Genomic DNA, 52,906 nt, shown 5'->3' with positions numbered 1-52,906 from the left:
CGTAGCGGACTATGACCGTTTTTGGCAATGTAGTCGGCTGTGTCGACTTTTATTTTTTGCGTTAATGAAAGTACGCCTCTATCTACTTTAGCAAGTACCGCCATACCTATCGGGAATTTATAAACACTTTGCATCGGGAATCGTTTATCCCCGTTTAAAGTTATGGTTTCGCCTGTCTCTAACAACGTGGCGCAAACGCCCACATTTCCGCTTACTGTTTTGGATAATTGGTTTATTTTCGTTTGCAGCGTGTTTTGCCCAAAAACTTGTTGCGATAGCAATAAGATAAATAAAGATTTTAATAAAGTAAACTTGCCTAATTTCATAGTAGGTAGGTGAGTAGTAAGGTGCGGTTAAAGATAAAAGTAATGATGGTAATCTGCAATTGTGTGTGACGCTGCGCTTCAATAACTACTAAAATCGATCATCCCTAAACCATGTTAATAATTTTTTTATTTTGACTTTTTACTTTTGAATTAAAATACTACATTTGCACCTCTTTTATTAGAAGAAGAGAAGAATAACGAAATGAAAAAAGATCTGCACCCATCAAACTATAGATTAGTTGTATTTAAAGATATGTCAAACGACTATTCTTTTATCACTAAATCATGCATCGACACCCGCGAAACTGTAAAGTGGGAAGACGGTAACGAATATCCATTAGTAAAATTAGAGATTTCTCATACATCGCACCCTTTCTATACCGGTAAAATGAAACTGGTTGATACTGCTGGTCGTATTGATAAATTCCGTACCCGTTATAACAAGTAATATCAACTTGTTAATAAAATATTTACAAGTCCCGGCTTTGCAGTCGGGACTTTTTTATTTTTGCGCCATGGCAATTATCCTGTTCGACGATAGCGCACACCTATCGCTTAGGCCCCTAACTTATACACGCCCCGTTGCCGACCTGCGCATTGGTATTTTAACCATTGCCGAAAAATGGGCAAATCACCCGGATACAACGTATTCTTTCCAAACTCAGCCTTATTTACAGGCTAAGTTCCCGATAAAATCAGGGACAGATGATTTGTACATCAATGGCTCGGTTTGCCCGGATGAAGCGTTGGTGGAGGCGATCAACCAGCTTAAAACCGGCGAAGCGTTGAAGCAAGGCGAGTTTTTGATCGCGGCAAAAGCGCCTACTGATGCCGATTTTAGCCGGGTTATAAATTATGATCCATCTTTTGTTAGCATAAAATACCCGGAACATATTTTTAGCAAGAACGATATTGAGCTACGCAAGGATTTTAAGCTATTAACCAAAGGCCGGACAAGTGCCGCGATAAGTGCGACCAACGTTATTATAGGCACGGATTTTTTTGCCGAGGAAGGCGCTACCGCCGAATGCTCGACCTTTAACACGACTAACGGACCTGTTTATTTAGGTAAGAACAGTAGTGTTTGGGAAGGTACCAACATCCGCGGATCGTTTGCGCTATGTCATGATTCGCAGGTTAAAATGGGTGGTAAGATCTATGGCGCTACTACCATAGGGCCTTATTCGCGTGTTGGCGGCGAGATCAATAACGCCGTCATCTGGGGCTATTCATCCAAGGGCCATGAGGGTTACCTGGGTAATGCCGTATTGGGCCAGTGGTGCAATATAGGTGCCGACAGCAATAACTCGAACCTCAAAAACAACTATGCCGAAGTGAAGCTTTGGGATTATACCACCGGGCGCTTCCGTAAAACCGGACTGCAATTTTGCGGTTTAATTATGGGCGATCATGCTAAATGCGGTATCAATACCATGTTTAATACGGGTACGGTAGTAGGGGTTAGCGCTAATGTTTTTGGAGCAGGCTATCCGCGCAATTTTATACCCGATTTTGCCCGGGGCGGCGCGCATGGTTTTGAGGTATATACCATCAAAAAATGTTCGAGACAGCTCATCTGGTATTTGAGCGGAAGGATAGCGTATTTGACGAAAAAGAGCAGGAGATATTAAAAACCGTTTTTGAATTAACGGAGAGTTACAGACAAGTATTTTAAATGAGTCGATAGTCCATGGTCGATAGTCCATGGTTGTCAAAATAATAATTATACAATCACAAAGCTATGGACCATTGACTATGGACCATGGTCTAACATTAAACCAATCATGAGAAAAAAAAATCGTAGCGGGAAACTGGAAAATGAACTTGGATTATAACGAAGGTTTATCCTTGTTTAGCGAAGTTGTAAATATGGTAAATGACGAAGCTACCGGATCGCAGGAAGTTGTAGTTTGCAGCCCCTTTATTCATTTACACAGCCTGGTACAACTGGCTAAAGGTTCGGCAAAGGTCGCTATCGGCGCGCAAAATGCCCACCAGGCAGAGAGCGGCGCTTATACCGGCGAGATCTCGGCGAGGCAAGTAAAATCTACCGGGGCCAATTACGTAATTTTAGGCCACTCAGAGCGTCGCCAGTACTTTGGTGAGACTAACGCGCTGTTAGCTAAAAAAACCGATACAGCATTAGCTAATGACCTTAAACCGATATTCTGCATAGGCGAGACCTTGCAGGAGCGTGAAGCTAACGTGCATTTTGATATCATCAAAACCCAGTTGGTTGAAGGTGTGTTCCATTTAGATGCTGCCGCGTTTAGCAAATTGGTACTGGCTTATGAGCCTGTTTGGGCCATTGGTACGGGTGTTACCGCGACGTCAGACCAGGCGCAGGAGATTCACGCGTTTATCCGTAAAGAAATTGCTGCTAAGTATGATCAGGGTGTTGCTGATGCCACCACTATTTTATACGGCGGAAGCTGCAACCCTAAAAACGCTAATGAACTTTTCGCTTGCGCGGATATTGATGGCGGCTTAATTGGCGGTGCATCGTTAAAGTCAAGAGATTTTACGGATATTGTAAAGGCTTTTAATTAAGCTAAACAATTGATGATCAAATAAGTTAAAGGGAGTAGTATGTTTAAGTATTTTATAAAAATTATACTGCCCCCTTAATTGCTTTTTGGGCTTTTGCTTTATTTGTAAAATTTACGCCTGATCTTCACCGCGTTAGCGGCCTTGAAAAATTGGGCGATTTTACCGTGCCCGGCCTTATCGCTTATTATAAGATCTTTGCGCCCGGTCAGATAGTTATTGCGCTGCTTACCCAATGGCTTATTGCCATGCCGCTTTGGAAAAAGATCCCGGCAAAACCTGCCTCGGCTATACTTATTTTTAGTTTGATATTGCTGGTTTGTGCGATCTGCGGGTTCGGGTTAGCCTATATTATATGGGACCCGACAACGCCGCTAAGCGAGTGCATAAAAATAGGCCTGTTTATGACCGGCGTACAGGTGTTTTACTGGGTGATAAACTTCTTATGCTTATACCTGCTGGATTTTAAATCCTTTAAAAAGGTTGCGCCCGAAACCGAAACAGAATAATACCATGAATTACTACGAACTTACCTTTACCACCGAAACTACCGAAGATTACCAACACGACCTGCTGATAAATGCTTTGGGCGAGATAGGCTTTGATACCTTCGAAGAATTGGAAAAAGGCTTTAAGGCATATATACCCGAGGCTGATTTTAACGAGGAATCAATAGCCGAAGCTGTTGAGCCTTATCGGGAAATGTTTGGGTTTAGCTATGAATCGGCGCTTATCCCGCAAAAAAACTGGAACGAGGTATGGGAAAGTAATTTTGAACCCATTGCCATAGGCGACGAGATATTTGTACGCGCTACTTTTCATGAGCCACGGCCCGAGTTTAAATACGAGATCGTTATCGATCCTAAAATGGCTTTTGGTACCGGCCATCACCAAACTACGGCAATGGTTTTAGCGCATATGCTGGAGAATGATTTCGCCGGCAAGAAAGTGCTGGATATGGGCTGCGGTACGGGTATACTGGCTATTATGGCTGCTAAGCTGGGGGCCGAAAGTATTGTTGCGATAGATTACGACCCGGTATGTTATGAGAGTACCATCGAAAACGCGCAGCTAAATAACATTACCAATATTACCGCGCTTTGCGGTTCTAAGGAAGCTATTCCCGCAGAGCAATATGATACCATCCCGGCTAATATCAATCGTAATATTTTGATAGATCAGATGCCGCGTTACGCAGAAGCTTTAAAAACAGGTGGCGAGATCTATTTCAGCGGTTTTTATGAGTCGCCCGACCTCGGATATCATCAAAGACGAGGCCGCAAAATATGGCATGAAATACATCACTCATAAAAAAGACAAAGAATGGGTGGCTGCTAAGTTTGTGAAGTAAAAGCGCGCTGTCATGCTGAGCTCGTCGAAGCATGTGTGGGTATGGCCTTTGCGCTCGTCCTTCGACAGGCTCAGGATGACACCTCAGGCTTTGGTATTCCCCTCAAAACCAATTTACATTTATGTGTTTTATTTGACAGAGTAAACCTGTATTCCCATTAACTTTGTATTGTAATTAACTTTTGGACTAAGTCAAAAAGACACATATCTAAATTCTATTGTCATGAGGACCTATCTTGTACCTATCGATTTTTCGCCTGCGTCAATAAACGCTGCCGGGTTTGCTGTTGAACTGAGTAAACAAACCAATGTTGAGAATATCATTTTGCTAAACGCTTATTACGTATCGCCTCTTGAAACCCTGTTACCCAACGCGGATATGGTGCAGTTGTTTGAAGAAGAGGTTGAACAAAACGCGGCAGACAGGATAACGAAACTTTATCGTCTGCGTGACAGGCTCAATAAAAAAGTTAGGAAAGGGGTACAGATCAGTATTCATTTAAACCGGTCGCATTTATTACGCGCTGTGGTCGAAAACGTATTCACCAAAAAGGCCGACCTGGTAATTTTGGGCAGCAAGGGAAATAGCAGCCTGAGCAATTCGGATATAGGTAGCCACGTTGTAAGTATATCAAAAGCCAGCCCCGTACCGGTAGTTGTAGTGCCACCAACTTATAATTTTAAAGATATTAAACGAGTAGTTGTAGCCTGCGATTTTGAAAAGGTTAAGGATACCGTTCCGCTGGAACCATTAAAACGCCTGCTTGATAAAAAGAAATTTGAGCTGCTGGTAGTTAATATTGACAAAGACAGCCGGCACTGGCGGGTGATGCAAAGCGCGATGCCGAAGAAAGCGCTTTATATGAAATGCTTGCACCTTACAACCCCCAATACAGCTACGTAAATAACCCCGATGTAATAAACGGGATATTGAAGTTTGCTGCTGATAATGATACTCAACTGGTAATAGCGCTGCCGCATAAATACAGTTTTTTCCAGTCGCTGCTGCATGATAGTGTATCGCAACAACTGGCGGCAAACGCGGCGGTGCCGGTACTGTTATTGAAATAATAAATGCTTTGTTAAGCAAATGGTTTTTGCGTTAATTTGCACCAGTTTACAAGCATAACCTGCGAAAAATACATGAGGGTACATTTTATAGCTATTGGCGGCAGTGCTATGCACAACCCGGCCATTGCACTGCATAAAAAAGGATTTGAAGTAACCGGATCAGACGATGTATTGTTTGAACCATCGGTATCGCGCCTGGCTAAGTATGGCATATTACCTGCCGAAAATGGCTGGTATCCCGCAAAGATCACGACTGACTTGGACGCTATAATTTTAGGCATGCATGCCCGTATAGATAATCCTGAATTGTTGAAAGCGCAGGAGCTGGGTATAAAAGTATATTCGTATCCCGAATATATTTACGAACAATCAAAAGATAAAAAGCGTGTTGTAATAGGAGGGAGCCACGGTAAAACTACTATTACCTCTATGATCCTACACGCCTTGCAAGCAGCCGGTAAAGATTTTGATTACCTGGTTGGTGCACAACTGGAAGGCTTTGAAACCATGGTAAAGCTTACCAAAGAAGCACCCATTATTGTAATTGAAGGTGACGAGTATTTGGCTTCGCCGATAGACAGGCGGCCAAAGTTTCATTTATACAAAGCCAATATCGGGGTGATAAGCGGCATAGCCTCGGGATCATATCAATGTGTTTCCAACTTTCCAGAGTTATATTGATCAGTTTAAGATCTTTATTGAAACCATACAGCCCGGCGGCACTTTAATTTACAGCGAGACTGACGCTGTTTTAAATGAAGTTGTTGCTGAAGACGAATTGCAGGTAAGCAAACAACCTTATGCTCTGCCTGAATACAGTATAGAAAATGGGGTTACCACAATTTTGTCCGACGGTGAAAGATATCCGCTTGAAGTTTTTGGCGAACATAACCTGCTAAACATGCAGGCCGCCCGTTTGGTATGCGAAGGTTTGGGCATCAGCAAAGCTGATTTTTATAAATATATCACTACGTTTAAAGGTGCCGCCCGGAGGTTGGAGTTAGTTGGCAAAAATGATAACGCTACCGTTTTTAAAGATTTTGCTCATTCGCCATCAAAATTGGAGGCGACGATACACGCGGTTAAAACACAGTTCCCTGACAGGAAACTTATTGCCTGTATAGAACTGCATACATTTAGTAGTTTGAATAAAGATTTTTTAGCGCAATATGCCGGAACTATGGACGAAGCTGATGTCGCTATCGTTTTTATTGATAAGAAAACTTTCGAGCAAAAGAAGATGGAACCCTATCCGGCCGAAACGGTACAGGCCGCTTTTGCTAAAAACGACCTGACTTTTTTCAATGATCCGCAATTATTGTTAGCTGATTTACAACAGCTTAAGTTAGTCAATACCAATCTCTTAATGATGAGTTCGGGTAACTTTGGTGGTATAGATTTAATTCAACTTAAAAATAAAATATTACAATAATTGTTTTAAATAAAAAAATATTAGTAACTTTATTAACTATTGAGAAACCCTTACCGTATTATTACAGACCCTAAATGAAGTCACTAGGAAAAAAAAATCAGACTATTACGCCACCAGAAGGCATGGAGCCGGAGGATGTTGCAAAGAGGTTAGATATTTCTATTCCAGCTTTTTCAAAAATTGAAACGGGAATAACTGATATTAACTTATCGCGTCTTGAACAGATCTCCAATTTATTTGAGATGTCAGTAGTTCAGTTATTAACTTTTAATGACATGGAGCAGGAGCAGAAATTTGTTAATGAACTGGATTTGGTTAATAAAAAATTAACCGACAGGGAGGTTGAAATTATAGAATTACAGAAAAAAGTTATTGAACTTTTTGAAGAGTTAAGACATAATAAAGCTACCGCTTAATTAGCGTACGCTTTTAATAAATAGTAAGGCTTATACAGGCGGATTATTTTTCCTGTATAAGCCTTTTCTTTTGTTATATTTTAATTAAAGATATAACGCATTGTTAAATGCTTATTGGCAAATGTAGCTTCCATAGAGTTGTGTAGGGCCACCATCTTTTCGTTAAAATCGCCTACCCATGATAGTTCCAGTACGTCGTATTGTTTAAGCGGCAACACATACTCGCCCAATTTTATAAACAGCGCCGACTCAAGGCCATGATTTTGAAACTTTTGTTTAGTACCCATCACAATGGCCCGCATGCGTTTAACGCCTTTCCATTTATAATATAAAAATTTAAGCTTACCTATTAAGTCAAGCTTGCCGTGTAATGGTTTTAGCATCTGGTTAGCATCAGGCAATACAATGTTAAATGATGCAGGTTCGCCATTAACATAGGCAAACCAAATTAAATTCTCGTCCATAATTGGCTTCATTTTGGTGAAGCTTTCTAATATGGTGCTATAATTAATAGGGACAAAGTTTTCAAATCCTGCCCGGCATCGTTGTATATTTCAATAAAATCGGCAGCAAATTTTTCTATTTGTTTTGCTTGCAGGTGTTTAAATTCATATCCCGGTTTTTGGCTAACCCATTTAGCTATTTTATAAAAACGTTCGGGGAAAGGCTTATTTACATCCAGATGGTTGGTTATTTGCTCATACATTTTTTTAAATCCGTAGTTTTCAAAAAAGCCCGGTAATAGGGCGGGTTATAATTCATACCGTATGATGGCGGCGTGAACCCTTCAACCAGTAACCCCCAAAAAGTATCATTTTCGCCAAAATTAATAGGGCCGTCCATGGCTTGCATACCGTTTTCTTTCAGCCAGTTTTTAGCTGCATCAAATAACATAAATGCAGCTATTTGGTCGTTTATGCATTCAAAAAGCCCATGCCACCCGTTGGTTGCTCGTAATGATAGGCTTTTTTCTCGTTGATGAATGCGGCTACGCGGCCAATCAATTCGCCGTCATTATTTCTTAATATCCAGCGGGTGCACTTGCCGTATTGATGAAAATTATTTTTAAGCGGATCAAACACTGCTTCAATATCATTATCAAGCGGGCAAACCCAGTTGCTATCATTTTTATAGATTATTCGGGCAGTATCTAAAAAGGCTTTTTTGGTAGCTTTATCTTTAACTTCAGTTAGGATCATGCAGGATTATAGAAATATAAAAAAGCATCCGAAGGGATGCTTTAAAATGCGTTATATAATAATTATTTAATAATCGTCGTCGTCGTCATCGTCACCGAACTCTTCAAAGCCAAGATCATCTAAAGGCCCATCAAAGTCATCATCCTCATCAACTACCTTTTTTTAGGCGTTGTTTCCAAATCGTCGTCATCATCTTCTGCATCCGTGTCCCTTGGAATGTTCTTGTCTGCAATTTTTTTTTGGCGTTCCCATGCGGTAATTGTTTGTTGTAAAATTTAAGTTTGGGTAAGGTTATTCTAATTTACAAAAATCTCTGCTGATACGTTGTTGTTATTTATTAGTAAAAATAACGAAAAATCAATTTGAAAGAAAAAACATTTAAAAATTATTCTTGCTGCTCGCCAATTGATGTGGAGTTATCTGTAAGTTCTTTAATATTAGGTAATTCTTCAATACTATTTATCCCAAAATAATCCATAAATAGTGCACTTGTGCCGTATAAAATTGGTTTGCCTAAGGCTTCCGACTTCCCGTTTATTGCGATTAACTCCTTCTCCAGTAATTTTTGTATCGAATAATCGCAATTTACACCACGGATCTGTTCAACTTCGGTTTTGGTTACCGGCTGCTTGTAAGCAATTATGGCCAATGTTTCTAAAGCGGCCTGGCTCAACTTCTTTTTAGACCGTTGTAATTGCAAAAGGCTGATAACAGGATGGTAATTTTTTTAGTTAAAAACTGGTAGCCATTGTTCAGGTTAACCAGTTCGATGGCAAAGTTTTCCGCCGAGTATTTAGTTTTTATATTTTCAAGGCTGGTAGTTACCTCATCAAGCAAAAAATCGCGCTCGAAGGTCGCTTGCAAACAATACATTATCTCTTCAACACGGATGCTTTGTTCCGAAGCAAAAACAAGCGCCTCTATATACAATTCAGGATTTTCCATTGTGCTGTAAAATTAGTATTCCCGGCAGGTGTAACAAGTTTAATTTGAAAAAAAGCTTCTTGTATAGCCAAAACGCAAGTATCGTCAATTATTTAATTAAACAGTTATTCCTGATAGCTATTTAAGCATAACTGTGGCATAGTTGTTGGCTTCGCTGATTTAAGAGTTTTTTAACAAAAATTCAATTTTTCGTCTAATTTTTAATAAAATTTTAATAATTCCAAATAGTTGTGACAATTTATTAAAAATATGAAAACCGCATCAAATACATTAAGCGTATCTAAAAAAGAGTTTCAGCAAACTATAACTAAAATTATATTTCAAACAACAAATCAATTACTTTCTTATGAAAACAGAAACACTATTTGAAAACGCTGACGTGAATATGGCCCGGAGGTCGTTTTTACGTTATGCCGGAGTTGGGGCGGCCGCCGTTGGCGTACTGGCTGCAGCATCTTGTACCAAAGGTACAGATAATAACATGGGCGATCCAGTTACTCCACCTAAAAACAACGGAATAGACATAGGCGCTAAAGGCGATCTTGCTATCTTAAACTATGCGTATGCTCTTGAGCAACTTGAAGCTGCGTTTTATATCAATGTTGCAGCACACATGTACACCGGTGCATCAGCGGACGAAATTGCTTTGTTAACTGATATTCGCGACCACGAGGTTGCACACAGGGAATTTTTTAAAGCTGCTTTAGGCAGTAATGCGATTGTATCCTTAACTCCAAATTTCAGCGCTATTGACTTCAGCAGCCGTACCCGTGTATTGGCAGCAGCAAAAGCTTTTGAAGATACCGGTGTTAGCGCATATAACGGCGCAGGTTACCTCATCCAAAATACCGACTATCTACTACTGGCAGGTAAGATCGTATCTGTAGAGGCACGCCATGCCGCATACATCCGTAACCCGGTTAGCCCGGGTAGCTTTGCCGATAATATGATACTTGACGCAAACGGAATGGATAAACCGCAAACTATTGCCCGGGTATTGGCAATTGCAAACACTTACCTTACCACTAAAGTAAGTGCGTCTAATTATGGTTATGTAGCATCTTAAAACAGAAAAGTCATGAATTTATTTGGATTAATAGAAGAAATAGAAAAAGCAGACCCTGAGTTTCAGGACAGGATCAGCCCGCGTCGCGACGCGATAAAAAATATAACAAGCTTTGGATCAAAAGTAGCAATCGCGGCAGCACCATTTGTTTTTAGTACGTTGATAAAAAAGGCGTATGGGCAAACAGCTACACCGAGTGTGAACGACGTATTGAATTATGCTTTAAAACTGGAGTATCTTGAAGCGGCTTTTTACAATGCAGGTGTAGCTTCAAGCTTAGGATTTTCCGCTACGGAAAAATCATACCTGTTAACTATCCAGGGCCATGAAAACGCGCACGTTGCATTTTTAAAGAGCGTTTTAGGGTCAGCAGCTGTGGCGCAAACTACGCAGGGTACCAATGGCACTTATGACTTTACCGCAGGGGGACTTTCCCAACTGTACTAAGTAATGTTGATACTTACTTTGCGGTAGCACAAGCTTTTGAAGATACCGGCGTACGTGCTTATAAAGGACAAGCAGGTTTCCTGATTGGTAATCAAACTGTGCTAACAGCTGCCCTAGATATTCACTCTGTTGAGGCACGTCATGCGGCTGCCATTCGGCAGATCCGTAGGTCGCGCGGTGCTACTACAACCAAGCCCCGGATAAGCGGTGCTAATGATACCGGTATTACTGCGGTAAATGGTAACTATGCAGGCGAGGATAACATAACGCAAGGCCCTGTTACTATAACCAGTTTAGCAGCTGTAAGCGGTACAACGTCAACCCGTATTGCCACTGAGGCTTTTGATGAGCCATTAACTTCTGCACAGGTAGTTGCTTTGGTAGCTCCTTTTGGAGTGAAATAAGTAGTGTTAAATAGGTATGTTTAAACGCCTTAACGATAGTTAGGGCGTTTTTTTTTAGTAGTTGATCACTTGCTCTTCTAACTGTGCCGGAACATCGCGCCACTCGTATTTTTGGTTACGTAGCTGCGGTTCAAAACCAGCGGCTATTATAGAATCTGGATACCTTTGGCGGTAAACCTATGCGGCGCGCCTGCGGCAGATACTACATTTTCTTCTATCATTATCGAGCCAAAATCATTGGCGCCGGCATTTAAACATATCTGGGCAACCTGCTTGCCTACTGTAAGCCATGAGGCCTGAATGTTTTTAATATTTGGCAGCATGATGCGGCTTAAAGCTATCATACGGATATATTCGTCGCCGGTTACATTATTAGTTATGCCGCGCACCTTGCGTAACAACGTGCCGTCATCCTCGAACGGCCAGGGGATAAAGGCTATAAACCCATAATGCCCTTCCGGTTTTTCAGACTGTACTTCGCGGATCCAAACCAGGTGCTCAAAACGCTCTTCTATGGTTTCCACATGGCCAAACATCATGGTGGCCGAGCTTGGCAGGTTTAACTGGTGAGCGGCGCGCATTACATCCAGCCACTCTTTACCGCCGCACTTACCTTTTGATATCAGGCGGCGAACGCGGTCGTTCAGGATTTCGGCACCCGCGCCCGGTAATGAATCAAGGCCCGATTCTTTCATCGCCCTTAATACATCGATATGGCTCATATTCTCCAGCTTGGCAACGTGGGCAATCTCGGGCGGGCCTAATGAGTGTAATTTAAGTGTGGGATACAGCTCTTTTAATTTACTGAACAGATCGGTATAAAAACTCAACCCCAGATCAGGATGGTGGCCGCCTTGCAGTAAAAGCTGGTCGCCGCCCGTGCGGAAGGTTTCTTCTATCTTTTGTTTGTAGGTTTCAATGTCGGTAATATAACTATCTTCATGACCGGGGCGGCGGAAGAAGTTACAAAACTTACAGTTGGCTATACAAACGTTGGTGGTATTAACATTACGGTCTATCTGCCGGGTTACTTTACCATGTGGCACTTGCTTTTTACGCAGCTCATTAGCCACGTACATCAGGTCGGCGGTTGATGCATTATGATGCAGGTAAACACCTTCTTCGATACTTAAAAATTCAAACCGCGAAGCACGCTGTAACAGATCGGCAGTATTCATGCAGCAAATATAAGGATATTGTAATTGGGTTGATTAGCACATTGATCGGCAACGTGTAAAAAAATCAATCCTTCACAAACTCAAACGATTCCCGCGGCTGCAATGAATGCATAGTATTGAAGCATGTCTATATGGTATAAAGTTTATGTGAGTTATTTTTCCAGCGGCAGCGTGAGCCAAAAGGTACTACCCACGCCGGGTTCACTTTCTGCCCAGATTTTACCGTTGTGGCGGGTTATTACCTCTTTAGAAAGATAAAGACCTATACCCGTGCCAGAAACATTTGGATTAGTTTCATCAACCCGATAAAACCTTGAGAATATTTGTTTTAATTTTTCCGGAGCAATACCCACACCAAAATCACGAACACCTATTTTAACATCATTTTTTTCGCGACCAAGCGTTATAATTATCTGATTAGAACCCGGTGCGTAACGGATAGCATTGGTTAGCAGGTTGTTTAGCACTTGTTCAATCCGGTGCGCGTCGCCGTTTATATATAGTTCTGTTATATCGGTTTCAAGCTTGATGTGGTAATTATTATTGCTATGTGCAAATAGTTCAATTACGTTTTCAATAACCTGGACGATATCAAATCGCTCTTCGGTAAACCGCAGTTTCCCGGCTTCAATACTTGATACATCCAGCAAGTCGGATACCAGTGCATTAAGCTTTTTAACCTGCTGCCTGGTTTTATCTACAAACCGTTTACCTTTTTCATCGGTTATCAGGCTGCTTAATAGCTGCAGGTAGCCATTTATGCTGGTTAAAGGGGTTTTAAGTTCATGGCTTGCCAGCCCAATAAATTCGTCTTTTTTATCATTAAGGGCCTTAACCTGTTCAAATAACCGGGCCTTTTCTTCCTGCGCACTTAGGTGCTCGCTAATATCGCGTGCTATTTTTGATGCCCCGATGATATTGCCATTTCCATCAACAATAGGAGATACCGTGATCGAGAGAGGAATTTGCCGGCCATCCTTAGCCTGGCGGATAGTTTGAAAATGATCAACTCTTCTTCCGTTAAATATTTCCCCAATTATGAAAGCTTCTTCCCGGATCCGTTCAGGCGGAATGATGAGAGAAATATGCTTACCAATAATTTCCTGTTCAGTATAGCCAAACATTCTTTCGGCAGCTTTATTCCAACTGGTAATTATACCATCAAGCGTTTTACTCACAATGGTATCGTCCGAGCCATCAACGATAGCAGCCAGCATACCTTGTTTTTCATTAACCCTTTTATAGATAGAAATATCCCGTGCTATTTTTGACGCCCCGATTACTCTGCCCGAATTGTCGGTAATTGGCGAAATGGTAACCGATATAGGTATCATGTCACCATTTTTAGTCATTCGCACCGTCTCGAAATGATCTACTTTTCTCCCCCGCGAGATGTTGCCAATAATAATATCTTCTTCGCCCAGTCTATCATGCGGTATAATCAATGAGATGTGCTTCCCCACCGCTTCAGCTTCAGTATGCCCAAACATACGTTCGGCGGCCGGGTTCCAGCTATTAATAATGCCATCAAGTGTTTTGCTGATTATCGCATCATCAGAAGTAGCTATAATGGACGCAAGTATGGCTTGTTTTTGTTCGGCTAAACTTACATTGTCGGGTAAAAGGGGTGACCCATTAGGCGTATTCTGGTTCATTATCAAATAAACAATTAATATTCCATTTTGTTGTAAATGGTTTTTCTTATTGATCACCTTTTAAATTTATACCACTCTTCCCTTCTCCAGCTTCAGTATTTTATCAACGCTTTCAGGTATCTCATGCTGGTAATGGGTAACATATATTAACGTTACTTTACTCAGGCTGCAAATGGTATCTACCAGATTTTTAAAGTGCTGCTGTTGGTGGGTGTCCATGCCCTGACAGGGTTCGTCAAATATCAACAGAGGCGGGTTTTTTATTAAGGCACGTGCCAGCAGGCATAGGCGTTGCGCACTGGCGGGGATATTTTTTAATAGTACACGGGCATATTTATCTATCTCCGTGGCCTTCATCCAGCGCAGGGCGGTTGCTGCTTTTTCCTTATTGCTTGGTCTGAATAAACCTAAAGTATCGTAATAACCCGACTCGATCACCTGCAAGCAACTGTTATCGGTAGGGAAGTACTGGTGCAGCTCGGGCGATACAAAGCCTATCTTCTTTTAATATCCCAGATGCTTTCACCGGTGCCACGCTTTTTATCGAATAAAATAATATCGTTTGCATAGGCCTGTGGGTTATCGCCGTTTATTAAACTTAGCAATGTTGATTTGCCCGCGCCGTTATGGCCCAGCAAGGCCCAGCGATCGCCTGGGGTTTACCTGCCAGTTTACATTATTTAAAATCACATTATCGCTATATTTAACATTCAATTTGTTCATGCTGACGATCTGGTGATAGGTCATAGCCTCGTGGGTGTTTAATAACGATCGTAATTCACCTTTATCAATAACATCGTCATCGGGTGATGCAACCATTTCTGGTTTAAAATCGGCTTTGCTAAATGTATTTATGATGGCGCCATTTTTTAATACGGCTATGTTGGTTATAGCATCGGGAATTTCATAAGGCGATGTAGCCATGACTACAGAAATTCCGGATTCGGTTATCCCCTCAATTATCGTGTTAAACTCCTGCCGGGTTTGCACATCAAGCCCGGTTAACGGGCTATCCATCAGCAATAAAACCGGGTTTTTAACAAAGCTGCGGCTATCCTTAATCGTTTGGTTTCGCCGTTTGATAGTTTGATAAGTTGTTTATGACTTAATCTGTCCAGCTTTAGTGTGGTAATGATCTTATCGAAGTGCCAATATAAGTTAGGTTGAGGGGCAGATTTTATGGTATGAAGGTATTCGGCTACGGTTAAGGCATCATCGCTATCCATCGAGTTATACCGCTGCTGATAATAAAAGTCGCCGGTGTTGCTTAGGTTCTTAAAATGATGTTTGGCCTCAACCATGGCTACCAGTTTATGGTGGGTTAAATGATCTGGGTTACCGGGATGCTGTTTAAGATAATCATCAAAAAGTGGTAACGCACCTCGCCGCCTGTTATGTTAAAATTTCCGGCAATGGTTTGTAGCAGGGCGCTTTTGCCCGACCCGCTTTCGCCAACCAGCGCCCAGTTTTCGCCTTTATTTACAACGAAGGTTAAATTATTAAATAATAAACCATTTACAGATCGTACGTTAATTTGTGTCGCAGTAAAAACAGGAGATGCCATAGGTAGCAAAAATAAAGATATACCGGGCAATAACCGGGCTAATTTCTAAATAATGGATAGGGTGTAGCTATTGCTATACATTATCGGGGTGATAGCCGGATAATGCAAAGCCAATTTCTATGTTTAAACGATAGGCTTAGTTATTGCATAGCTAACAGAAATAATTTAAACCATGAAAAAATTAAACATTTCTTTGATCCTTTTGGCTATGATTGCCTTAAGCGGCTGCTCTGTTGTTACCGGTATTTTTAAAGCCGGTGTTTTTGTAGGCATATTAGCTATAGTTGTTGTGGTTGGTATCCTTATCTGGTTGTTTTCGATGTTTACCGGTGGTGGAAAATAAATTAGTTTAAAGTTAATTTTTGGCCCGCTTTTGGTTATAACCACAGGACATACAAACACCTATAAAAATGGAAAACAATCAAGCAACAATCGAAACTTTGAATGATCTGATTCAAATTAACAACGACCGTATTAAAGGCTTTGAAAACGCCGTTAAAGAAACTGAAGACGCCGAGTTGGTATCTGTTTTTAATAATAAGATATTAGAGAGCCAACAATTAAGAGCAACGTTAACAGAAGAAGTACAGGTTTTAGGTGCCGACGCTGATGCAGGAACTAGCGTAAGCGGCACTATACACCGCACCTGGTTAGAGCTTAAAGCTAATTTTACGGGCCATAGCAGCCATAGTATTTTAGAGGATTGCGAGTTTGGCGAGGATGCTATTAAAAAAGCTTATCAATCAGCTTTAGAAGAAGAGCATTTACCGGCTTATATAAGGGATATATTAAATGATCAAAAAATGATCCTTGATCAATCGCACGATGAGATCAAGGCCCTGCGCGATTCGATAACGAATTAATCAAGAAAAGCTATTAAACAAAAAAGCCTCCGCGGTAAACCGAGAGGCTTTTTTGTTTGAGTCTAAAAAAATACATTTTTTTAGCAGTGTCAACTTTAGCAGTATCAACTTTAGCAGTATCAACAACAGTAGTGTCAGTTTTTACTGAATCAGTTTTTACTGAATCTGTAGTAGCAGTGCTTGAACCTTTGCAAGCAACGAAAGCAGAAACAACTAATGCTAATGCTGCGATTTTGAATGAATTTTTCATGTTAAAATTTTTTAAAGTGACTATATAGTTTTGATATTAATACAATAAACAACAAAAGGTAACCCACTATTTGTAAAATAATGTGCTACCTTTTGCTAAAAACTAATAATCAGCTATAAATAGTGCGAAATTTAATTTTTAACTGAGTCTTTTTTAACGGTTGTTGTTACCGTTGTAGTGTCTTTATGCGTCGAGTCACCAACAATTGTAGTGTCTTTTTTAACGCTGTCTGTCTGTTTAACAGTAGTGTTTCCTTCACAAGCAGCAAATGATGTAATAGCCAAAGCTATGGCGGCAATCTTCAATAAGTTTTTCATGATGTAAATGTTTAAATGGTTTTGTACAGTTTAATACATTTAATTTAAAAAGGTAACCCCATCTGCATTGTCTCCATACTTATTAACAAAAAAGGTAGCCACTGTATATACAATGGCTACCTTAAAAAACTAAATAATCGACTTTAAAATTTCAACAAAGACTACATTTTCTTAGTAGTATCTTTTTAGTAGTGTCTTTTTTCGCGGTGTCAACTTTTACAGTAGTGTCTGTTTTAACTGAATCAGTTTTTACAGAATCTGTAGTAGTAGTAGATTTGCCTTTGCAAGCAACGAAAGAAGCCATAACTAAAGCGATAGCTGCAATTTTGAATGAATTTTTCATCTTGTTTTTGGTTTTAAAGTGTGTATTAACTAACAGCAATCTAAACAGACTGCAATTTTTCAATGTTAGCTAATAGTTTTTACCACAACATTAGAACGAGATTAGAATTGAATTGGAAAAAAACAAGCCGATAATTAACAGTATTTAACTGTTTGCAAACTAAAAGGTTAATGGCTTTAATGCGCATCCGGCAGATTTTTTAGGCGCTAACCGCGATTTTTATTTTAATTTAGATTTTTTATTCCCTGCATTGGGTTACCATTTGGTATAAATAGTATTAAGTAATGTATATATACTTGTGAATAAACATTTAAAAGATTCAGCGCCGACAGACAGCGAGGTTATTCTTGGGATACTAAATAATTCGGAAAGTGCTTTAAAACGGTTGTATACAGCTTACTTCCCGATGGTATTACAGCTAATCATCAACAACAACGGCAACGAGGACGATGCAAAGGATATTTATCAGGAAGCTATAATAGTTCTTTATAATAAGGTTAAGGCGGGTGATTTTGAATTAAGCAGCAAGCTTAAAACTTACATTTATTCTATCTGCCGCAGACTTTGGTTAAAAAGGCTAAGTCAGCTTAACCGCTACGGGGGGATATCAGGGATTTCCGGAGTTTTTGCCGATAGAGGAAGAAGACGAGGAACAACACAACGACCGTAACATACAGTTTACCAAAATGGAAGGAGCGCTTAAATTATTAGGAGAGCCCTGCAAAACTATAATGGAAGACTTTTATATCAACAATAAATCAATGCAGGATATCTGCGAACGTTTTGGCTACACTAATGCAGATAACGCTAAAACACAAAAATATAAATGCCTGCAAAGGCTGAAAAAATTGTTTTTTCAGCAGAAATAAGAAGGAGTAAGATATGAGCGAGAATCAACTTTTAGAAACAATTGAACGTTACCTTAACGGCGAAATGAAAGCCGATGAGCGTAAGAAATTTGAATTGCTGCGTAAAGAAGATGCCGAGTTGGATAGTAAAGTTGTTGAACACAAATTTTTTACCAACCTGTTGAAGCAATACGGTGAGCGTGTTGAGCTGGAGAACCGTTTAAATGCTATCCATGATGAGATTGACGTGCATACACTAAAAGAAAGCCTGATGGTTCACCCCGTGTGGATAGTGCAAATGTGGCGCAACCATCATTCAAAAATATCGGTAGCTGCATCAGTAGCTATATTCGGTGTTTTTACTTTTATGCTGGTAACCGGCAAGTTTAATAATAACAATAGTAATATTGAGCAGCTAAAGAATGAGGTTAACCAACTTCATAAATCTACAAATAGCGCTATAAAATCTATCAATGATATTAAATCAGGTAAAGGTGCAACTATTGAAAAATACAGTGCCACCGCTACCGGCTTTGCCATTACATCCGACGGTTTAATTGCTACCAACTATCATGTTGTGCGTGATGCTTCCGCGGTATCGGTACAAAATGCTGATGGTGACACTTATAAAGCAGAAGTATTATATACAGAGCCGTTACATGATATCGCTATCTTAAAAATAACAGATAGTACTTTCGAAAAGTTAGGTACAATCCCGTACACTTTTAAAAGGACTGAAAGTAGTTTGGCAGAGCAAATCTCAACTTACGGTTACCCGGATGGTTTCCCTGCTTATAACCCGGGGTATTTATCATCATTATTTGGCCAAAACGGTGATACCTTACATTATAAAGTTACCATGCCTATTAACCCGGGTAACAGCGGTGGCCCGTTATGGGATAGTAAAGGCAATGTAATTGGTATTACCGATTCAAAACAGGCGGCGGTTGAGGGCGAGCATTTCGCTATTAAAGCAAAATATTTATTGGATGCCATTAAAAACATCCCTGCTGATTCGTTAGATAACAAGATTGTTTTAAGTAAGAAAAATACCCTTACAGGTTTAACCGAGGCGCAAAAAGCCGCAAAGGCTAAGAACTTTGTATTTATGGTGAAGGTTTATTAACCTGCAATAAATACACCATTTACCTATGGACGGGAAAAGGCGCTTTTATAGCGCCTTTCTTGTTCTATACATTTGTTATTACCGCAAGAGTAGTGTTATCTATCCAACTCGCCCAAAACAATATCAACAGAGCCAACATTTGCTATCAAATCAGCAATCATAATTCCTTTTGAAATTTCGGACAGTACCGATAGATTATTAAAACTTGGTGCCCGTACCTTCGCCCTGAACGGAACTTCAGAGCGTGGGTCGTTATGTATAAAATAAAAGCCAAGTTCGCCTTTGGCGCCTTCGCATCTTGCGTAATAGTCTTGTGGTTTTGGAGTAAGTTTGCGGGGCAGCCCGGCACGCGGATCAAAGTCAGCGGTGCGTTTTAAGTCGTTTTGCAGGCGGTCAATGCATTGTTCCATAATGCGTAAAGATTGTTCAATTTCATCAATGCGCACTTTATAACGGTCCCAGCAATCACCAACAGTACCCATTTGTCCGGTACCTATCGGGATCTCAAAGTCTAATTCAGGATAAACAGAATAGCCGTCAATACGGCGCAGATCCCACTTTAACCCTGAGCCACGCAACATAGGCCCCGAGCAGCCGTAGCTAATAGCCACATCGCGCGGTAATACACCCACATTGGCAGTGCGGCTAATAAAGATCTGGTTGTCGGTTAATAGCTGGTTAAGCTCAACCATTTTAGGGCGGAAGTAGGTAATAAACTCGCGGGCGCGTTCTTCAAATCCTACCGGCAAATCGTAAAACAAACCACCCACCCAAATATAATTATACAGCATGCGCGAGCCTGATGCCCATTCCAGCATCCCCATAATATGCTCCCGGTCTTTAAATAACCAAAGGAAAGGGGTGAAGGCCCCAATATCAATACCATAAGTACCAATAGCTATCAGATGCGATGCGATGCGGTTCATCTCGCAAACCAGCACACGGATATATTCAACACGCTTTGGGATGTCTTTATCAATCCCCAGCATACGCTCAACACCCATTACCCACGCATGGCTGTTATTCATAGATGCGAGGTAATCCAACCTGTCGGTAAACGGAATAGTTTGCTGATAGGTAAGCGACTCGGCGTGCTTTTCAAAACAGCGGTGCAGGTAGCCCACATGCGGGATAACCTCTTTAACTATCTCGCCATCAGTTATCAGCTCCAGCCGCAAAACGCCGTGGGTAGAGGGGTGCTGCGGCCCCATGTTAAGCACCATGTCTTCAATGCTGGCTGCAGCTATTTTTTGGTAGTAGTTATCTAACGCCCGGGTATATTTTGGCGCTAATGGCTTAAAAGTAGGGTATTCTACTTTTATATTCGGATCTGCCGGCGGCGGTGGATAGCCAATCTCAATTCCTTTATAATATTGGGCGGCTTTATAATCTTTTCTTAACGGGAAACCTTCCCAATCATCAGGCAACAAAATACGACGAAGGTCAGGGTGTCCCTCAAAAATACACCCACAAGGTCATAAGCTTCACGCTCATGCCAGTCGGCCGTTTTATATACCGATGTCAGGCTTTTAAATGTAGGTAACTCATCGCTATCGCGATTGTGTTCTTTACTGATTTTTAAAGTGAGTTGTAATTGATAGGGGATAGATGTTAGATGGTAAACTACCCCAAACGTGCCCGCTTCAATACCATAGTCAACCCCGCTAAGGCACGCCAGAAATCAAAATATGTTTTCGAATTATTCCGAAGTTCCGTGCAAACGTCGGCAATGCGGTCGGGCGCTATAAGCAGCGCAGGCTGCAAACCGGTAAGTTCCTCGCCAATAATTATTTCGGCACCAAACTTCTGTATAAGTAAAAGTTTAATCTCCTCAAAACTCATGGGGCAAGGCGTACTTTTTTCCAGTTTTTGTTATCAATCTTTTTGTAGGCTATCCGGTCGTGCAGGCGGCTTGGGCGTCCCTGCCAAAACTCTATAAAGCGTGGCTTTAAAATATAACCACCCCAAAATGATGGTTTGGGTATTTCTTTGTCATCGCCATATTCAGCTTCCAGCTGGCTCATTTTAGCTTCCAATTGTGCGCGGTCAGGGATTTCTGGCTTTGTGGCGATGCCAATGCACCAATCTGGCTTAACCGTGGGCGCGAGTAGAAATATTTTTCAGACTGCTCTTTGCTTAATTTTTCTATAGTACCTTCAATACGCACCTGCCTTTCCAATTCTCCCCAAAAAATACAATCGCGGCATTTGGGTTTTTAGTCAGCTCTTTGCCTTTACGGCTTAGGTAATTGGTATAAAAAGCAAAACCATTCATATCAAAACCCTTAAGCAAAACAATACGTGCAGACGGGCGGCCATCGGGTGTGGCGGTGGCCAGTGTCATGGCGTTTGGCTCTGGTATTTCGGCTGTTACAGCTTCATTAAACCATATATCAAACTGTTTTATCGGGTTTACATTTATGCTGGTTTCGCTTAAAGTTGCAGCGCTGTAATCCCGTCTTAAATTTTGTAAATCTTCTTTATTCATTTACTGCAAACTTACAAATTAATTAAACCGTAAATAGTTATATTATATACAAGCCGAACATATTTTACGTTAACTTGTTAATTTAGTAGTAATATAAAAATAAGTCTATGTTAAATACTATCACGGCCGCGGCGGGGCGCTTGTTAATTTCGGAGCCATTTATGCTGGATCCAAACTTTAAAAGATCAGTTATAATGTTGACAGAATATGCTGAGAGCGGTGCCATGGGCTTTATCCTGAACCATCAAAGCGATTACTTGCTTGGCGATGTGTTGCCCGATACATCCTACTCTGAAATACCGGTGTATATTGGCGGGCCGGTTGCGGCCAACACCCTGCACTTTATACATTGCGTCCCCGATAAAATTGAAGGTGGTATTGAAATTTGCGATGGTATATTTTGGGGCGGCGATTTTGAAACAATAAAAGAACTGGTATCAAGTTACCAACTTAAGGAAACTGAAATAAAATTTTTTATGGGTTACTCTGGCTGGACACCAAGCCAATTGGATGAAGAGCTTAAAGAAAATAGCTGGATAATTGCAGAGAAGTGTAGCGCTACTACTATTTTTAACGTTTCAGAAGAAAATATGTGGAAGGAAGTGGTAATAAGCCCGGGCAGCAGGTATGCGCACATTGCTAATTTTCCCGAAAACCCACAATTAAATTAAAGAGATTAGTTAATTGGTGATTAGAGATTAGTTATTTATGAGAGGTATTAAGAAGTTAGTTGTTTTATCGGTGATTGCCGCCAGCTTTTTTAGCTGCCATAAAACTAAGGAACAGGCGGGTTGTGGTACACAAGTATGTACTAATGTTTTTGCCGCTATAGGTGTTGGTTTTGCCGACATCAATGGTAACCCAATAACTATAAAGAATTTTACCGCCATAAATCAACGCACCAAGCAAAGTGTTGTGCCGGTAAGCCCTGTGAGCGGCCCTGCGCAACCCGGGTATTATATAGTTACCGATGATAATTCGAGAAAAGATTTTTCGACAGAGGGTGACGAGGTGATCATATCAGGCACACACCCAACAACCAACGTAACCAAAACGGTAACCTTTAAAATATCAGGTGGCTGCAACTGCCACGTTGAAAAGATTTCAGGTTCGTCGACAGTGGTGTTTGATTAATTACTTATAAAGTTTAAGGGTTATCGCGTAACTGTTTTATTTGCTCTAACGCCAGTACATCCGCCTGATCCTTAGGGCGATTAACAGTTTTCTTGTTTGCAATTAGTTGATTTATATGGAGAAAAGGAATCTTTACATTTTCTATATCTGCTATTGATGCGAGTTTCAGGCATTCATCAAAAGTGTATTCTTCAAGACCTTTCATACTGGTTAATATATCCAGTCGTAGGCCATTGTTTAGATGAAACTCGGTAAACCCCGGGACGAATTGCATATATTCGATCATTGGGTAATCGCCCATATTGCAACTGATAAAACTCTCTCGTAACAGCTTTCTATTTTCTAAGGTGTCTTTTAGCCAGATATCCATATCACCGGTGAATCGCTGATATCCATGTAAATTGGTTGCGTAGCCGCCAACCATAATATATTCGACTTTATGAGTTTGAAGTGCCTGCCAAAAAATTAATATTTCTTCGTCAAATACATCCACGAATTATTTCTGGATAAATGGTTTATGTGAAATATTTGCTTTAGCCATCGTCTGCTGTATTTTGTATAAACGTGTGGCCATTTCAAAACGTTCTTTATAACTGCGTTTTAAACCCTCTTTTAAAAGGTCCAGTTCAGCCTTATCAAATTGTTTTTTTTGGTTTTCCATATGGCTAGACTACGTACTTATCAAATTTAAACAAAACGAGCTGGATATGCAACAAGGATTATTTCCCAGCCTTCATTTCCTCTGCTGATTCCTCAACCTTTTTCTTCAAATTTTCTTTATAAGCGATCAGGTTTTTAACTACTGCTTCATCTGCAGTTGATATAATTTGCGCTGCCAGGATACCGGCATTTTTAGCGGCGTTTAATGCTACGGTTGCTACCGGGATACCATTTGGCATTTGTAAGATAGACAGGATAGAATCCCAGCCATCAATAGAATTGCTTGATTTTACAGGCACACCAATAACCGGCAAATGTGTTAATGATGCAACCATACCAGGCAAATGCGCCGCGCCGCCTGCACCGGCAATGATTACTTTGATACCACGGCCGGCAGCTTCACGGGCGTAGGTGAACATACGATCAGGCGTACGGTGTGCCGACACGACTGTAATTTCATAGGCAACGCCTAATTCTGTTAAAACATCAGCAGCATCCTGCATAACCGGGAGATCCGATTTGCTGCCCATAATAATTCCTATTTTTGGTTGGCTCATATTATATTTATGTTGTCATTCTGAGCATAGCGAAGAATGACAAGTGCGTTAACTTACTACTTTCAGCGTTTTTTGTACAAACCTCGCTGTCTCAATCGCTTTAGCCCGGTCATTATCTACAATCGTAACATGCCCCATTTTTCTAAACGGCTTTGTTAGCGCTTTGCCATATAAATGTACATATACGCCGGGGCATTTTAATATTTTTTCTATTCCCCGGTAAACAGCGGGCCCCTCAAAACCGGGTTCGCCCAATATGTTTATCATTACGGCATTACTTAAACAGGTAGTGTCGCCTAATGGCTGATCAAATATTGCGCGTAAATGCTGCTCGAACTGCGATACCACATTACCCTCAATACTTTGATGGCCACTGTTATGCGGGCGCGGGGCAAGTTCGTTCACTAATATCTTACCGTCCTTAGTTAAAAACATCTCTACAGCCAGTAAGCCAACTATTTTCAAATCCTCTGCAATTTTTTTAGCGATGCGTTCGGCCTCTTGTTGTATTTCTGCGGATAGGGTAGACGGCGATATCAGGAACTCCACTAAATTAACTTCAGGGTTAAATTCCATCTCAACTACTGGGAAGGTGCTTACCTCGCCGCTTTCATTACGAGCCACTACTACCGCTATTTCCTTTTCAAAGTCAATTAATCGTTCGGCTATGCTTGGTTCTGTAAATGCATTTGCTAATGAATTTTCATCTGCTACTCTATAAACGCCTTTGCCATCATAACCGTCGCGCCTTAACTTTTGGATATATGGGTATGGGAAATCAACTTGTTTTAAGTCATCCACTGACGTGATCATTTTAAAATCGGCTGTTGGTATATCATTCTCCTTAAAGAACTGCTTCTGCAAGCCTTTATCTTGTATCAGGCGAATTATTCTGGGTTGAGGATAAACTAATACGCCTTCACGCTCCAATTGCTCAAGCGCGTCTACATTGACCTTCTCGATCTCGATAGTAAGCAGGTCGACCTTTTTGCCGAATTTATAAACGGTTTCATAATCGCCCAGCGAGCCTACTACAAATTCATCACATAGTTTACGACAAGGAGCCTCGCGGTCGGGGTCCAGAATTTTAACAGTTACGTTATAATTAATAGCTTGTTGTATCAGCATGCGGCCCAGTTGTCCGCCGCCTAAAATACCCAGTTTCAGATCTCCGTAAAATGCTTTCATTGATAGTGCAAGTTTACCGTTAATCTTTCAAAAATGGATGGAGAATTTTGGGATTGTGCATACTCATAGCGATGGGTTTCAAACCAATCGCTATGAGTTAATGTATTTCGTATTTCTATCAGCCACCAACATCACAGGCAACCCTATGCAAATTATTAATGCTGATACGCCTTTAATAATTGGAAGCGGATGAGCCGGGAACGTGCCTATTTTGCTTAACGGGATTACCGCCAGATTCATAACCATCCATGCAAAAGCGCCATAAATAACCGCAACTACATATTTATTGTTTAATCCCGCCAGAAAGCCGGGTACCAAATATAAAATGAGGTTGTAAATAAATAGGCTATCAAATAATGAAATACTACACCGGCAATAACCATTTCTGGTCCGCCGGCAAAAGCGGCCTTGCCAAACATACCGCTGGCAATAAACCTGAAAATTACTCCGGGGCCTAAGTTTAAATTAAACAGGATAGCCCGTGCGGCATCAAGCGTTCCGGTTACTAATCCTAACCATAGGATGGTTTTTAAAGGGCTCTTGGTTAGTGTTTTAGTTGGCATAATCAACATGTAGTTTGATTAGCCAATTATCAACTGTTCGCCTTCTATCTTCTTTTGCAGCTCTATAATGCCGCCTATTAACGCCTCGGGACGGGGCGGGCAGCCTTGCACATACACATCAACAGGTATAATATGGTCTACACCCTTTACTACGTGGTAACCATGCTGCCAGTAAGGACCACCGCAGTTTGAGCACGATCCCATAGAGATAACATAACGCGGCTCTGGCATTTGTTCATAAAGACGTTTAATCCGCTCGGCCATTTTAAAAGTTACCGTGCCGGCAATGATAATAACATCAGCCTGGCGTGCCGATGGACGCGGGAAAACACCAAGTCTGTCCAGATCATAACTTGAAGCGTATGAACCCATCATTTCAATAGCGCAGCAGGCTATACCAAACCCCATTGGCCATAGCGACGATAACCGCGACCAGTTTAGCAGATCGTTTAATTTGGTGACAATTACGCCGCCGCCTTCGCCATTAATATTATTACTCATCGGCTGGTTTTTTAAATGTTGGCTTAAACATTGGCTTGCGGATAGGAGCAGGTTCTGTTGTAGCAACAGTTGCAGCGGTAGTTGTTAACGCGGGCTCTAACACAAGTTCTTTTTTCTTGAAAACGCTTTGTTTTACATTTAATTGCTCATATAATGAGGTAGGGATATTAGTATCAATTTGCGGCAAAACCTGTTTAGGTTTGATCCAGTCAAGGTCGCCTTTGCACCAAACGTAAACAAGGCCCGTGGATTAATATCCCCGGAAAATAAACATTTCAGCTAATGAGAACCACCCCCAACGTGTGTCAGCAGCAATAATTTCATGATTGCCAAATACCGTAGCCTGGGGAAAATGAATACCATCTCTACATCAAACAATAAAAATATAAGGGCAATTACGTAAAAGCGCGAGTTAAAGGGCAGCCACGCATTACCGGTTGGCTCTTCACCGCATTCGTATGATGTTAGCTTTTCGGGAGCAGGGTTATGGGGAGCAATTAAGCGGTTTGCAAAAACATCAGGCCCACCAGATTATTCCTGTAATTAAAAAGATAAGTATCTTTCCAAATTCTGATATTTGCGAAACTTCAACCATGCCGGCAAATTTAATAAAACAAACAGATTTTGACGCTATAATTATTGGCGGTGGCGCATGTGGCTTAATGTGTGCTGTGCAGGCGGGCTTTTTAGGTAAGCGCACGCTGGTGTTAGAGAAGAACGACAAGGTAGGCACCAAGATACTCATCAGCGGGGGCGGGCGCTGTAATTATACTAACCTGTACGCCTCGGCAAAGCAGTTTATATCTCAAAATGAACATTTTAGCAAATCAGCCTTTGCGCAATGGACGGTTGATGATACCATCAGCTTTTTTGAAACCTATGGTATTGCAGGTAAAGAAAAACGTTAGGCCAGCTGTTTCCCGCCAGCGATAAAGCCCGGGATATTGTAAAAGTTTTTACTGACCTATGTTATGACCTTGGACAGGAAATCCGTTGCGAGGCAGATGTAAAAAGCATTGAGCAAACCGCCGAAGGTTTTGAAGTTATTTATGAAAAGCATGGCCGCGAGGTAAAACTGCAATCGCCTAAAGTGGTAATAGCAGCCGGCGGCTTGCCTATACAAAAATGGGCGCTACGGACTTTGGCTTGCGTACTGCCCGTAAATTCGGGATGAAAATTGTAGATACTGCGCCCGCCCCGGTGCCGCTTACTATTACAGGGAAGGATCAGCAATGGTATGAGCAACTATCGGGAAATAGTATTTTTGCCGGGTTTGGAACGATAGAGCCAGTTTTGAAGAGAATATCCTTTTTACCCATTGGGGACTTAGCGGACCGGCGATATTACAGATATCATCCTATTGGAAAGCGGGCGAGTTTATCTATATCGATCTTTTACCAAACGAAAATATCACTGAACTTATAAACGAAGAACGCGAGGTAAACGGCAAAAAAATATTACTAAACTTCTTATCCACCATTTACACCCGAAAATTTGCCGAAGCTTTGCAAGGTTACCTGCCGATAGAGAAAAACCTCGGCATCGTTAAGCAAAGCTGATCTGGAAACGATAGATAACCTCATCCATAACTTTAAAGTAAAGCCTGCCGGTGATAAAGGGTATGATAAGGCAGAAGTTATGCGTGGTGGTGTATCAACCGATGAGCTCTCTTCAAAATCATTAGAAGCAAAAAAAATACCCGGACTATTTTTTGGGGGCGAATGTGTTGATGTTACCGGCTGGTTGGGTGGTTATAATTTCCAATGGGCGTGGGCAAGCGGGTTCGTGATAGCGCAGAACATTTAGATTATTCAGGAATAAGATCTGTTTTGGAAATAAAAAAGGAGTTTTTATATTTGTAACGTTTCTGTTACGAAGTGAAAAAATACCCCTATTTAATAACCAACTATAGATTGGTGTGCCTGCTATGGATCGCGGTAGCTGCGTTCTGCTGGCATTATAAATTCACCCCAAATCATTACAATAATTACTTAATTTTTAAGCAGGTGTACCACCACACACGTGCGCAGGTAAACTTGTATGATTTGTACCCCAAAGAGTATTACGATCTTAATTACTACGGCCCCACATTTAGCGTGTTAATGGCCCCGTTTGCCCTAATGCCCGATGTTTGGGGCTTTTTGTTTTGGAGCTTGTTTAGCGCTGCGGCATTGCTTTGGGCGGTGCATTTACTGCCGATCTCGGAAAAAAGAAGGACTCTACTGCTGCTGCTCTGTTCAATAGAGTTTGCTAACACGGTGCATAATATCCAGTTTAATACTATAGTTACGGCATTTATAATCTTTAGCTTTGTTATGGTTAGCAGGGGTAAGGATGGCTGGGCTATGTTTTTTATTGCATTAGGCACACTTATTAAAATATACCCCATTGCCGGTATTGCTTTCTTTATCTTTTCAAAAAATAAAAAGTTGTTTGTTATATCCGGGTTATTGTGGGCTGCACTGTTTTTTATGCTGCCAATGCTTATTTCAAGCAAGTCGTTTGTATTACAATCATATACCGACTGGGTACATGCCCTGCAACTTAAAAACGCCAATAATGTGGATTTAAATACTACGCAGGACATTTCCATTATGGGTGTTTGTCGCAAGCTTTTAAACACAGCAAGTATACCCAATTGGCCCTTTTTGTTGTTTGGCGCAACAGTGTTATCAGCTGTAGCATTACGGTTTAAGCAATATAGCTCGATTGTTTTCAGGTTGCAATATTTAGCCGCAGTATTAATGATGGTTGTTTTGTTCAGTACAGGATCCGAGCATCCAACTTATATTATTGCCGTTACAGGCGCGGTGTTATGGATGTTTATTCAAAAAAATCCTTTTACCCGCCGCAACATTGTGCTTATAGTATTATTACTGGTAATTACCGGCCTTGGCCCTACAGACGCGTTCCCGAAACATATCCGTAATGAGATCATCATGAACTACGTAATGAAGGCCTGGCCCTGTTTGGTAATTTGGTTTATAATGATGTATGAGTTACTATTTAAAGATTTTGTAACGGAAACCTCATCATTAATTTTAATGAGTGATGGGTTTAAACGCCATCAATCCCCGGAAAAACAAGCCGCTTAAATCTACTATTATATATAAACATCGGTTATGATGTTTAAAATAATTGTATAATTGTTGCCATGGGCAATAGCAATAAGCGTGTACTTTATTTAAACGGTTATCAATGGCTTTGGGTATTGTATATTGCTGTAGCGATGTTTACAGCCGTACTTAAATACAATCGTAATATTGACAACAATTACAAGATCTTCCGCGCTTCCTACTACCATGCCCGCGAAGAAAAAACTTTATATGGGTTTTATCCACAAGAGTATGGCGACGAATATTTTTACGGCCCTGTTTTCGCGGCCATTATAGCGCCATCGGCCTTGTTACCCCATTTCTGGGGCTTTTTATTGTGGGAATTGATTAATGCTATGGCCATCTTAATGGCAGTACACTTGTTGCCGTTTACCCAACGGCAGAAAAATCAACTACTATTGCTTTGTGCCATTGAGTATGCTAACTCCATATTTTATATGCAGTTTAACCCGGCTATTACCGCCATGATATTGCTTAGTTTTATATTGGTTGAGCGCGGGCGCGAGCAATGGGCAACCCTGTTTATTGTGTTGGGTACTTTAATTAAACTGTATCCAATCATTGGGCTTACGTTCTTTTTATTCTCCAAAAACAAGGGGCGGTTTGTGCTATGGTCTGCCATATGGTCGGTTGTTTTTTGGCGTTGCCAATGTTGATAAGCAGCCCTAATTTTGTATTGAATTCATACCCGCAATGGCTGAGCGCGCTGCATGGCAAGGTAGGGTTAAACGCCTATTTTGATTCGCCGCAGGACATTTGTGTGATGGGGGTAGTAAGACGTATCACAGGTAATATCAATATTCCTAACCCGCCGTTTATTGCCGCGGGAGCCATATTGTTCCTACTGCCGTTGCTAAGATTTAGCCAGTATAAATCATTTAAATACCGTATCCAAACGCTGGCATCGGCATTAATATTTATCGTAATATTTAGCACCGGGGCCGAGCACCCTACCTATATTATAGCCGTAACTGGCGTGTTTATATGGATGCTGATCCGGATAAACCGTATAGTACCATCAATATTATTTTCCCGGTATTGGTATTAGTAATAACCGGATTGGGATTAACAGATGCCGTACCTAAGTTTATCCGCGAACCGTATATCGCTCGCTACTCCATGAAAGCCTGGCCGGTAATTATCATCTGGGGTAAAATAGTTTACGAATTGTTGTTTACAGATTTTGTAAGGCAAAAATCAAAGATTGACCAGCAGTTTGAAGAATTTAAGGGTAAAGACTGGTTGATGAAAATCAGCTAATATATATTAAAGATTGGTTATAAAAGATTAGTTACACCTTGCTACTCAACTAATCTTTAATCTTCAATAACTAATCTTTATTCCCCGCCTGCACCTGCCTGAAGTAATTTATCAACTTATCCATACTGCGCGGGCCAAACTTTTTGGTTTTGATCTTTTCAACCACATCAGGCTCATCGCCCATTACTTCGCTCATTACGTCAATAAAATTCTCATCGGTTATGGGTTTCATTGATGCTGTGTTTTCTCCATAAAAGTACGCAGCTTTTCCGCTACGTCCGCCACCACCTCCTCCGCTTCCGAAGATAGGGATGGAGATACCACCGCCCACGCCGCCGCCAAAACCGCCACCGCCGCCAGTACCACCGCCGGCGCCAATGCTTATACCAGCCTAAAGCCGCCACCTCCTCCGCTGCCACTGCCGCCACCTCGTACAACAAATAAACGCTGTGGTCCATCAACTACTACCTGAACAAAATCCAACTGGTAGGCCGACCAACCGCTTGAAGCGGCAACTATAAAGCTGTCTCTGCTTACTACAAATGAGCGCAGGTCGCTGGCGCTTAGTTTTATAGGGTCGGATTTGGCGTCTTCTTTATATTCTATAAATGCTTCGTCTTTGATAGGGCCTTTCCCGCCTGCGCCGAAGCGGATTAAACCTGTGCTTAGGTTACCTTTAACATCATAAAAACGGCCGGGTTGCCAGCTTTGTGATTTTGCTGTTAGAAATAACAACATCAAACATAAATTGATTAAAATTGTGCGCATAAGATATAAAAATACAAATAACGCATTTTTAGCAAATTTAATATGACCACTGTTGATTTACGCAGCGATACCGTAACCAAGCCTACCGCCGGCATGCTTGAGGCCATGTTTAATGCCAAAGTAGGGGATGATGTTTTTGGCGAGGACGAAACCATAAACCTGTTAGAACAGAAAGCTGCGGATATATTTGGTATGGAAGCCGGCATCTATTGCCCGTCGGGCACCATGACCAACCAGATCGCCATAAAATGCTTTACCCAACCGCTTGATGAATTGATAGCCGACCAAACCGCGCATGTTTACCGTTACGAAGGTGGGGGCATAGCATTTAATTCCGGCGTGTCAACAAGGTTGTTGAATGGTTACCGGGGGATATTAACCGCTGAAATGATTGAGCCGGAGATCAACGCCGACAATATCCATTATCCGCATACCAGTTTAGTGGTGTTAGAAAATACAGTTAATAAAGGTGGCGGCAGTTGCTATACTTTAGATCAGATCAAACCCATTGCAGAGCTTTGCAAAGCCAAAGGCCTCAAACTGCATTTGGATGGCGCGCGCATATTTAACGCTCTTGCTTATACCGGCGATAAGGCCGCTGATTATGGTAAATACTTTAACGGGATCTCGGTTTGTTTATCAAAAGGCTTAGGTGCCCCGGTTGGTTCGGTTTTACTGGCTGATAGGGATACCATTAAATACGCTCGCCGTATCCGCAAGGTATTGGGTGGTGGCATGCGCCAGGCGGGGTTTTTAGCAGCGGCAGGGATATATGCTTTAGATCATCATGTGGAGCGCTTAAAGATAGACCATGCCCACGCACAGATATTAGCCGATGCATTGAGCAAGTCATCCGCAGTAACCAACGTATTGCCTGCTGAAACCAATATTGTATTATTTGATACTGTTGAGCCTGCCGAGGCCGTATTGCAGAAATTAGCATCACAGGGTATCCAGGCGATGTCGACAGATAAGCATCGTATCCGTTTTGTATTGCATTTAGATGTGCATCCGGAACAGATAGAACATGTGGTGAGTATTATTGGTTCATTAGTTTAATAGCTCATTAGTTCATTGGTGCCGCTCGGTAATCCGGTTCGTATTCACCAATGAACTAATGAACCAATGAACTATTTAACAAACCGGTCACCCATCTGCCGTTCAACCATCCAGCCCGGGTATTCTTTTGGAAGGGCACTTACTTCGTCAATCTTTTTAAGTTCATCTGCCGATAAATTGATTACGATAGATTTTAAGTTATCATTTAACTGGTCGATAGTCTTGGCACCAATAATAGTGCTGGTAATACCTTTTTGCAAACGCACCCACGCCAGTGCAACCTGCGCTACTGATACATTGTGCGCTTTACTAATATCGCCCAGCACATCAATAATATCATAGGCCTTCTCCTTATTAATTGGCGGGAAATCAAATTTTTCACGGCGCGAATCACCGGGGTTTCGTTATCACGTGTGTATTTTCCCGACAGGAAGCCACCTGCCAGCGGGCTCCGGGGAGGATAGCCAGGTTCTGATCAGCAGCCAACGGAACGATCTCGCGTTCAATATCACGTCCCGATAACGAATAGAAATATTGCAGACCAACAAATTTGTTCCAGCCGTTTTTTTCGGCAATACCACGGGCTTTCATCACCATCCGTGCGGGCCAGTTGCAAATGGCTATATAACGCACCTTGCCGGTTAATACAATATCATTTAAAGCCCGTACAGTTTCTTCTATCGGTGTAAAAGATCAACCCCGTGAACGTAGAGCAAATCTATATGGTCCAGCTGCAAACGCTTCAAACTGGCATCAACCGATTGGAAAATATTTAAACGGCTTAGGCCAACATCATTAACATCCTTGCTCATGCGCCCCCGTACTTTGGTGGCTATAACCAGGCTGTTACGGTTTAACCCAAGATCGATGATAGATTGTCCCAATAATTCTTCAGATTTACCAAACGAATAAACATTGGCGGTATCAATAAAGTTAATGCCGGCATCTACAACGGTTTTCATCATCTGGTTAACCTCTTGTTGTTGTATGCGGCCAATATTGCCCCAAATGCCTTCCTCGCTGCCACCAAAGGTCATGGTGCCAAAACAGATCTCTGATACCAGCACGCCGGTGTTCCCTAAAAAATTGTATTTCATAAATGTTGTGGTTTGTTGTGAGATAAAGTATAAAGTTGCGGTTTGTGTTTTGATAAAATGGTCAGAGTAGGGTAAAAAAGCCTTTGGAGAGGGATGCAGGATATGGCTGCAAACTTATTTTATCTACAACGGTTATTACACCCATGAACAGACTGATAAAAAAACTCGAAAAGATTGGCCGCGACCCCAAAATAACAGCCAAGGCGGTTGGACTGCGATATACTGCCGATTCTACACCGGGGTATACCCGTAAACAAACAGGAAAGGGGTGGGTTTATCTTGATTCCGAGGGTAAAACGGTTAAGGATAAAGAGTTAATCAATCGGTTTAACAAACTGGTCATACCGCCGGCATATACCAATGTCTGGATCTCGCCTTATGATAACGGGCATTTACAGTTTACCGGCACGGATGCTGCTGGCCGCAAACAATACCGTTATCATGCCGACTGGAACAAGATCCGCAATCAATCTAAATATCACCGGCTGCAAACCTTTGCAGCACATTTACCTGATATCCGTAAACAGGTTGATAAGGACCTTGCCCGTACTAATTTGGATCATGATAAAGTAGTGGCATTGGTGGTAAGGCTAATGGAGCTAACCAGTATCAGGGTAGGGAACGAGTCGTATAAAAAATTGTATGGTTCGTTCGGTTTAACCACCCTTCAGGATCGGCATGTTAAGATTGATGGAACCACACTTAAGTTTGAGTTTAAAGGTAAAAAAGGTGTGTTCCATAAAATTGCCCTGCAAAGCCGCAAGCTGGCCAAACTGGTAAAGCAATGCCGCGATATACCCGGGAAAGAACTGTTTCAATATTACAACCAGGATGGCAGCAGGTGCTCTATCGGATCAGGGGATATCAACACCTACTTAAAAAACATAACCGGCGAGGACTTTACCGCCAAAGATTTCAGGACCTGGGCCGGCAGTGTTAGCGCGCTGTATGCTTTTAAAGAGGCCGGCGAGTTTGAAACTGTTGCCGAATGCAAAAAGAAAATAGTTAGTGTGTTGGATGAGGTTGCGTTAAACCTGGGCAATACCCGTACGGTTTGCAAAAAGTACTATGTGCATCCAACGGTAATAAAAACTTACGAAGAAGGCAGGTTATTTAATTACATTAAAGAGTTGGATGAAGATAAAGATATAAAAGCCGCCGAGTTAAATATTGCAGAAAAAGCATTGCTGGAGTTATTGGATAAAGAGAAACTGGCAGAGGCGAGTTAGCTTTATGGGCAATAAAAAAGCCATGCCGAGAATTCCGGCATGGCTCTCACTTGTATATAATTGATCTGGTTATTTTGCTTTTTTGGTGGTAATAAATATTACACCGTTTTTGGCTTTATCGCCGTATTTATCTACCATCTCTTTATCCTTATTTACATTTATCTTTTCTATTTCAGATACGGATAATGCCTTCATTTCTTTTTCAGAGGCCTCTTTGCCATCAATCATGATCAACGCCCTGTTAAATTCAGTAGTAGTGGGTTTTTCATTGGTGGTATATTCAAATTTTGACGTGGTAATTTTAGTGCCGTCCTTACTTGTTACTTTAACAGCGTCATCACTTGTTACGTAAAGAAAACTCTGGCGGTATCGCGTTTTATAAAAGTAACCGATCTGGGATGCGTAGGTTCAAAACCCGATTCCTTTGAATTTATCCTGATACGTGTTATATTACCCGGAAGCGCTTTAAATTGGCCGCCCATAATGTCTACGGTTTGCAGGTCTTTAGGCGCAACTTTTTCAAATTCTTCTTTTGTTACTTTAACACCATTTACCGTGTAACTATCCGGCTCGCCACCTTTACCGCCCACCATTTTTATGATGTAGTTTTTGGTGCTGTCTTTAGCCTCGTTGGTTTTAATGGTATAATTAAAATTTTTACTGTTGCCGCTATCGGTCATGATAATTATACGGCTTACTTTTTTAGGCTTAATCGTATCAATTACCGTAATAATTTTCTTTAAGGCCGGTTTGTTGTCATTTACAAGGTTTTTTTGAACCGGGGTAATTATCAAATTATTTACTGAGGCTGCGATAGATTTATAGGCTACTTTTGTGTTTTTAACAAGTTCGGCTTTTGACGCGCTAAATACGCATAAACCTACCAACACAACCGGAACCAAAAACGCGTAGCGTGTCAGGTTTACTTTTGAAGATCTTTTAGCGTTCATCATTTTAATGCGTTTTTTAAGTGTCGAAAAATTAAAATGATTAGTAATACCAGCCGACGTAGTGGCGGCAATGCTTACATTTAATAAACTGTATTGATAAGCCTTGGTATCCGCTCCAGCCTGAAGGATCTTACGGTCAGTAATAAACTCAATGTTTTCGCGCACCGCTTTTTTCATCAGCCAAACCCCGGATTAAACCAGTAAAACACCGTGCTTATTTCGGCCAGTAAAATATCAAGGGTATGCCATTCTTTAACGTGTACTTGCTCGTGCTGAAGGATGCTTTTAAGGTCGGCCGCGTCCAGGTTATCAGGGTTAATATAAATGTTCTGCCAGAAGGAAAACGGGCTGATATTAGCCGTAGTAATCCGGACCTCATAATCCTGTATAGTCGCCGGGTTAGAGCTCCGGTATAATTTATATAACGAGAGTAGCTGTACCAATAATCGCGCAGCAAAAACTATAGCGCCTAACCAAAATATAATAGTGGCCCAGTACCAGTACCCGGGTTGCTGTATAAATTGCTCGGGAGCTTTCCAGTTAAGCACCACTTGTTGTACAGGTTTGGCAATTTGCTGATGGCGCCTCAAAAAATCGTCAATATTGATAAGCGGATAAATTGATGAAAATAGGATACCCAACCCTAAATACACCCGGTTAAGCGTATAAAAAGTAAGTTTGCGCAGTACCAAATAATAGCCCAGGCAAAATATGATGAGCGCTATATTTACTTTAAGCAGGAAAACAAATAAGGCTGGCATGACTATCAGGATTTAGGTTTTTCAATCAGATTAATTATCTCTTTCAACTCGCTGGCGCTGATTTTTTTGTCTTTGGCGAAAAATGCAACCAGTTCTTTATATGAGTTTTCAAAATAATCGTTCACAAAGCCGCTCATAAAACGTTTTTTATACTCTTCTTCTTTAATGGCTGCTTTATAACGGAACGAGTTGCCCAGTTTTTCGGCCGTTACAAACGACTTGCGCTCCGGGTTTTTATGGTTGATGCCAGGGTAGTGTACGGTGGTTTCGGCTCGGCTATCGTGTCAAGGAAATCTTTAATAAAACCTTCGCCGTGCTGCCATACCGCCTGCATGGCTTCTTCTTCTTGTACTGATAGTTTTTCCATTGTTATACGATTATTTCATAAATCTACGATTTGTTCGTAATTGTACAAATTTATTTTCAAAAAACTTCAGTAAAACGCCTACTTTTAACATAATTTAACAACATGGCAGCAACTACAACAGTAATAACAGGAGCAACATCGGGTATTGGCGAGGCAACAGCCATCGCGTTAGCAAAAAAGGGGCATGCTTTATATTTATTAGTTCGCGATGTTGCTAAAGGTGAGGTGCTTAAAAAACAATTGGTTTCCGAAACGGGTAACAAAGAGATCCATATTATTTACTGCGACCTTACCGATCTGGCCAATGTTGTAAAAGCCGCAGATGAACTAACCGCCAAATTATTTAACATAAACGTGCTGATAAATAATGCAGGCGGTATGTTTAACAACTTTACATTAACTAAAGATGGCTTTGAGTTAACGTTTGCCTCAAACCACCGGGGCATTTTTTACTAACCAAACGCCTGATGCCTTTGTTGCAAAAGGGCCATGCGCGCATTATTAACGTAAGCTCTGATCTGCATAAATCCGGCAAGCCTGATCTGGACAATTTACAAAACCCCGACACTTACTCGGCTATAAAGGCTTATGGTAATAGCAAGTTGTTTAATATTTACTTCACAAAATCATTAGCCGAAAAGTATAAGGATAAAGGCATTACAGCTTATGCCCTGCATCCCGGAGTAGTTAAAACCAGCTTTAATTCAAAGCTTACCGGTTTTATAAAATTCTTTTTTTTCACTGGCTACACCATTTATGATCAGCCCTGAGAAAGGTGCCGAAACTCCTGTTTACCTGGCTACTGCGCCTAAGCTGGAAGCAAAAAGCGGACAGTACTTTTATAAAAAGAAGATAAAAAAACCTGCTGCAATAGCAAATGATACCAACGCGCGGGATAATCTTTGGGCACTAAGCGAGGGGTTGGTTAGACGCTTTGAGGTGTAATATTAATATTACTATATTATATAATGTTGCAACATTCAAATTAATGAGTTATTTTCGATGACTTAAATATGACAATTATGCGTTTAAATAAAAACTTAACGGTTACAATTTGCCTGATATCAGCTGTGATAGTACTGGCATCAATGACTTTGATACAGCAGCAACCGCCGCAACAGCGTGTTGACCCAAAAGTTACCAACCTTAAAGTATTACCTAAGAAGTTGACTTTCCGCCAGGTTGATCATATCATGGATCAATGGGCCGACGCGTTAGGGGTAAGATGTGGATTTTGCCATGCGCGCAATGAAGAAACTAAAAAGATGGATTATGCCAGCGATGCCAAACCTGAAAAAGAAATGGCGCGGGATATGTATAGAATGACGGCTAAGCTAAACAGCAAATATTTTAAAGGAGAAAAAGATTCATTAGGCGTGGCTAAAATGTCGAGCGTAAATTGCTACACCTGCCACCGCGGTGTGGCGCATTTAGAAGCAGCTACGTGGCCTCCACATGGTCGTCCTGCTGGTCCGCCTCCGGGTGGTCAGCCAAAACCGCAGGGTACTCCACCTGCACAAGGTGGCGGTCGTTAATGCACAAAATAAAGTATAAAAAAAAGCTCCCGTTATACCGGGAGCTTTTTTTATATAATGGTTATTTAACTATAATAAACCTGATATCGGCTAGCCTCTATTTGTACTATTATTATATTGTTGTATTGTAGCGTTTGCAGGCTGCTTATCTTTTGTCGACTCAAAAATCATCATGTAGCACTTGACGAATATTATAAAAACTATAAATATCGTCATCAGCATAAATTGAAGGTCGTCTTTAGTCCTGATTTTATTGTTGAACCAAGACCATGTTTTTGGCGTTCTATACATAATTCTTTTCCGTTGATATATGTTTAACGTAATACTCTGATAAAGTTTTAACTTCTAAGCAAAATAATTTAGAAGGTGCAGGAACAACATAAAACTTGAAGGTATAAAAAAGCACATTTCTTGATTTAAACAAATCTGTTACATTTGTTAGTTATGCAAAAAATATTAGTTGCCAACCGTGGCGAAATAGCCTTAAGAGTAATGCGTTCTGCACGCGAAATGGGTATTAAAACAGTGGCCGTTTATTCGGCCGCCGATAGGGATGCCCTTCATGTACGTTATGCCGATGAGGCGGTATTTATTGGCGAAGCACCATCTAACCAATCCTATTTGGTTGGCGATAAAATTATAGATGCCTGCCGGCAAACAGGGGCAGAAGGCATCCACCCCGGTTATGGTTTTTTAAGCGAAAATTCAGCCTTTGCCCGCCAGTACGCGAGGCAGGGTTAATATTGATAGGCCCATCGCCCGAGGCTATGGAGATTATGGGCAATAAGCTGTCGGCAAAAGCCGCGGCCATGAAATATGATATTCCTATGGTACCGGGTACCGAAGAGGCTATAACCGATGTCAATGAAGCAAAGAAACGCGCGGTTGAGGTTGGTTTCCCTATCCTAATAAAAGCGGCTGCCGGTGGCGGCGGTAAAGGTATGCGAATAGTAGATACCGCTGCCGACTTTGAAGAGCAAATGCAGCTTGCTGTATCAGAAGCAACGTCGGCTTTTGGGGATGGGTCTGTTTTTATTGAGCGGTATGTATCATCACCCAAACATATTGAGATACAAGTATTGGGCGATACACATGGCAATATAGTGCACCTGTTTGAGCGCGATTGCTCGGTACAGCGCCGTCACCAAAAGGTGATTGAGGAGGCACCGTCAGGCATATTAACGCCGGAAATTCGAGAAGCGATGGGTAAGTGTGCGGTTGATGTGGCACGATCTGTTAACTATACCGGCGCAGGTACGGTCGAGTTTATTATGGATGATCAGCTTAATTTTTATTTCCTCGGAGATGAATACCCGTCTGCAGGTTGAGCACCCCGTAACCGAACTGATAACAGGCATTGATCTGGTAAAAGAACAAATAAAAATTGCAAGGGGCGAAGCCATCAGCTTTAAACAGGAGGACCTGGAGATTAACGGCCATGCGGTTGAACTGCGGGTATATGCCGAGGACCCGGCTAATAATTTCCTGCCGGATATTGGTACCCTGCAAACTTATGTAACACCCAAAGGCCCGGGCATCCGTGTTGATGATGGGTTTGAGCAGGGGATGGAGATCCCGATATATTATGACCCAATGATTGCCAAACTGATAGCATACGGCAAAGACCGTACAGAGGCCATAGAACGTATGATACGTGCCATTGATGAATACCAGATAACCGGCATCACCACCACGTTAGGTTTCGGCAGGTTTGTTATGCAGCACGAGGCTTTTACATCGGGTAATTTTGATACGCACTTTGTAAAGAAATATTTTACGCCTGAGGTATTGCGAACAGGTAATGAGCAGGAAGCATTAATAGCTGCTCTTATTATGGAACAATTATTAAGCAGTGTTAAAACAACGGTTGAAGATACAGCCAACCAGCCATCAAACTGGGTAAAGAATCGCCGGGAATTTTAAACTATTGTCAAGATATTTTGCAGCGCGATCTTGATTTTTTCAGGATCGATAGTTAAATCGTCTGCCAGGTTGCGATAATGGGTTTCGCCGATATTATCTTCAAAAATAGCGTAATAGTTCATGTTTAAAGCCGACGATAAACTTCTGAAATAATCAGGGTAATAGCCACCGGGGAAGAGTTCAATCAGTATGGTACCGGGTGTGCAATTGATAATATTGGTGTAAGATGCGCCATGCGGGCCAATAATAACCTTAGCGTTTTTGTAAAGCGCAATTTGTTCGGCAACTGTTTTGGGTGCGTCTTCAATAATGTCGAAATCAAATTCTTTTAAAACTCTGATTACTTCAGCTTCATTAGTAAGCCTGCGCCTTGCTTTGCGCGAAATATAGACCCGTTCGCTTGTTTTGCCAGCAAGAGCCTGTGGCAATAAGGTTTGGCGCAATAAATTCAGATCACTTTTATTCGGATAGTACCAACTATCGTTATTGCCCGTGTAATAATGAGTTGCCTGTACATTATGCGTTTTGCTGTCTAATATCTGATCGGCTGTAACACCGGCATATTTTAGCAATTCCTGCTCGAAAGCTGTATGTACCAGCGGATAAATAATCTTAGCCTTTTTAAATTCGGCTTCGGGCATCATGTTTTTTATACGCAGTAATTTGGCATATATAAAATAGGTATAATCAAAATAACCATTTCCCCATTCGTGCGACCAAAGCACAATGCAGGTATCGCATTTAATAACCGGGCGCTTATCCGTTTTTAATAATGTTTTAACAAACAGCGCCGAGCCAAAATCCATATCCAATACCTCCCTGCCAAATTGTACACCACCATACGGGTGGATCTTTATTTTATCGCTAACGCGATATACACCTATAGCTGATGTTGTTACAACCTGACTTTTAGCATAAATATCGGCAACGGGTAATCCCGTTTCGCCGGCGGGTGGCAGCGTTACTTCTACGCCCGGTTCCGAGAACATCTGGTAAGCGGCCAGCTTTTTTAGTGTAGCTTGTTTGCTTAATATTTTAGCCCCAAACAGGCCCGCCAATAACGGTATGCTTTGCTTTGCAGTATCTTTTAAAAAAGCTTTTATCTTTTTCATGGTGCTGCTGCAATTATAGCAATATTATTAAAGAAGCGACTGTAACTCGGTAATTAAAGCCGCTTGTGCGGGGTTGATCTTTGTTTTAGCTATATCAACGGTAAACCAATCGCCACGGTCAATCTCGGCAAAGCTGGCCTTTTTGCCAGATCTGGGAGGCCATTCTATTTCAAACAGGTTACTCACTAATGTTGCCGGATCAATATCGCCGGCTATGGCCCGTGCATGTACGGTTTTGCCGCTTTTTTGTTTGATAGGGGTAAGCTTAATAGAGTTATCATCCATCAATTGCAGGCCGGTCTCCTCAAAAAACTCGCGTTTAGCCGCTAATAGCGGATACTCTTCGGGCAAGAATTCGCCTTTAGGTATTGACCATGCACCTTCATCCTTATTTTTAAAAAATGGCCCGCCCGGGTGCACGAGGAAAACTTCCAATTGCTTATTAATGTTGCGGTACAGTAAAATTCCGGCGCTTTGGTTAGAGATATGCATAAGTATTTGATAAACCTAAATTAATATAATTAGTTTTGCGTTATGTTTACCGGAATAATAGAAACCTTAGGCAAAATAACCGATCTGAAACATGATCAGGGCAATTTGCATATCACAGTCGAGTCGGCAATTTCTAACGAGTTAAAGATAGATCAATCCGTAGCGCATAACGGCGTTTGCCTTACGGTAGTTGCCGTTGCAGATGGTAAACATACGGTAACCGCCATTGAAGAAACCCTTAACAAAACCAGCCTGAGTCACCTTAAAACCGGCGAACCGGTAAACCTGGAGCGCTGCATGCAAATGAATGCCCGACTTGATGGTCACATTGTACAGGGACACGTAGATCAAACCGCTGTTTGTACCCAGTTTAAATCGCGTGACGGCAGTTGGGAGTACACTTTTGAATATGATGCAGCAACAGGTAATGTAACGGTAGAAAAAGGCTCTATCTGCGTTAACGGTATCAGCCTTACGGTAGTTAACTCGCAGGCCAATAGTTTTTCGGTTGCGATTATCCCTTATACTTTCGAGCATACCAATTTGCATAATGTAAATGTTGGCTCGGTAGTAAACCCGGAGTTTGATATTATTGGCAAATACGTAGCGAGGTTAATGAACAGATAACGCCGCTACACGGGCAACAGCATATTCTTTATAAGCTTTTTGTTTTTCGTCTGTATTACCAACGATGTATTTCTTATAGTACTTTATAGCTGACTTTCTATTGTTCAATTTGCTGTCAAACATCGTAGCCAAATAGTAGTAGGTGAGCGGCGTTTCATCATATACCAAAGCCTTTAAATAACTTGCCTCGGCCTTTTTGAATTGCTTTTGATTTTCATAACTATCGGCCATCTCGTTGTAATAAGCACCAGTACTTGTCGAAATACTAAGTGCTACTGCTTTGTTTAGATAGAAAATAGCTTTCTTCTGGTCTTTCAGCATTTTATAACATACGGCGGTATAATACGCTGTGTTCTCACTTTGATTCATATCCGGCAGGCTGGTTAATACAGCTATTCCGCACAAATAGTTTTTTGTTTAAAAATAACCCTGCCCCAGTTTGGAGATCGTATTGGTACTGCTATCGCCCAACAGTAATAGGTCCTCGCCAATTCTTATTGTTTCCTTCCAGTTACTGGCAATAAAATTGAATCTTAACAGCGCCTGTAGTAATAAAACATTTTTTGGGTCGGCAGCTATAGCTACCGTCAGTACTTTCCCTGCTTTGGGCGATTGATTTTGAACCATATAAGCCTCGCTCAAGTCATACGCTGCATCAGCGTCAACAGGATTTAACTTATTGGCCTTCTCAAGATAGCTGATCTGATTTTTAATATCGCCCTTAGTAAATGAGATCTGAGCAAGGCTGGTATAGGCATTAAAATTCAGCGTATCCAGCAACACCAATTTTTTAAAATAAAGTTCAGCACTTTTGCTGTTGCCGCGGCGCTGATTGATACTGGCAAGGTTATACAATACCGATTGATTGGTAGAATCGCTATCATAGATCCGTTGATAATAATCCGCTGCGGCGGGCAATAACTTAGCCATTGCTGAAGTATAGGCCAGGCGTGATAACTCCTTCGTGTCCGTCACCGGTTCGGTATAAATGCTTTTTAAATAAGACAGTGCGTCGGCAAAACGTTGGTTTTGGTAGTATTCCAAAAGAAGGGTGTCATCTGCTTTGCGTGTGTTTTGAGCATAGCTATTAACGCCAAAAAATAGAATAATTACGAGGGAAACAGATAGATATTTCATTTAACTAAATTATTAGTTATAAATGATAAATCCAAATACGGAACGATTTTTGGGTAGGTAAGGATGTAAATAAATTTAAATTAGAAAACAACCTATGGATACGTTAAAGAAATTTGGATTAATGGAAAAGATAGTCCACGAACTGGAAGATCTGAAAAATAGCCAACAGGCAATTATAACTAAATTAACAAAAATTGAAGTTGACAATATGGACCTTGGGGATAAAAACCTCGGAAAAGGTATTGCCGGATATGCACCAGCGAGTTGCAGACAACCTAGACTCAATAACAGGTTTGTTAGAAGATTTTGCTAATCAAACAAGTATGTTTAGCTCTAAAAATAATGTTACCGCTTTAAAAGAGCAGGAAACAATAGATAATTTATAATTAGTCGCTAATTAAAAGCCCTCCCGATAATTTTCGGGAGGGCTTTTTGCTGTGTGTTATTTTACAAGGCATTGTAGGTACCCTCGTAGGTGATGATCATGTTGCCTACCGTTGCTTCAAGTTTGGCAGTACCATCTGTTTTCAGGTCAAAATTATATTTGCTGATTTGGCTTGCCCCTTTGGCTTTAATGTTAACAACCGCATTGCCATTTTTCTTGTCTTTTACTTCATATTCGTAACTGGTAATTGCATTTTTATGCGGATCATCCTCATAAGACGTTACGCTGCCTGTTCCACCATCAGGCACGGTTTTGCTTTTACCATAATAAGGTAAGTTTGATACTACCGAATCAGGGGTTATTGTAGTGTAATAACCATCGGTTAAATTAAAATGATTATCGGGCGTGCCTGCCGAGCTGATTGACGCTCCGGCACGTTCTGTAGTCGGGCTAAACGTTGCGGTTTTAGCGGTGAATTTGAATTTTTATCGTCTGCCAGTTTTTTGGCATCGGTTTGCGCATAAGCCATATTTATGCTTACTGCGGCTATTATTACTAATAATAAGCGTTTCATTTTTTAGATGTTTTTGCGTTAATAGATTGTTGTTGTCCTATTAACTACAAATGCAAAAAGCATCTGTTTATGAAAATTTTTTATTGGTAGGGTAATTAGCCTATTATTAGCGGAGCGAAAAGAAAAAGTAGATCAATATGACACTACTCTATACTCTTGCCCTTCATGGCGGTACCAATGGCATGATCCATCAAACGCTCGGCAAACGGACGGGTAAATTCGTTTACAAGGTCAATTTGTTTATGGATAGCGTCTTTATCGCCGGTGTCTAAAATAGTTTTCAGTTCGGCTATATATTTTTCGGTGCTGCTTAGTTCTTCGGGTGATAAAAAGCTGCCGTTCTTTTGCACAAAACGTTCAACGGTGTATACCATTTGTTCGCCTTCAGTACGGGCCTCAATCAGCATGCGCTGGTTTACATCGTCTTTGGCGTGGGTTATGCTATCCATCAGCATTTGTTCAACCTGGTCATCGGTAATGCCATAGGTTGGCTTAACGTCAACTTCCTGTTTAACCCCCGACCGTAACTCGATAGCCTGGATCTTTAAGATCCCGTCAGCATTCAGCAAAAAGTTAATATCGACTTTAGGGAAACCTGCCGGCATAGCGGGTATGCCTTTTAGTTCGAACTCGGCCAGTTTACGGTTTTCTTTTATCAGGTCGCGTTCGCCCCGGTAGACGGCGATCTTCATGTTTACCCGGCCATCTTTCGAGGTGGTATATTGCCTGCCTGCCTTGGTTGGTACTTTACTGTTACGTGGGATGATGACATCCATTAAACCGCCCATCGTTTCAATACCTAATGATAGCGGGGTAACATCCAGTAATAAAATATCTTTACGGTTACCGGCCAAAATATCGGCCTGAATGGCCGCGCCTAAAGCAACAACTTCGTCAGGGTTAACCTCATCATGTACCGGGCGTTTAAAGAAATCGCCCACCATTTTTTTAACCAATGCGGTACGGGTCGATCCGCCAACCATTACCACCTCGTCAATGTGGTCGGTGGTTAGTTTGGCATCGCGTAAAGCGTTTTCGCAAGCTGTGATGGTTTGCTGTACTTTAGGCAGTATTAACTCGTCGAACGTATTTTTATCTAGCGTGCACCAAATCTCGCCAATCTTTTCATTGAAGATACTTTGGTGGCTTAGTGCTTTCTTAGCTTCTTCGGCTTTTAAACGCAGTTCCTGCGCCAGTTCGTGATTGGCTATCAGGTCAGCTTTGTTTAATTGGTTTTTTTCTATCCAGTAATCAACTATCGCGCGGTCAAAATCATCGCCACCTAAAAAGGTATCGCCATTGGTTGATAGTACCTCAAAAATTCCGTTTTGGATCTGCAGGATGGATACATCAAAAGTACCTCCGCCTAAATCGTACACAGCAATTGTTTTTGTTTCATCAGGGTTTAAACCGATGCCATAAGCAAGGCTGGCTGCAGTAGGTTCGTTTACAATACGTAAAACATCAAGTCCGGCCAGTTTACCTGCATCGCGGGTTGCCCGGCGTTGTGAATCGTTAAAATAGGCCGGCACAGTTATAACCGCACGGTTAACGGGGGTTTTTAAAGCGTGTTCGGCACGGGCCTTTAGTTCTTTTAATATCAGTCCCGATAATTCTATCGGTGTATAAAACTTATCGCCTACATTTATTTTTACCAGGCTCTCGCTGTCATCGTCAATAACTTTATAGCTAAAAAGTCTTTATAGTTCGCAATGTCTTTATAGCTGCGGCCCAATAAGCGCTTAACAGAAAATATGGTGTTTTGCGGATCGGTTATTAAAAACTCTTTGGCTTCGTTACCTACTACAATATCACCGGTTGGGCCAAAGTGTACAATAGAGGGTACCAAAACGCCTTTGCCGGTATCGTTAATTACCTGCGCGTTCTTGTCGGGATTAATAAAGGCCACCAGTGAGTTGGTAGTACCAAGGTCAATACCTACGATGATCTCTTCTTTTTGTATAGAGCCTGTTGCCGGGTTAATAGAAACTTTAGCCATTGTGTATTTTTAACAAACGGCAAATGTAGGTAGTTTTGACTGATGCTATGTCATGTTATTGTGAATTGACTTAATTATTTGCAATTTGCATTACCCTATTATGATAAAAGCTAAGTTTAATAAAATACCCCGCGTTCTTTATACCCTGCTACTGCTTTTTGCAAGTACAATTGCTTGCGCCCGGGAGTTTGGCGGTAACCCGCCATCGCTTAAATGGAAACAGGTAAACACACCTGCCGCCAAGGTTATCTTCCCCGCCGGCATGGACTCGACAGCTACCCGCGTTGCCCGTATTATTAACCGGATGGACATTGCTACAAAACCCACCATCGGTTTTAAGCAAAAGCAGATAAACATCGTATTACAGAATCAAACCACCATATCAAACGCTTACGTGGGCCTGGCGCCTTTCAGGAGCGAGTTTTATTTAACTCCCGACCAGAACAGCTTCGCGATTGGCACCCTGCCCCGGGCCGACCAATTGGCTATCCATGAGTTTAGACATGTGCAACAATACAATAATTTTAACGTGGGCCTATCGCGCGGCTTGCGGTTTTTGTTTGGCGATGCCGGGCAGGCGTTTGGCAATGACCGGCCATACCCAACTGGTTTTTTGAAGGGGATGCCGTTTTTAACGAAACCCACGTAAGCCAGCAGGGCAGGGGCAGGCTGCCATATTTTTATAATGGTTATCGTGCCCTTTGGAGTGCCCATAAGAATTATAGCTGGATGAAGCTGCGCAACGGATCATTAATTGATTATGTGCCCGATTGGTACCCTATGGGTTATATGCTGGTAGCTTACGGCCGCGAGAAATATGGTGATGAGTTCTGGCGAAAAGTTACGCATGATGCGGCATCGTACAACGGCTTATTTTACCCCATGCAGCGGGCGATAAAGAAATATACGGGTGAGGATTTTAAGCAGTTCCGCAGCAATGGCTTTAACTATTTTAAAGACCAGGTTGTTTATAATTCAACCAACGTCCTTGCTGCTAAAAACCGCCACTTTACTGCCAGTGAGGAATACCCGGCTTATGTATATCCCAACACGGTTATTTACATGAAAAGCACCTATAACCGATTGCCGCAATTTACCATTAATACTAACGGGCAGGAGCGGAAGATAAGCGTAAGATCACTATCGTTAGATAATTACTTTAATTACAATAAGGATAAGATAGTATATGCGGCTTTAAAGCCCGATGCACGCTGGAGCTACCGCGATTATAATGAGTTGCGCGTATTAGATGTTACCACCGGCGAAGAACGCCGCTTAACCAGCGTACCAAATACTTTTCGCCGGCTTTTAATAATGATGGCAAGCGTATAGTGGCGGTGCAAGTTGCTGCATCCGGCAAGAACGAGCTGCATATTTTAAACGCGGTTAATGGAAAGATCTTGTCGGTTGTGCCTAACAAAGCCAACCTGTTTTATACTTACCCTAAGTTTTATAACGACAGGCAAATAGTTGCAGCAGTACGTAACGCGGCAGGCCAGATGTCGTTAGCAGTGATTGATATCAGAACCGGCGATGTACGGTATTTGTTGGCCTATTCTTATCAGCCAATAGGTGTGCCTTTTATACAAGGCAGCTACATCTACTTTTCGGCAACAGCCGGTTTGACTGATCGCTTGTTTGCGGTAAATATAAGCAGCGGTAAACTGTTTGAGATTGATAAGGAAGGCATTAACAAATACCAACCAACAGCTATAGCTAATAAACTGGCACTGGTTGAGTTTACTGCTTTCGGCTACAGGTTACAGGAAGCCGAAAACAACCTGTCGGGGTGGCGCGCAATGCCTGATAACAAAGTGCCGGGTGATCTGCCTGACTTTAAAATATCAGCTTTAAAAAGAGATTCGGCAAGCGGGCTGTTACCAACCGTAGAGAATAAACCATTAGCCGTAACCAGATATAACAAGGCACATCACCTGTTTAACTTCCATAGCCTGATCCCTGATTTTAACGACCCTGTCTACACCGTTTCTTTACAGGGCGAGAATATATTAAACACCTTCCAATCGCAGCTGGTATTTAGCTATAACCGCGACGAGGGTTACAAAGACTTTGGTTTCGATGCCGTATATGGTGCGCTGTTCCCCTTTATATCAGCCGGGTTTGATTATACGCTTGACAGGCGCGCTCGCTACCGGGGCATCAGCGTGTATTGGAACGAGAGCGATCTGCATGCCGGCCTGCAAGTACCGCTTAACTTAAGTAATGGTAAAAACTTAACAGGCTTAAACCTAACCAGTTCATTGCATTACAGCACCACCTCGTTCCAGCAAACTTACCAGGCCATATTGAACAAGGCTTATACTTATGTTAGCAGTGGGATCAGCTTTACCAACAGAATACAACAGGCAAGGCAAAACATATACCCGCGTTGGGGGCAAAGTATTGCATTCAATTATAAAAGGTCTATCAGCGGGTTAAGCGCCAACCAGTTTTTGGCGACAGGCAGCCTGTACCTTCCCGGACTTTTCATTAACCATAACCTGGTTGTCACCGGTGCCTATCAGCATAGTGGTCAGGGCAATGTGGTTAGCTTCACCAATAACTTTCCCTTTAGCAGAGGGTACACTGCCGAGAGTTTAATTACCATGAATAAGGTCGGTGTTAACTATCATTTCCCTATTGCTTATCCCGATGCGGGAATAGCCAATACGGTTTACTTTTTAAGAGTAAGAGGTAACCTGTTTTATGATTATACCCGGGGTACTTACTTCTATACCAACAAAACCATGGCCACCAGCAATTTCAGGTCGACCGGAGCCGAGTTGTACTTTGATACCAAATGGTTTAACCAGCAGCCGTTAACCTTCGGTATCCGCTACAGCCGTTTGCTGGATAGAGACATATTTGGAGGGGTAGTACCTAACTTTATTGAGCTGATATTACCGGTGAGCTTTTACTAATTATTGAATTATTGAGTGAGTGAATTATAGTGGAGCGATCCATTTTAAAATGTGGATCATTTGGATCACATTTTTTAATTAACTATTTGAAAATTAAGTAATTTAACTTTTTAGTGGATCGCTTTGGATCACTCTTACTCGTCAGAATTTTTGAACGTGAATTTTATTTAATGAATTAATAATCAAGTGATTGAAAAACGGATGCTTTTTGGAGAATAGATCACCTAATTGGATCATGTCTAAGAGTGTTAGGTATTATTTATCAAGCCTTGTTTAGCGTTTTCAATCACCTTTCTTACCCTGTCCACGCTGGTAACATCTACGGCGTATTCATCCCCAATTTTGCTTCCCATAATAATGTGGTCGTTGTTGTATTTCATCTGGCTTTGTACGCGTGCCTGCAGGGTGCCATGTACTTCTGTTACTCCGGTAAACAGCACCAGGTCGGCCACGTTTATTTCGGTAACGCCGCTGCCAGCCATAATGGTTATGCGGCTATCAGCTTGTGTAACCAGGTCGGCAATAGTGCGCGATCCTTCAACCGCTGTACTCTTTCCGCCCGAGGTCAGAATGCGCTCAAAGCCCATCTCAATAATATCTTCCAATGCCTGATGCTGATCGTTACACATATCAAAAGCGCGATGGAACGTAGCGCCTAAGCCGCCTTCTTTGGCTAATTGTATTAACTGCGTACAACGCTCTTTGTCTATCGAGCCATCAGCTTTTAATATGCCGGTTACAATGCCGTCGCAGCCAGCTTTAACGCAATATTTAACATCTTCCAGCATGGTCTCAAACTCTTCATCAGTATATAAAAAATCCGCGCCGCGCGGGCGTATCAGTACATACAGTTTAATGTTGAGCAGTTTACGGGCAACGGTTATCTGGCCCGGCGACGGCGTGGTACCGCCTGCTTCAAGGTTGCCGCATAATTCAACCCGAACCGCGCCGCCTTCCTGCGCTGCCAAAGCCGAAGTAATTGAATTGGCGCAAACTTCTAACGAGATCATAGCTAAAGAAGTTAATCTTTTACAGTTGTGTAAAAACTTTTGCCGGGGATGATGAGGTCCTGCTTTTTACTGTCGCAAACGGCATAGGTAAAACCTTTATGCAGGGCATAAGCGCCATGCTCGCCTTTTTTATTTATCGCTAAAAAACCAACCCGGATCTCTTTAGCTGTTTCGGGTTTTCTTTTCATAATTCGGTGACAAGCTTCTTTGCAGGCATCCTCCGGGCTATAGCCCCGCGCATCAGCTCGACAACTAAAAACTGCCTACGTTACGGATCACCTCTTCGCCCACCCCGGTTGATGTTGCGCCGCCAACTTCGTTATCAACATATAGCCCCGCACCAATAATTGGGCTGTCGCCCACGCGGCCGTGCATTTTCCAGGCCATGCCGCTGGTAGTGCACGCGCCTGATATATTGCCTTTGGCATCAATAGCCAGCATGCCGATAGTATCGTGGTTATATTTATCGCCGGGGCGTTGGTTCTCGCTGTTCATAATGGGTTTGTACTCGTGTTTTACCAGCCATTTTTTCCGGGCTTTTTCAGATTCGGGCGTTAATAGCTTTTCGGCTTTAAACCCCTGCTCAATAGCAAACTGGCGTGCACCATCGCCAACCAATAAAACGTGCGGCGTTTTTCCATTACCAGGCGTGCTACCGATATGGGGTGGGCAATATCTTCCATCCCGGCCACAGCGCCGCAATTGCCCTGCTCGTCCATAATACATGCGTCTAAAGTAACGTGCCCGTCGCGATCGGGGTAGCCTGCTCGGCCAACGCTATGGTTGGTCATATCGGCTTCGGGTATTTTTACACCGGCTTCAACAGCATCCAGCGCCCTCCCGCCTTTTGATAGTGTTTTCCAGGCTTCTTTATTAGCCGCAACACCAAAATCCCGGTTGATATAACAATAGGGTAGTTAGCAGGTGCCGTATTTAAAACAGACTTTGCTATTGCTGATGCAGAAAGCGCTGTTAAAGAAGCGCTTATTGATGATATTTTTATGAACTTTCGGCGGTTATACATAATGCAATATATGAAAAATGCGTCTTATTCGTTATCCAGTTCCTGCTCGTCAGAATGCTCCAGTATTTCACGGCTTTTTTCCAGGTCGCGCTCAAATACTTTTAATTTAAAAGCGCCTAACGATTCGCTGTAAAGCGGGTAAATGCCCATGGCGTTTTCGTCAATAAAGCAGGATATACCGGCAGCCTGTAATATGCCAAGCCCTATTTCGGCTTGCATCAAATCTATATACGATGTCAGCGTTACAATTTTGTCTTCCATAACAGGATGGTTTTATATATGATGTATGTGTATTATTTTTCGACCGGCTTAAAATTTGCTCCGCAATCCATACAGATCCAGCTGCGGTAAAGATAAATAGGAAATGTAGAAATGAGTACCGCCAAAATGATGGAGAACCAATTGCGTTTAACAGGCGCCGCGGCAAAATGCACATGGGTTGATTTACAGTAAGGGCAGGTCATTAGTTCATCGCCGGCTTCCAGCACCGCTTCTTCTGCTAATATCCCTCGGCATTGTTCCAAATCATGTTCAAATACCTTTAGCTTCACACCGCCCAATGCCTGGTTGTAAAAAGGGTTAGCAGCAAGTATATTATCATCAGCAATGAAACAGGAGATCCCGTTAGCTTCCAATCGCCCGCGGACAATTTGAGCCTCCATAGGGTCGTAATACGAAGCCAGTGCTACGATTTTATCATCCATAAAAAACACTAAATATTACCCTAATGTAGCAGGATTTTTTTAATTTGGCTGTAATGAACCGCATCGACCGTATATCAGCTATATTGATCCAATTGCAATCGCGCAGGGTGGTAAAAGCTGCTGATATTGCCGAACGTTTTAACATTAGCCTGCGTACCGTTTACCGAGATGTTAAAACCCCGGAGGAAGCCGGTATCCCCTTAATTGGCGAGGCGGGCGTAGGTTATTCAATAATGGATGGTTACCGGCTGCCACCGGTAATGTTTACCAAAGAAGAAGCCACCGCCTTTTTAACTGCCGAAAAGTTTGTAGAGAAGCTGACGGATGCATCGACTACAGCCAATTATAAGTCGGCCATGTACAAGGTGCGCGCCATATTAAAAACTACCGAGAAGGATTTGCTGGAAAGCATGGACGAC

At 41.8% G+C, this 52,906-nt stretch carries 73 protein-coding genes and 13 pseudogenes (1 of these 86 cut by a window edge); 36 read left to right on the top strand and 50 right to left on the bottom strand.

Translation table 11 applies throughout. From position 1 onward, the window contains the following. Nucleotides 1–326: the start of a class A beta-lactamase gene (gene bla, locus HK413_RS00350; protein ID WP_175268734.1), read on the bottom strand. The gene continues 568 nt to the left of window position 1, outside the view; 326 of the gene's 894 nt are visible here — the first part of the coding sequence; it begins with the start codon at nt 324–326; its stop codon lies off the left edge, out of view. Nucleotides 327–528: 202 nt separating this feature from the next. Here bla and HK413_RS00345 point away from each other — a divergent pair, with 202 nt between their 5' ends. The 10 genes and pseudogenes from HK413_RS00345 to HK413_RS00305 all read left to right on the top strand — a co-directional run bounded on the left by HK413_RS00345 (nt 529) and on the right by HK413_RS00305 (nt 7,142). Further along, complete coding sequence (locus HK413_RS00345; protein ID WP_175268733.1) at nt 529–774, top strand: type B 50S ribosomal protein L31; 246 nt, start codon at nt 529–531, stop codon at nt 772–774. Between the two features lie 67 nt (nt 775–841). Then, nucleotides 842–1,957: a putative sugar nucleotidyl transferase gene (locus HK413_RS00340; protein ID WP_317169129.1), complete on the top strand. Its 1,116-nt coding sequence runs from the start codon at nt 842–844 to the stop codon at nt 1,955–1,957. A gap of 166 nt (nt 1,958–2,123) precedes the next feature. Beyond that, entirely contained in the window at nt 2,124–2,876 is a 753-nt protein-coding gene (gene tpiA, locus HK413_RS00335; protein ID WP_317169141.1) for a triose-phosphate isomerase, read from the top strand. 149 nt (nt 2,877–3,025) lie between these two features. Further along, nucleotides 3,026–3,382 carry a hypothetical protein gene (locus HK413_RS00330; protein WP_175268731.1) on the top strand — a complete coding sequence of 119 codons (357 nt, stop codon included), beginning with the start codon at nt 3,026–3,028 and terminating at the stop codon, nt 3,380–3,382. Between the two features lie 4 nt (nt 3,383–3,386). Beyond that, on the top strand, nt 3,387–4,184 hold the full coding sequence (gene prmA / locus HK413_RS00325) for a 50S ribosomal protein L11 methyltransferase (protein WP_317169128.1): 798 nt from the start codon (nt 3,387–3,389) through the stop codon (nt 4,182–4,184). 262 nt (nt 4,185–4,446) lie between these two features. After that, nucleotides 4,447–5,127, top strand: coding sequence for a universal stress protein (locus tag HK413_RS00320; protein WP_175268730.1), 681 nt, complete (start codon nt 4,447–4,449; stop codon nt 5,125–5,127). Beyond that, a complete protein-coding gene (locus tag HK413_RS00315; protein WP_175268729.1) occupies nt 5,091–5,294 on the top strand; it encodes a universal stress protein in 204 nt (67 codons plus the stop codon). Before HK413_RS00320 ends, HK413_RS00315 begins: the two co-directional genes overlap by 37 nt. Before the next feature lie 72 nt (nt 5,295–5,366). Further along, complete coding sequence (locus tag HK413_RS20295) at nt 5,367–5,975, top strand: Mur ligase domain-containing protein (protein ID WP_317169127.1); 609 nt, start codon at nt 5,367–5,369, stop codon at nt 5,973–5,975. Then, nucleotides 5,947–6,726 (top strand): glutamate ligase domain-containing protein, encoded by a 780-nt coding sequence (locus tag HK413_RS20290; RefSeq protein WP_317169126.1) that lies wholly within the window; start codon nt 5,947–5,949, stop codon nt 6,724–6,726. The genes HK413_RS20295 and HK413_RS20290 overlap by 29 nt, the downstream gene beginning before the upstream one ends. Before the next feature lie 74 nt (nt 6,727–6,800). Beyond that, nucleotides 6,801–7,142 (top strand): annotated as a pseudogene (locus HK413_RS00305) (helix-turn-helix domain-containing protein). A gap of 80 nt (nt 7,143–7,222) precedes the next feature. Here the strand turns inward: HK413_RS00305 and HK413_RS20285 are convergent. From HK413_RS20285 to scpB, 5 genes and pseudogenes are all read right to left on the bottom strand, one after another. Then, the gene (locus HK413_RS20285) at nt 7,223–7,606 is read right to left on the bottom strand and encodes a hypothetical protein (protein WP_317169125.1); all 384 of its coding nucleotides are present in this window, start codon (nt 7,604–7,606) and stop codon (nt 7,223–7,225) included. 26 nt (nt 7,607–7,632) lie between these two features. Continuing rightward, nucleotides 7,633–7,848, bottom strand: coding sequence for a hypothetical protein (locus HK413_RS20280; RefSeq protein ID WP_317169124.1), 216 nt, complete (start codon nt 7,846–7,848; stop codon nt 7,633–7,635). After that, entirely contained in the window at nt 7,833–8,036 is a 204-nt protein-coding gene (locus HK413_RS20275) for a hypothetical protein (protein WP_317169123.1), read from the bottom strand. The genes HK413_RS20280 and HK413_RS20275 overlap by 16 nt, the downstream gene beginning before the upstream one ends. 20 nt (nt 8,037–8,056) lie before the next feature. Then, on the bottom strand, nt 8,057–8,341 hold the full coding sequence (locus HK413_RS20270) for a hypothetical protein (RefSeq protein WP_317169122.1): 285 nt from the start codon (nt 8,339–8,341) through the stop codon (nt 8,057–8,059). 385 nt (nt 8,342–8,726) lie between these two features. After that, nucleotides 8,727–9,214: pseudogene (scpB, locus tag HK413_RS00295) on the bottom strand (SMC-Scp complex subunit ScpB). Between the two features lie 418 nt (nt 9,215–9,632). On the opposite strand from scpB, the gene HK413_RS00290 reads away from it, so the two are divergent. The 3 genes and pseudogenes from HK413_RS00290 to HK413_RS18830 all read left to right on the top strand — a co-directional run. Beyond that, nucleotides 9,633–10,352 (top strand): ferritin-like domain-containing protein, encoded by a 720-nt coding sequence (locus tag HK413_RS00290; RefSeq protein ID WP_175268727.1) that lies wholly within the window; start codon nt 9,633–9,635, stop codon nt 10,350–10,352. A 12-nt stretch (nt 10,353–10,364) separates the two neighbouring features. Continuing rightward, complete coding sequence (locus tag HK413_RS18835) at nt 10,365–10,799, top strand: ferritin-like domain-containing protein (protein ID WP_262886701.1); 435 nt, start codon at nt 10,365–10,367, stop codon at nt 10,797–10,799. Nucleotides 10,800–10,852: 53 nt separating this feature from the next. Beyond that, a pseudogene (locus HK413_RS18830) lies at nt 10,853–11,203 on the top strand (ferritin-like domain-containing protein); the annotation flags it as partial. A gap of 54 nt (nt 11,204–11,257) precedes the next feature. Here the strand turns inward: HK413_RS18830 and HK413_RS00280 are convergent. The 7 genes and pseudogenes from HK413_RS00280 to HK413_RS15760 all read right to left on the bottom strand — a co-directional run bounded on the left by HK413_RS00280 (nt 11,258) and on the right by HK413_RS15760 (nt 15,600). Beyond that, a pseudogene (locus tag HK413_RS00280) lies at nt 11,258–12,381 on the bottom strand (CofH family radical SAM protein). Between the two features lie 152 nt (nt 12,382–12,533). Then, nucleotides 12,534–14,093: a PAS domain S-box protein gene (locus tag HK413_RS00275; RefSeq protein ID WP_175268726.1), complete on the bottom strand. Its 1,560-nt coding sequence runs from the start codon at nt 14,091–14,093 to the stop codon at nt 12,534–12,536. A gap of 9 nt (nt 14,094–14,102) precedes the next feature. Continuing rightward, a complete protein-coding gene (locus HK413_RS15780) occupies nt 14,103–14,474 on the bottom strand; it encodes an ATP-binding cassette domain-containing protein (protein ID WP_246229445.1) in 372 nt (123 codons plus the stop codon). Nucleotides 14,475–14,530: 56 nt separating this feature from the next. Continuing rightward, on the bottom strand, nt 14,531–14,674 hold the full coding sequence (locus HK413_RS15775; RefSeq protein ID WP_246229444.1) for an ATP-binding cassette domain-containing protein: 144 nt from the start codon (nt 14,672–14,674) through the stop codon (nt 14,531–14,533). After that, complete coding sequence (locus HK413_RS15770; RefSeq protein ID WP_246229443.1) at nt 14,661–15,053, bottom strand: ATP-binding cassette domain-containing protein; 393 nt, start codon at nt 15,051–15,053, stop codon at nt 14,661–14,663. Before HK413_RS15770 ends, HK413_RS15775 begins: the two co-directional genes overlap by 14 nt. Next, nucleotides 15,053–15,337, bottom strand: a complete 285-nt coding sequence (locus HK413_RS15765) for a hypothetical protein (RefSeq protein WP_246229442.1) — start codon at nt 15,335–15,337, stop codon at nt 15,053–15,055. The genes HK413_RS15770 and HK413_RS15765 overlap by 1 nt, the downstream gene beginning before the upstream one ends. Nucleotides 15,338–15,357: 20 nt before the next feature. Beyond that, entirely contained in the window at nt 15,358–15,600 is a 243-nt protein-coding gene (locus HK413_RS15760; RefSeq protein ID WP_246229441.1) for an ATP-binding cassette domain-containing protein, read from the bottom strand. A 172-nt stretch (nt 15,601–15,772) separates the two neighbouring features. Here HK413_RS15760 and HK413_RS00265 point away from each other — a divergent pair, with 172 nt between their 5' ends. Together HK413_RS00265 and HK413_RS00260 are read left to right on the top strand one after the other, a co-directional pair. Continuing rightward, a complete protein-coding gene (locus tag HK413_RS00265) occupies nt 15,773–15,943 on the top strand; it encodes a phosphatidate cytidylyltransferase (RefSeq protein WP_175268725.1) in 171 nt (56 codons plus the stop codon). 67 nt (nt 15,944–16,010) lie between these two features. Next, entirely contained in the window at nt 16,011–16,463 is a 453-nt protein-coding gene (locus tag HK413_RS00260; protein WP_175268724.1) for a PA2169 family four-helix-bundle protein, read from the top strand. A gap of 13 nt (nt 16,464–16,476) precedes the next feature. On the opposite strand, the gene HK413_RS00255 is transcribed toward HK413_RS00260, so the two are convergent. Both HK413_RS00255 and HK413_RS00250 read right to left on the bottom strand, forming a co-directional pair. Next, the gene (locus HK413_RS00255; RefSeq protein WP_175268723.1) at nt 16,477–16,713 is read right to left on the bottom strand and encodes a hypothetical protein; all 237 of its coding nucleotides are present in this window, start codon (nt 16,711–16,713) and stop codon (nt 16,477–16,479) included. 131 nt (nt 16,714–16,844) lie between these two features. Beyond that, nucleotides 16,845–17,030, bottom strand: coding sequence for a hypothetical protein (locus HK413_RS00250; protein ID WP_175268722.1), 186 nt, complete (start codon nt 17,028–17,030; stop codon nt 16,845–16,847). 641 nt (nt 17,031–17,671) lie between these two features. On the opposite strand from HK413_RS00250, the pseudogene HK413_RS00245 reads away from it, so the two are divergent. Beyond that, nucleotides 17,672–18,242: pseudogene (locus HK413_RS00245) on the top strand (RNA polymerase sigma factor). Between the two features lie 13 nt (nt 18,243–18,255). Beyond that, on the top strand, nt 18,256–19,347 hold the full coding sequence (locus HK413_RS00240; RefSeq protein WP_175268721.1) for a S1C family serine protease: 1,092 nt from the start codon (nt 18,256–18,258) through the stop codon (nt 19,345–19,347). 95 nt (nt 19,348–19,442) lie between these two features. Here the strand turns inward: HK413_RS00240 and HK413_RS00235 are convergent, their stop codons facing one another. From HK413_RS00235 to HK413_RS22535, 5 genes and pseudogenes are all read right to left on the bottom strand, one after another. Next, a complete protein-coding gene (locus tag HK413_RS00235) occupies nt 19,443–20,570 on the bottom strand; it encodes an NADH-quinone oxidoreductase subunit D (protein ID WP_217451890.1) in 1,128 nt (375 codons plus the stop codon). A gap of 207 nt (nt 20,571–20,777) precedes the next feature. Beyond that, nucleotides 20,778–20,995, bottom strand: a pseudogene (locus HK413_RS20265) (NADH-quinone oxidoreductase subunit C); the annotation flags it as partial. Beyond that, entirely contained in the window at nt 20,971–21,189 is a 219-nt protein-coding gene (locus tag HK413_RS20260) for a hypothetical protein (protein ID WP_317169121.1), read from the bottom strand. The gene HK413_RS20260 and the pseudogene HK413_RS20265, both read right to left, overlap by 25 nt. Then, the gene (locus tag HK413_RS20255; protein ID WP_317169120.1) at nt 21,186–21,383 is read right to left on the bottom strand and encodes a pyridoxine 5'-phosphate oxidase C-terminal domain-containing protein; all 198 of its coding nucleotides are present in this window, start codon (nt 21,381–21,383) and stop codon (nt 21,186–21,188) included. The genes HK413_RS20260 and HK413_RS20255 overlap by 4 nt, the downstream gene beginning before the upstream one ends. Then, nucleotides 21,368–21,690: pseudogene (locus HK413_RS22535) on the bottom strand (pyridoxal 5'-phosphate synthase). Before HK413_RS22535 ends, HK413_RS20255 begins: the two are co-directional and overlap by 16 nt. Nucleotides 21,691–21,995: 305 nt before the next feature. On the opposite strand from HK413_RS22535, the gene HK413_RS00220 reads away from it, so the two are divergent. Together HK413_RS00220 and HK413_RS00215 are read left to right on the top strand one after the other, a co-directional pair. After that, the gene (locus HK413_RS00220) at nt 21,996–22,505 is read left to right on the top strand and encodes a YqgE/AlgH family protein (RefSeq protein ID WP_246229440.1); all 510 of its coding nucleotides are present in this window, start codon (nt 21,996–21,998) and stop codon (nt 22,503–22,505) included. A 37-nt stretch (nt 22,506–22,542) separates the two neighbouring features. Beyond that, nucleotides 22,543–22,968: a hypothetical protein gene (locus HK413_RS00215; protein WP_175268719.1), complete on the top strand. Its 426-nt coding sequence runs from the start codon at nt 22,543–22,545 to the stop codon at nt 22,966–22,968. Between the two features lie 13 nt (nt 22,969–22,981). On the opposite strand, the gene HK413_RS00210 is transcribed toward HK413_RS00215, so the two are convergent. The 8 genes from HK413_RS00210 to HK413_RS15750 form a co-directional block, all read right to left on the bottom strand. Beyond that, a complete protein-coding gene (locus HK413_RS00210; RefSeq protein ID WP_175268718.1) occupies nt 22,982–23,461 on the bottom strand; it encodes a hypothetical protein in 480 nt (159 codons plus the stop codon). Nucleotides 23,462–23,464: 3 nt separating this feature from the next. Continuing rightward, complete coding sequence (locus HK413_RS00205) at nt 23,465–23,629, bottom strand: hypothetical protein (RefSeq protein WP_175268717.1); 165 nt, start codon at nt 23,627–23,629, stop codon at nt 23,465–23,467. A 58-nt stretch (nt 23,630–23,687) separates the two neighbouring features. After that, nucleotides 23,688–24,185, bottom strand: coding sequence for a 5-(carboxyamino)imidazole ribonucleotide mutase (gene purE / locus HK413_RS00200; protein ID WP_175268716.1), 498 nt, complete (start codon nt 24,183–24,185; stop codon nt 23,688–23,690). A gap of 48 nt (nt 24,186–24,233) precedes the next feature. Beyond that, nucleotides 24,234–25,373 carry a 5-(carboxyamino)imidazole ribonucleotide synthase gene (locus HK413_RS00195; protein ID WP_175268715.1) on the bottom strand — a complete coding sequence of 380 codons (1,140 nt, stop codon included), beginning with the start codon at nt 25,371–25,373 and terminating at the stop codon, nt 24,234–24,236. A 290-nt stretch (nt 25,374–25,663) separates the two neighbouring features. Next, nucleotides 25,664–25,936 carry a hypothetical protein gene (locus HK413_RS00190; RefSeq protein WP_175268714.1) on the bottom strand — a complete coding sequence of 91 codons (273 nt, stop codon included), beginning with the start codon at nt 25,934–25,936 and terminating at the stop codon, nt 25,664–25,666. An 18-nt stretch (nt 25,937–25,954) separates the two neighbouring features. Beyond that, on the bottom strand, nt 25,955–26,437 hold the full coding sequence (locus tag HK413_RS00185; protein ID WP_175268713.1) for an NADH-quinone oxidoreductase subunit B: 483 nt from the start codon (nt 26,435–26,437) through the stop codon (nt 25,955–25,957). Further along, nucleotides 26,430–26,624 (bottom strand): hypothetical protein, encoded by a 195-nt coding sequence (locus HK413_RS15755; protein ID WP_246229439.1) that lies wholly within the window; start codon nt 26,622–26,624, stop codon nt 26,430–26,432. The genes HK413_RS00185 and HK413_RS15755 overlap by 8 nt, the downstream gene beginning before the upstream one ends. Nucleotides 26,625–26,716: 92 nt before the next feature. Next, a complete protein-coding gene (locus HK413_RS15750; RefSeq protein WP_317169140.1) occupies nt 26,717–26,935 on the bottom strand; it encodes an NADH-quinone oxidoreductase subunit A in 219 nt (72 codons plus the stop codon). 95 nt (nt 26,936–27,030) lie between these two features. On the opposite strand from HK413_RS15750, the pseudogene HK413_RS18825 reads away from it, so the two are divergent. The 5 genes and pseudogenes from HK413_RS18825 to HK413_RS00155 all read left to right on the top strand — a co-directional run bounded on the left by HK413_RS18825 (nt 27,031) and on the right by HK413_RS00155 (nt 30,813). After that, nucleotides 27,031–28,243, top strand: a pseudogene (locus HK413_RS18825) (NAD(P)/FAD-dependent oxidoreductase). Between the two features lie 71 nt (nt 28,244–28,314). Next, nucleotides 28,315–29,532, top strand: a complete 1,218-nt coding sequence (locus tag HK413_RS00170) for a glycosyltransferase family 87 protein (protein ID WP_175268712.1) — start codon at nt 28,315–28,317, stop codon at nt 29,530–29,532. A gap of 59 nt (nt 29,533–29,591) precedes the next feature. Then, nucleotides 29,592–30,209 (top strand): glycosyltransferase family 87 protein, encoded by a 618-nt coding sequence (locus HK413_RS00165; RefSeq protein ID WP_175268711.1) that lies wholly within the window; start codon nt 29,592–29,594, stop codon nt 30,207–30,209. 20 nt (nt 30,210–30,229) lie between these two features. Further along, complete coding sequence (locus HK413_RS00160; protein ID WP_175268710.1) at nt 30,230–30,601, top strand: hypothetical protein; 372 nt, start codon at nt 30,230–30,232, stop codon at nt 30,599–30,601. After that, nucleotides 30,538–30,813 (top strand): hypothetical protein, encoded by a 276-nt coding sequence (locus HK413_RS00155; protein ID WP_175268709.1) that lies wholly within the window; start codon nt 30,538–30,540, stop codon nt 30,811–30,813. Before HK413_RS00160 ends, HK413_RS00155 begins: the two co-directional genes overlap by 64 nt. A 70-nt stretch (nt 30,814–30,883) precedes the next feature. On the opposite strand, the gene HK413_RS00150 is transcribed toward HK413_RS00155, so the two are convergent. Together HK413_RS00150 and HK413_RS00145 are read right to left on the bottom strand one after the other, a co-directional pair. Beyond that, nucleotides 30,884–31,144: a hypothetical protein gene (locus HK413_RS00150; protein ID WP_175268708.1), complete on the bottom strand. Its 261-nt coding sequence runs from the start codon at nt 31,142–31,144 to the stop codon at nt 30,884–30,886. Between the two features lie 50 nt (nt 31,145–31,194). Continuing rightward, nucleotides 31,195–31,554 carry a hypothetical protein gene (locus HK413_RS00145; protein WP_175268707.1) on the bottom strand — a complete coding sequence of 120 codons (360 nt, stop codon included), beginning with the start codon at nt 31,552–31,554 and terminating at the stop codon, nt 31,195–31,197. A gap of 69 nt (nt 31,555–31,623) precedes the next feature. On the opposite strand from HK413_RS00145, the gene HK413_RS00140 reads away from it, so the two are divergent. Further along, nucleotides 31,624–32,640, top strand: coding sequence for a threonine aldolase family protein (locus HK413_RS00140; RefSeq protein ID WP_175268706.1), 1,017 nt, complete (start codon nt 31,624–31,626; stop codon nt 32,638–32,640). A gap of 71 nt (nt 32,641–32,711) precedes the next feature. Here the strand turns inward: HK413_RS00140 and HK413_RS18820 are convergent, their stop codons facing one another. The 3 genes from HK413_RS18820 to HK413_RS18810 are packed head-to-tail and all read right to left on the bottom strand — an operon-like array spanning nt 32,712 to nt 33,737. After that, on the bottom strand, nt 32,712–32,999 hold the full coding sequence (locus tag HK413_RS18820) for an aldo/keto reductase (protein ID WP_317169139.1): 288 nt from the start codon (nt 32,997–32,999) through the stop codon (nt 32,712–32,714). A gap of 31 nt (nt 33,000–33,030) precedes the next feature. Next, nucleotides 33,031–33,273 carry a hypothetical protein gene (locus HK413_RS18815; RefSeq protein ID WP_317169118.1) on the bottom strand — a complete coding sequence of 81 codons (243 nt, stop codon included), beginning with the start codon at nt 33,271–33,273 and terminating at the stop codon, nt 33,031–33,033. Between the two features lie 44 nt (nt 33,274–33,317). Then, nucleotides 33,318–33,737: an aldo/keto reductase gene (locus tag HK413_RS18810; RefSeq protein WP_262886700.1), complete on the bottom strand. Its 420-nt coding sequence runs from the start codon at nt 33,735–33,737 to the stop codon at nt 33,318–33,320. A gap of 143 nt (nt 33,738–33,880) precedes the next feature. Here HK413_RS18810 and HK413_RS00130 point away from each other — a divergent pair, with 143 nt between their 5' ends. Beyond that, complete coding sequence (locus HK413_RS00130) at nt 33,881–34,966, top strand: DNA topoisomerase IB (protein ID WP_175268705.1); 1,086 nt, start codon at nt 33,881–33,883, stop codon at nt 34,964–34,966. Between the two features lie 69 nt (nt 34,967–35,035). Here the strand turns inward: HK413_RS00130 and HK413_RS00125 are convergent, their stop codons facing one another. The 5 genes from HK413_RS00125 to HK413_RS15725 all read right to left on the bottom strand — a co-directional run bounded on the left by HK413_RS00125 (nt 35,036) and on the right by HK413_RS15725 (nt 37,044). Next, complete coding sequence (locus HK413_RS00125) at nt 35,036–35,194, bottom strand: hypothetical protein (RefSeq protein WP_217451883.1); 159 nt, start codon at nt 35,192–35,194, stop codon at nt 35,036–35,038. A gap of 116 nt (nt 35,195–35,310) precedes the next feature. Beyond that, nucleotides 35,311–36,093, bottom strand: coding sequence for a M48 family metalloprotease (locus HK413_RS00120; RefSeq protein WP_175268703.1), 783 nt, complete (start codon nt 36,091–36,093; stop codon nt 35,311–35,313). Next, nucleotides 36,093–36,677, bottom strand: a complete 585-nt coding sequence (locus HK413_RS00115) for a M48 family metalloprotease (protein ID WP_175268702.1) — start codon at nt 36,675–36,677, stop codon at nt 36,093–36,095. The genes HK413_RS00120 and HK413_RS00115 overlap by 1 nt, the downstream gene beginning before the upstream one ends. A gap of 5 nt (nt 36,678–36,682) precedes the next feature. After that, nucleotides 36,683–36,844, bottom strand: a complete 162-nt coding sequence (locus HK413_RS15730) for a BlaI/MecI/CopY family transcriptional regulator (RefSeq protein ID WP_317169138.1) — start codon at nt 36,842–36,844, stop codon at nt 36,683–36,685. Between the two features lie 41 nt (nt 36,845–36,885). Then, nucleotides 36,886–37,044, bottom strand: a complete 159-nt coding sequence (locus HK413_RS15725; RefSeq protein ID WP_246229437.1) for a BlaI/MecI/CopY family transcriptional regulator — start codon at nt 37,042–37,044, stop codon at nt 36,886–36,888. 102 nt (nt 37,045–37,146) lie between these two features. Here HK413_RS15725 and HK413_RS21700 point away from each other — a divergent pair. The 4 genes and pseudogenes from HK413_RS21700 (at nt 37,147) to accC (ending at nt 40,502) form a co-directional block, all read left to right on the top strand. Then, a pseudogene (locus HK413_RS21700) lies at nt 37,147–37,814 on the top strand (SDR family NAD(P)-dependent oxidoreductase). Continuing rightward, the gene (locus HK413_RS00095) at nt 37,801–37,989 is read left to right on the top strand and encodes a hypothetical protein (RefSeq protein ID WP_175268699.1); all 189 of its coding nucleotides are present in this window, start codon (nt 37,801–37,803) and stop codon (nt 37,987–37,989) included. The pseudogene HK413_RS21700 and the gene HK413_RS00095 overlap by 14 nt, the downstream one beginning before the upstream one ends. 77 nt (nt 37,990–38,066) lie before the next feature. Beyond that, nucleotides 38,067–38,579 carry a c-type cytochrome gene (locus HK413_RS00090; RefSeq protein ID WP_175268698.1) on the top strand — a complete coding sequence of 171 codons (513 nt, stop codon included), beginning with the start codon at nt 38,067–38,069 and terminating at the stop codon, nt 38,577–38,579. A gap of 444 nt (nt 38,580–39,023) precedes the next feature. Further along, a pseudogene (gene accC, locus HK413_RS21695) lies at nt 39,024–40,502 on the top strand (acetyl-CoA carboxylase biotin carboxylase subunit). Here the strand turns inward: accC and HK413_RS00080 are convergent. After that, nucleotides 40,499–41,614 (bottom strand): glycosyltransferase family 61 protein, encoded by a 1,116-nt coding sequence (locus tag HK413_RS00080; protein WP_175268697.1) that lies wholly within the window; start codon nt 41,612–41,614, stop codon nt 40,499–40,501. The pseudogene accC and the gene HK413_RS00080 overlap by 4 nt on opposite strands. 27 nt (nt 41,615–41,641) lie before the next feature. After that, a complete protein-coding gene (locus tag HK413_RS00075) occupies nt 41,642–42,106 on the bottom strand; it encodes an NUDIX domain-containing protein (protein ID WP_217451882.1) in 465 nt (154 codons plus the stop codon). Between the two features lie 42 nt (nt 42,107–42,148). Between HK413_RS00075 and HK413_RS00070 the strand changes: the two genes are divergently transcribed. Further along, a complete protein-coding gene (locus HK413_RS00070) occupies nt 42,149–42,733 on the top strand; it encodes a riboflavin synthase (protein WP_175268696.1) in 585 nt (194 codons plus the stop codon). Here HK413_RS00070 and HK413_RS00065 read toward each other — a convergent pair. Then, the gene (locus HK413_RS00065) at nt 42,719–43,102 is read right to left on the bottom strand and encodes a tetratricopeptide repeat protein (RefSeq protein WP_175268695.1); all 384 of its coding nucleotides are present in this window, start codon (nt 43,100–43,102) and stop codon (nt 42,719–42,721) included. The genes HK413_RS00070 and HK413_RS00065 overlap by 15 nt on opposite strands. 48 nt (nt 43,103–43,150) lie before the next feature. Continuing rightward, nucleotides 43,151–43,777 carry a tetratricopeptide repeat protein gene (locus HK413_RS00060; protein ID WP_175268694.1) on the bottom strand — a complete coding sequence of 209 codons (627 nt, stop codon included), beginning with the start codon at nt 43,775–43,777 and terminating at the stop codon, nt 43,151–43,153. A 308-nt stretch (nt 43,778–44,085) separates the two neighbouring features. Between HK413_RS00060 and HK413_RS20230 the strand changes: the two genes are divergently transcribed. After that, on the top strand, nt 44,086–44,256 hold the full coding sequence (locus HK413_RS20230; protein WP_317169114.1) for a hypothetical protein: 171 nt from the start codon (nt 44,086–44,088) through the stop codon (nt 44,254–44,256). Nucleotides 44,257–44,317: 61 nt separating this feature from the next. On the opposite strand, the pseudogene HK413_RS00050 reads toward HK413_RS20230, so the two are convergent. The 3 genes and pseudogenes from HK413_RS00050 to hscA all read right to left on the bottom strand — a co-directional run. Continuing rightward, a pseudogene (locus HK413_RS00050) lies at nt 44,318–44,680 on the bottom strand (DUF4251 domain-containing protein); the annotation flags it as partial. Next, nucleotides 44,638–44,784, bottom strand: a complete 147-nt coding sequence (locus HK413_RS15720) for a hypothetical protein (RefSeq protein ID WP_246229436.1) — start codon at nt 44,782–44,784, stop codon at nt 44,638–44,640. The gene HK413_RS15720 and the pseudogene HK413_RS00050, both read right to left, overlap by 43 nt. A 188-nt stretch (nt 44,785–44,972) precedes the next feature. Then, nucleotides 44,973–46,828 (bottom strand): annotated as a pseudogene (gene hscA / locus HK413_RS00045) (Fe-S protein assembly chaperone HscA). A 100-nt stretch (nt 46,829–46,928) separates the two neighbouring features. Here hscA and HK413_RS00040 point away from each other — a divergent pair. From HK413_RS00040 to HK413_RS00030, 3 genes are all read left to right on the top strand, one after another. Beyond that, entirely contained in the window at nt 46,929–47,477 is a 549-nt protein-coding gene (locus HK413_RS00040) for a hypothetical protein (RefSeq protein WP_175268693.1), read from the top strand. An 80-nt stretch (nt 47,478–47,557) separates the two neighbouring features. Beyond that, nucleotides 47,558–48,160: a hypothetical protein gene (locus HK413_RS00035; RefSeq protein WP_175268692.1), complete on the top strand. Its 603-nt coding sequence runs from the start codon at nt 47,558–47,560 to the stop codon at nt 48,158–48,160. Then, entirely contained in the window at nt 48,160–49,749 is a 1,590-nt protein-coding gene (locus tag HK413_RS00030) for a hypothetical protein (RefSeq protein ID WP_175268691.1), read from the top strand. Before HK413_RS00035 ends, HK413_RS00030 begins: the two co-directional genes overlap by 1 nt. A gap of 248 nt (nt 49,750–49,997) precedes the next feature. Here the strand turns inward: HK413_RS00030 and HK413_RS00025 are convergent, their stop codons facing one another. From HK413_RS00025 to HK413_RS00010, 5 genes and pseudogenes are all read right to left on the bottom strand, one after another. After that, nucleotides 49,998–50,759 (bottom strand): copper homeostasis protein CutC, encoded by a 762-nt coding sequence (locus tag HK413_RS00025; RefSeq protein ID WP_175268690.1) that lies wholly within the window; start codon nt 50,757–50,759, stop codon nt 49,998–50,000. A gap of 11 nt (nt 50,760–50,770) precedes the next feature. After that, nucleotides 50,771–50,947 carry a hypothetical protein gene (locus HK413_RS15715; protein ID WP_246229435.1) on the bottom strand — a complete coding sequence of 59 codons (177 nt, stop codon included), beginning with the start codon at nt 50,945–50,947 and terminating at the stop codon, nt 50,771–50,773. Between the two features lie 64 nt (nt 50,948–51,011). After that, nucleotides 51,012–51,592: pseudogene (locus HK413_RS15710) on the bottom strand (isoaspartyl peptidase/L-asparaginase family protein). A gap of 215 nt (nt 51,593–51,807) precedes the next feature. Further along, nucleotides 51,808–52,044, bottom strand: coding sequence for a putative signal transducing protein (locus HK413_RS00015; protein ID WP_175268689.1), 237 nt, complete (start codon nt 52,042–52,044; stop codon nt 51,808–51,810). A 32-nt stretch (nt 52,045–52,076) separates the two neighbouring features. Continuing rightward, on the bottom strand, nt 52,077–52,487 hold the full coding sequence (locus HK413_RS00010) for a putative signal transducing protein (RefSeq protein WP_175268688.1): 411 nt from the start codon (nt 52,485–52,487) through the stop codon (nt 52,077–52,079). A 53-nt stretch (nt 52,488–52,540) separates the two neighbouring features. On the opposite strand from HK413_RS00010, the gene HK413_RS00005 reads away from it, so the two are divergent. Continuing rightward, nucleotides 52,541–52,906, top strand: a 366-nt coding sequence (locus tag HK413_RS00005) for a helix-turn-helix transcriptional regulator (protein WP_175268687.1), incomplete at its 3' end; no start/stop codon positions are given.

Source organism: Mucilaginibacter humi (genome assembly GCF_013087555.1).
This window is presented reverse-complemented; position numbering and strand designations above follow the sequence as displayed.

What these genes read in the sequence shown, in the direction of transcription:
- HK413_RS00260 (WP_175268724.1), top strand. Translation starts at nt 16,011, where the DNA reads ATGGAAAACAATCAAGCAACAATCGAAACTTTGAATGATCTGATTCAA.
- purE (WP_175268716.1), bottom strand. Translation starts at nt 24,185, where the DNA reads ATGAGCCAACCAAAAATAGGAATTATTATGGGCAGCAAATCGGATCTC.
- HK413_RS00195 (WP_175268715.1), bottom strand. Translation starts at nt 25,373, where the DNA reads ATGAAAGCATTTTACGGAGATCTGAAACTGGGTATTTTAGGCGGCGGA.
- HK413_RS00075 (WP_217451882.1), bottom strand. Translation starts at nt 42,106, where the DNA reads ATGCATATCTCTAACCAAAGCGCCGGAATTTTACTGTACCGCAACATT.
- HK413_RS00240 (WP_175268721.1), top strand. Translation starts at nt 18,256, where the DNA reads ATGAGCGAGAATCAACTTTTAGAAACAATTGAACGTTACCTTAACGGC.
- HK413_RS00035 (WP_175268692.1), top strand. Translation starts at nt 47,558, where the DNA reads ATGAAGCTGCGCAACGGATCATTAATTGATTATGTGCCCGATTGGTAC.
- HK413_RS00220 (WP_246229440.1), top strand. Translation starts at nt 21,996, where the DNA reads ATGCTGGATCCAAACTTTAAAAGATCAGTTATAATGTTGACAGAATAT.
- HK413_RS15725 (WP_246229437.1), bottom strand. Translation starts at nt 37,044, where the DNA reads ATGGAAAAACTATCAGTACAAGAAGAAGAAGCCATGCAGGCGGTATGG.
- HK413_RS15715 (WP_246229435.1), bottom strand. Translation starts at nt 50,947, where the DNA reads ATGAAAAGAAAACCCGAAACAGCTAAAGAGATCCGGGTTGGTTTTTTA.
- HK413_RS00165 (WP_175268711.1), top strand. Translation starts at nt 29,592, where the DNA reads ATGGGCAATAGCAATAAGCGTGTACTTTATTTAAACGGTTATCAATGG.
- HK413_RS00130 (WP_175268705.1), top strand. Translation starts at nt 33,881, where the DNA reads ATGAACAGACTGATAAAAAAACTCGAAAAGATTGGCCGCGACCCCAAA.
- HK413_RS20280 (WP_317169124.1), bottom strand. Translation starts at nt 7,848, where the DNA reads ATGTATGAGCAAATAACCAACCATCTGGATGTAAATAAGCCTTTCCCC.
- HK413_RS00340 (WP_317169129.1), top strand. Translation starts at nt 842, where the DNA reads ATGGCAATTATCCTGTTCGACGATAGCGCACACCTATCGCTTAGGCCC.
- HK413_RS15765 (WP_246229442.1), bottom strand. Translation starts at nt 15,337, where the DNA reads ATGGTTGAGGCCAAACATCATTTTAAGAACCTAAGCAACACCGGCGAC.
- HK413_RS00065 (WP_175268695.1), bottom strand. Translation starts at nt 43,102, where the DNA reads ATGAATCAAAGTGAGAACACAGCGTATTATACCGCCGTATGTTATAAA.
- HK413_RS00265 (WP_175268725.1), top strand. Translation starts at nt 15,773, where the DNA reads ATGAAAAAATTAAACATTTCTTTGATCCTTTTGGCTATGATTGCCTTA.
- HK413_RS00010 (WP_175268688.1), bottom strand. Translation starts at nt 52,487, where the DNA reads ATGGATGATAAAATCGTAGCACTGGCTTCGTATTACGACCCTATGGAG.
- HK413_RS00155 (WP_175268709.1), top strand. Translation starts at nt 30,538, where the DNA reads ATGGATGCTGATCCGGATAAACCGTATAGTACCATCAATATTATTTTC.
- HK413_RS00290 (WP_175268727.1), top strand. Translation starts at nt 9,633, where the DNA reads ATGAAAACAGAAACACTATTTGAAAACGCTGACGTGAATATGGCCCGG.
- HK413_RS00345 (WP_175268733.1), top strand. Translation starts at nt 529, where the DNA reads ATGAAAAAAGATCTGCACCCATCAAACTATAGATTAGTTGTATTTAAA.
- HK413_RS00205 (WP_175268717.1), bottom strand. Translation starts at nt 23,629, where the DNA reads ATGGAAAACCAAAAAAAACAATTTGATAAGGCTGAACTGGACCTTTTA.
- HK413_RS00315 (WP_175268729.1), top strand. Translation starts at nt 5,091, where the DNA reads ATGCTTGCACCTTACAACCCCCAATACAGCTACGTAAATAACCCCGAT.
- HK413_RS15760 (WP_246229441.1), bottom strand. Translation starts at nt 15,600, where the DNA reads ATGGCATCTCCTGTTTTTACTGCGACACAAATTAACGTACGATCTGTA.
- HK413_RS20285 (WP_317169125.1), bottom strand. Translation starts at nt 7,606, where the DNA reads ATGGACGAGAATTTAATTTGGTTTGCCTATGTTAATGGCGAACCTGCA.
- HK413_RS00115 (WP_175268702.1), bottom strand. Translation starts at nt 36,677, where the DNA reads ATGCCAGCCTTATTTGTTTTCCTGCTTAAAGTAAATATAGCGCTCATC.
- HK413_RS00250 (WP_175268722.1), bottom strand. Translation starts at nt 17,030, where the DNA reads ATGAAAAACTTATTGAAGATTGCCGCCATAGCTTTGGCTATTACATCA.
- HK413_RS00215 (WP_175268719.1), top strand. Translation starts at nt 22,543, where the DNA reads ATGAGAGGTATTAAGAAGTTAGTTGTTTTATCGGTGATTGCCGCCAGC.
- HK413_RS00255 (WP_175268723.1), bottom strand. Translation starts at nt 16,713, where the DNA reads ATGAAAAATTCATTCAAAATCGCAGCATTAGCATTAGTTGTTTCTGCT.
- prmA (WP_317169128.1), top strand. Translation starts at nt 3,387, where the DNA reads ATGAATTACTACGAACTTACCTTTACCACCGAAACTACCGAAGATTAC.
- HK413_RS00080 (WP_175268697.1), bottom strand. Translation starts at nt 41,614, where the DNA reads ATGAAAAAGATAAAAGCTTTTTTAAAAGATACTGCAAAGCAAAGCATA.
- HK413_RS00070 (WP_175268696.1), top strand. Translation starts at nt 42,149, where the DNA reads ATGTTTACCGGAATAATAGAAACCTTAGGCAAAATAACCGATCTGAAA.
- HK413_RS00095 (WP_175268699.1), top strand. Translation starts at nt 37,801, where the DNA reads ATGATCAGCCCTGAGAAAGGTGCCGAAACTCCTGTTTACCTGGCTACT.
- HK413_RS15720 (WP_246229436.1), bottom strand. Translation starts at nt 44,784, where the DNA reads ATGGCTTATGCGCAAACCGATGCCAAAAAACTGGCAGACGATAAAAAT.
- HK413_RS00025 (WP_175268690.1), bottom strand. Translation starts at nt 50,759, where the DNA reads ATGATCTCGTTAGAAGTTTGCGCCAATTCAATTACTTCGGCTTTGGCA.
- HK413_RS00140 (WP_175268706.1), top strand. Translation starts at nt 31,624, where the DNA reads ATGACCACTGTTGATTTACGCAGCGATACCGTAACCAAGCCTACCGCC.
- HK413_RS00120 (WP_175268703.1), bottom strand. Translation starts at nt 36,093, where the DNA reads ATGAAAAAAGCGGTGCGCGAAAACATTGAGTTTATTACTGACCGTAAG.
- HK413_RS20270 (WP_317169122.1), bottom strand. Translation starts at nt 8,341, where the DNA reads ATGATCCTAACTGAAGTTAAAGATAAAGCTACCAAAAAAGCCTTTTTA.
- HK413_RS20275 (WP_317169123.1), bottom strand. Translation starts at nt 8,036, where the DNA reads ATGTTATTTGATGCAGCTAAAAACTGGCTGAAAGAAAACGGTATGCAA.
- HK413_RS15770 (WP_246229443.1), bottom strand. Translation starts at nt 15,053, where the DNA reads ATGGATAGCCCGTTAACCGGGCTTGATGTGCAAACCCGGCAGGAGTTT.
- HK413_RS00320 (WP_175268730.1), top strand. Translation starts at nt 4,447, where the DNA reads ATGAGGACCTATCTTGTACCTATCGATTTTTCGCCTGCGTCAATAAAC.
- HK413_RS00040 (WP_175268693.1), top strand. Translation starts at nt 46,929, where the DNA reads ATGATAAAAGCTAAGTTTAATAAAATACCCCGCGTTCTTTATACCCTG.
- HK413_RS20295 (WP_317169127.1), top strand. Translation starts at nt 5,367, where the DNA reads ATGAGGGTACATTTTATAGCTATTGGCGGCAGTGCTATGCACAACCCG.
- HK413_RS00015 (WP_175268689.1), bottom strand. Translation starts at nt 52,044, where the DNA reads ATGGAAGACAAAATTGTAACGCTGACATCGTATATAGATTTGATGCAA.
- HK413_RS20260 (WP_317169121.1), bottom strand. Translation starts at nt 21,189, where the DNA reads ATGAGTTTTGAGGAGATTAAACTTTTACTTATACAGAAGTTTGGTGCC.
- HK413_RS00185 (WP_175268713.1), bottom strand. Translation starts at nt 26,437, where the DNA reads ATGAGTAATAATATTAATGGCGAAGGCGGCGGCGTAATTGTCACCAAA.
- HK413_RS00235 (WP_217451890.1), bottom strand. Translation starts at nt 20,570, where the DNA reads ATGGTGCTTAACATGGGGCCGCAGCACCCCTCTACCCACGGCGTTTTG.
- HK413_RS18835 (WP_262886701.1), top strand. Translation starts at nt 10,365, where the DNA reads ATGAATTTATTTGGATTAATAGAAGAAATAGAAAAAGCAGACCCTGAG.
- HK413_RS00190 (WP_175268714.1), bottom strand. Translation starts at nt 25,936, where the DNA reads ATGCCAACTAAAACACTAACCAAGAGCCCTTTAAAAACCATCCTATGG.
- HK413_RS00125 (WP_217451883.1), bottom strand. Translation starts at nt 35,194, where the DNA reads ATGATTGATGGCAAAGAGGCCTCTGAAAAAGAAATGAAGGCATTATCC.
- HK413_RS00090 (WP_175268698.1), top strand. Translation starts at nt 38,067, where the DNA reads ATGCGTTTAAATAAAAACTTAACGGTTACAATTTGCCTGATATCAGCT.
- HK413_RS18810 (WP_262886700.1), bottom strand. Translation starts at nt 33,737, where the DNA reads ATGAAATACAATTTTTTAGGGAACACCGGCGTGCTGGTATCAGAGATC.